A 56,353-nucleotide genomic window follows, 5' to 3' on the forward strand; every position below is an offset into this window, starting at 1 on the left:
TTTAGCTTTTTTCTCTTCTTTTTTACCACCGTTGTAAATTTCATTGAAATCTACTAACTCAATCATTGCCATATCTGCGTTATCACCTAAACGGTTACCAACTTTGATGATACGAGTGTATCCACCTGGACGGTCACCAACTTTAGCTGCTACTTCTCTGAAAAGTTCAGTAACACCATATTTGTTACGTAAGTAAGCGAAAACGATACGACGATTGTGAGTAGTATCTTCTTTTGATTTTGTTATAAGCGGCTCAACGAATTGTTTAAGTGCTTTTGCTTTAGCAACAGTTGTGTTAATACGTTTGTGTTCAATTAATGAACAAGCCATATTAGCTAACATAGATTTTCTATGTCCAGTCTGTCTGCTTAAGTGATTGTTCTTTTTTCCGTGTCTCATTTTAAATGCTATTTAATTTGAATAAAGAAACTAGTCTTTATCTAATTTATATTTTGACAAATCCATTCCGAAAGTTAAATTTTTAACTGCAACTAGTTCATCTAATTCTGTTAAAGATTTTTTACCGAAGTTACGGAACTTCATTAAGTCGTGTTTGTTAAAAGAGACAAGGTCTCCTAATGTATCAACTTCAGCTGCTTTTAAGCAATTTAATGCTCTTACAGATAAATCCATATCAACAAGCTTAGTTTTAAGCAATTGTCTCATGTGTAATGATTCCTCATCGTATGAATCTGTTTGAGCGATTTCGTCTGCCTCAAGAGTGATTCTTTCATCTGAGAATAACATGAAGTGGTGAATTAATACTTTTGCAGCTTCAGTAAGAGCATCTTTTGGATTGATTGAACCATCAGTTTTGATTTCAAAAACTAATTTTTCATAATCTGTTTTTTGCTCAACACGGAAATTTTCAATAGCATATTTCACGTTTTTCACTGGTGTAAAGATAGAATCTGTAAAGATTGTACCGATTGCAGCATTTTGCTTTTTGTTTTCTTCTGCAGGAACGTATCCTCTACCTTTTTCAATTGTTAATTCCATATTGAAATTAACTTTTGGATCAAGGTTACAGATAACTAATTCTGGGTTTAAAACTTGAAATCCAGAAATAAATTTTTGAAAATCACCAGCTGTAATTTGCTCTTTACCAGTTATAGATATAGTTACTGATTCGTTATCGATATCTTCAATTTGACGTTTGAAACGTACTTGTTTAAGACTAAGGATAATTTCTGTAACATCTTCAACAACTCCTGAAATTGTAGAAAACTCATGCTCTACACCTTCAATTCTTGTAGATGTAATAGCATAACCTTCTAAAGCAGAAAGTAAAACTCTTCTAAGTGCATTACCAACAGTCAATCCGTAACCAGGTTCTAAAGGTCTGAACTCAAACTTACCTTCAAAATCGGTTGAATCGATCATGATAACTTTATCGGGCTTTTGAAAATTAAATATTGCCATAATTTAGACTAGTGTCAATTATTATTTGTTGTACAACTCTACGATTAACTGTTCTTTAATGTTTTCTGGAATTTGAAGTCTAGCAGGAACAGTAACGAACGTACCAGATTTAGTATCATTATTCCATGTAATCCATTCGTAAACATGATTAGAGTTTGATAAAGAACGTTCAATTGACTCTAAAGATTTAGATTTTTCGCGAACAGCTACTACGTCACCTGGTTTCAAGTGATAAGAAGGTATGTTTACTAATTCACCATTTACTGTAATGTGACGGTGAGAAACAATTTGTCTTGCAGCTCTTCTAGAAGAAGCAATTCCCATTCTGAAAACAACATTGTCTAAACGAGCTTCACATAATTGTAAAAGGATTTCACCTGTTACACCTTTAGAAGCTGCTGCTTTTTCGAATAAGTTTCTAAATTGTTTTTCTAAGATTCCGTAAGAATATTTAGCTTTTTGCTTTTCCATTAATTGGACAGCATATTCAGATTTCTTACCTCTTTTTTTAGCCATCCCGTGTTGTCCAGGAGGATAATTTCTTTTTTCGAATGCTTTATCAGCTCCGAAGATTGCTTCGCCAAATTTACGAGCAATTTTTGTACTTGGACCAGTATATCTTGCCATTTTAAAATTGTTTTGAGATAGAGATTATGAATTCAGGTCAATAAATCCTTCGATAATCTTTGTTCTTTCTCTTGTTATACTTAATTATATATTAGATACTGAAATTTCAGTATAAAATTATACTCTACGTCTTTTTGGAGGACGACATCCATTGTGAGGCATTGGAGTAACATCAATGATTTCTGTTACTTCTACTCCACTATTATGTATTGATCTGATAGCAGACTCTCTTCCGTTACCTGGACCTTTAACATAAACTTTTACTTTTTTAAGTCCTGCTTCTAATGCTACTTTACTGCAATCTTCAGCTGCCATTTGAGCAGCATAAGGAGTGTTCTTTTTAGAACCTCTAAAGCCCATTTTACCAGCAGAAGACCAAGAAATAACTTCACCTTTTTTGTTAGTTAACGAAATAATGATGTTGTTAAAAGTTGCATTAATATGAGCTTCTCCTGAAGATTCAATAATAACTTTACGTTTTTTTGTACTTGCTTTAGCCATATTACTTACTATTTAGTTGCTTTTTTCTTGTTAGCAACAGTTTTTCTCTTACCTTTTCTTGTTCTAGAATTGTTTTTAGTTCTTTGTCCTCTTAATGGAAGACCAGATCTGTGACGAATTCCTCTATAACATCCGATATCCATTAAACGTTTAATGTTTAATGAAGTCTCTGAACGAAGTTCACCTTCAATTTTGTAGTATGATACAGCATCACGAATTGCTCCGATTTGATCATCATTCCAATCTTGAACTTTAGTATCTTGGCTAACTTGAGCTTTTTCTAAAATCTCAATAGCTCTACTTTTTCCTACTCCGAAGATATAGGTAAGTGCTATAACACCTCTTTTATTTTTAGGTATATCTACCCCTGCTATTCTTGCCATAATTATCCTTGTCTTTGTTTAAATCTAGGATTCTTTTTGTTAATAACGTATAATCTTCCTTTTCTACGCACAATTTTACATTCTGCGCTTCTCTTTTTTACTGATGTTCTTACTTTCATTTTTAATAACTTTAGTATCTGTAAGTGATTCTTGCTTTAGACAAATCGTAAGGACTCATTTCAAGTTTCACTTTGTCACCAGGTAACAACTTGATGTAATGCATACGCATTTTTCCTGAAATGTGTGCGATAACGATATGTCCGTTTTCTAATTCTACACGGAACATAGCATTTGATAATGCTTCAATTATTGATCCGTCTTGTTCTATTGCTGATTGTTTTGCCATAAAAATTAAGCTACTGCTTTTCTATTTTTACCACTTTTCATCAAACCATCATAATGCTTATTCAATAAATAAGTGTTTATTTGTTGAATAGTATCGATTGCAACTCCAACCATAATGATTAAAGAAGTTCCACCATAGAACATAGCCCATGATTGTTGTACATCTAAACTAACTACAATTGCTGGGAACACAGCTATTAAAGCTAAGAATAACGAACCTGGAAAAGTTACTAATGACATAATTTTATCAAGAAAATCTGCTGTTTCAACACCTGGTTTAATACCTGGTATAAAACCACCACTTCTCTTTAAATCGTCAGCCATTTTATTTGTTGGAACCGTAATCGCCGTGTAAAAGAATGTAAAGATAATGATTAATAGAGCAAATACTATATTATACCATAATCCAAACATGTTACTAAAAGCACCAGCAATAGATTGAGATGTTTCAGACTGTGAAAGACCAGCTAAAGCAGCAGGGATAAACATAATTGCTTGAGCAAAAATGATTGGCATAACACCAGCTGAATTTAATTTTAATGGAATCCATTGTCTATTACCACCCATCATATCTTGTTCAAAATCACCAGAAGTTGTTCTTCTTGCATATTGAACAGGTATCTTTCTAATTGCCATAACTAAAAGTACACAAGCAATAATTACCAACATCCAAACAATAATTTCAATAACAAGAATCATTAAACCACCATTATTGTTGGTTACTCTTGATTGAAATTCTTGAATAAGTGCTTGAGGTAATCTTGCTAAAATACCGACCATAATTAATAGAGATATACCATTTCCTATACCTTTATCAGTAATTTTTTCTCCTAACCACATAGCAAAAATTGTACCTGTAGTTAAAATCAAAACTGAAGAAAATAAGAAAGAAAATGAATCAAATCCTAACAAAAATGCGCTACTAGGAATGGTTCTGTACAAGTTATAAATATAACCTGGACCTTGAAGTAATGTGATACCAATAGTTAACCAACGTGTAATTTGGTTTAATTTCTTTCTACCACTTTCACCATCCTTTTGTAATTTTTGCAAATAAGGAATTGCTATACCCATTAACTGAACAACAATTGAAGCAGAAATGTAGGGCATAATACCTAATGCAAAAACAGATGCTTTTGAAAATGCTCCACCGGTAAACATATCAAGAATTGATCCAATTCCTTTATCTGTTTGCCCAGCAAGTCCAGAAAGCTGTGTAGCATCGATACCAGGAAGAGTTACATGAGCACCGAATCTATATACTAAAAGTAAACCCAAAGTAAACAAGATTCTGTTTCTCAACTCTTCTATTTTCCAAACATTCTTAAACGATTCAATAAAATTCTTCATAAGGTCAGAATATTATAATGTTACTGCTTCACCACCAGCAGCTTCGATAGCAGCCTTTGCAGTAGCAGTAAATTTGTGAGCAGTTACTTTTAATTTTGCTTTTAATTCACCTCTACCTAAAATTTTAACTAATTCGGTTTTGGTAGCTAAACGGTTTTCGACTAAAACTGTAAAATCTACAGTATCAGTAACGATTCCGTTATCAACTAAAGCTTGAAGAGTGTCAAGATTTACACCTTGATGCTCAATTCTGTTAATGTTCTTGAAACCAAACTTAGGCACACGTCTTTGAAGTGGCATTTGACCTCCTTCAAAACCAATCTTTTTAGAATATCCAGAACGGGATTTTGCTCCTTTGTGACCTCTTGCAGAAGTACCACCTTTACCAGAACCTTCTCCTCTACCAACTCTTTTATTTTGATTGTGTGTAGAACCTTCAGCAGGTTGTAAGTTACTTAAATTCATAACTATAATTGTTATTTAACTTCCTCAACGGAAACTAAGTGTTTAACTTTATTTATCATTCCAAGGATTGTTGGATTTGAATCATGCTCAACAACCTGTCCCATTTTACGAAGACCTAAAGCTTCTAAACCTCTTTTTTGAGTAAGTGGACAGTTGATTTTGCTTCTAACTTGTTTTACTAATAATTTAGCCATAATTTCCTTGAATTAACCTTTAAAAACTTTCTCTAAAGAAACTCCTCTTTGTTTTGCAACAGTATAGGCGCTTCTCATTTGTAGTAATGCATCAAAAGTTGCTTTCACCACGTTATGTGGATTTGAAGAACCTTGAGATTTTGATAATACGTCGTGAATTCCAACTGATTCAAGTACTGAACGAACAGCACCACCAGCAATAACTCCTGTACCATGAGATGCAGGCATTAAGAACACACGAGCTCCACCAAATTTACCTTTTTGTTCGTGAGGTACAGATTGACCACTTAAAGGAATTCTAACTAAATTTTTCTTTGCATCTTCTACTGCTTTCGCAATTGCTTCAGAAACGTCTTTAGATTTTCCTAATCCATGACCAACAACACCATTTTCATCACCTACAACAACAATTGCTGAGAACCCAAAAGCTCTACCACCTTTTGTTACTTTGGTAACACGATTTACACTTACCAAACGATCTTTTAATTCAAGACCACTAGGTTTTACTAATTCTACATTTTTGTATTTAGACATAATATATTAGAATTTAAGTCCAGCGGCTCTAGCGCCTTCTGCTAATGATTTAATACGACCGTGATATAAATAACCTCCTCTATCGAATGTTACTGAATCTATACCGGCTTTTAACGCTTTTTCAGCAACAAGTTTTCCAACCGCTGTTGCAACTTCTACGTTAGTACCATTAATATCCGCTCCTTTATCTCTAGATGAAGCAGCTAATAAAGTAACACCATTTACATCGTCAATTAGCTGTGCGTAGATTTCTTTATTACTTCTGAATACAGAAAGTCTTGGTCTAGCAGCAGTACCGCTAACAATCTTTCTTATTCTATACTGGATTCTCTGTCTTCTTTCAGATTTTGTTAATGACATAACCTTTATTTTTAAGCTGATTTACCTGCTTTTCTTCTTAATACTTCACCTACAAACTTGATACCTTTTCCTTTGTATGGTTCTGGTCTACGGAAATTTCTAATTTTCGCAGTAATAGCACCTAAAAGTTGTTTATCATAAGATGTAAGTTTTACGATAGGGTTTTTACCTTTTTCAGAAATAGTTTCTAAAGTAACTTCTTTAGCAACTTCTAAAATGATATTGTGAGAAAAACCTAAAGCTAAATCAAGTTTTTGTCCTTGATTTGAAGCTCTGTATCCCACACCCACAAGCTCTAATTCTTTAGTAAAACCAGTTGATACTCCAACAATCATATTATTGATTAATGATCTGTACAAACCATGTTTAGCTCTATGATCTTTGTGGTCAGATGATCTTTCCACAATTACTTGACCTTCTTCTAACTTTACAGTAACGTCCGAAAACTCCTGAGTTAGTTGTCCTAATTTTCCTTTTACTGTAACCAATCCTTCTGTAACTTCTACAGTTACACCAGCTGGAACTACAATTGGATTTTTTCCTATTCTTGACATTGTCGCTTAGCTTTAAATTAGTATACGTAACAAATTACTTCTCCACCAACATTCAATTGCTTAGCTTGTTTTCCAGTCATCAAACCTTTTGATGTAGAAACAATAGCAATACCCAAACCATTTAAGATTCTTGGTAATTTTGAAGCACCTGCGTACTTACGTAAACCTGGTTTACTAATTCTTTGGATGTCTTTAATTACAGGCTCTTTAGTATCTTTATCATACTTCAAAGCAATTTTGATAGAACCTTGAACGGTTGAATCCTCAAATTTGTAACTTAAGATATATCCTTGATCGAATAAAATCTTTGTGATTTCTTTTTTAAGATTAGAAGCTGGAATCTCAACCACTTTGTGGTTAGCTCTAACAGCATTTCTGACTCTCGTAAGATAATCTGCAATCGGATCTGTATACATATTTATTAAAATTCGGCTACGGTTTTCAAAAGAACTATTCTATTGAACCTGAAGCCATTAAACTCAATTTTTAAAGCAGATAATTGCACGTTACCGGCAAAAATCCGGCAAATGTACAATTATCTGCTGAAATAAACTAATTTACCAACTAGCTTTTTTAACACCTGGAATTAATCCTTGGTTTGCCATTTCACGGAATGTTACACGTGAAAGACCGAATTGACGCATATAACCTCTTGGTCTACCTGTCAATTTACAACGATTGTGTAAACGAACTGGTGAAGCATTTTTAGGTAATTTTTGTAAACCTTCATAGTCTCCAGCTTCTAATAAAGCTTTTCTCTTTTCAGCATACTTAGCTACCGTTTTTTCTCTTTTAACCTCGCGGGCTTTCATTGATTCTTTAGCCATGTCTTAATTCTTTTTAAAAGGTAAACCTAATTCTGCTAATAATGATTTTGCTTCTTTATCAGTTGCTGCTGAAGTTACAAAAGTAATATCCATACCTGAAATTTTGTTTACTTTATCAATATCAATTTCTGGGAAAATGATTTGTTCCAAAACACCAAGATTATAATTACCTCTTCCGTCAAATCCAGTAGCTTTGATTCCACTAAAATCTCTTACACGTGGTAAAGCTGAAGTAATAAGTCTATCTAAAAACTCATACATTTTTTCTCCACGTAAAGTAACTTTAGCACCAATAGGCATTCCTTTTCTTAATTTGAATGACGCTACGTCTTTTTTGGAAATTGTAGCTAACGCTTTTTGACCAGTAATTTTAGTTAATTCATCTACTGCGTAGTCAACTAACTTTTTATCTGATACAGCTGCACCAACTCCACGGCTAATAACGATTTTTTCAAGTTTAGGAACTTGCATTACGTTTTTATAACCGAACTCTTCTTTAAGAGCTGCAATTACTCTGCTCTTATACTCTTCTTTTAGTCTAGGGATATATGCCATAACTATAATACTTGATTTGATTTTTTAGAAAATCTCACTTTCTTATCTCCTTCTACTCTTGTTCCTGTTTTTGTAGCTTCTTTAGATTTAGGATCTATCAAAGACAAATTAGAAATATGAATAGGAGCTTCTTTCTTAACGATTCCTCCTTGAGGGTTTTTCGCACTTGGTTTAGTATGTTTTGAAACCATGTTCGCGCCTTCAACAATCGCTTTATTTTTCTCACGGTAAACTCTAAGAACTTTACCTTCTGTACCTTTATGGTCTCCAGCAATAACTCTTACTACGTCACCTGATTTTATTTTTAACTTTGTCATCATTAATCGAATTAAAGCACTTCAGGTGCTAATGATACAATTTTCATGAATTGTTTTTCACGAAGTTCTCTGGCAACCGGACCAAAAACACGAGTTCCTCTCATTTCACCTGCAGCATTTAACAATACACATGCGTTATCGTCAAATCTGATATAAGATCCATCAGCTCTTCTCACTTCTTTTTTGGTACGTACAACAACTGCAGTAGAAACAGCACCTTTTTTAACGTTTCCGTTTGGTGTTGCATCTTTAATAGACACTACAATTTTATCTCCAACAGAGGCATAACGACGTTTCGTTCCTCCTAAAACACGGATAGTCAAAACTTCTTTTGCTCCTGTGTTATCTGCTACTTTTAATCTAGATTCCTGTTGTACCATAACTATTTCGCTCTTTCAATGATTTCAACTAATCTCCAACATTTCAACTTAGATAAAGGTCTTGTTTCCATGATCTTTACTGTATCACCAATATTACAGTCATTTGTTTCGTCGTGTGCAACATATTTTTTTGTTTTTAACACGAACTTACCATACATTGGATGCTTTACTCTTCTTGTTTCAGAAACAACTATAGATTTCTCCATTTTGTTGCTAGTAACCACACCAATTCTTTCTTTTCTTAAATTTCTTTTATCTTCCATCGTTCAGCAGATTACAATTCTCTTTTGCTTAATTCAGTTGCCAATCTTGCTACCGCTCTTCTCATTGTTCTAATTTGAAGTGGGTTTTGAATTGGTGAAATAGCGTGAGCGGTTTTTAATTCAGCGTATGTTTTTTTTACTTCACTAAGTTTAACTTGTAACTCAGCTGTAGACAGACTAATAATTTCTGATTGTTTCATAATTTTATATATATTATGCTTCGAAATCTCTAGCAACAACAAACTTAGTTTTAACTGGAAGCTTTTGAGCCGCAAGACGTAATGCCTCTTTTGCAACTGCTAAAGGTACTCCTCCAACTTCAAACATAATTTTTCCGGGTTTAACAACGGCAGCCCAATATTCTACGGCACCTTTACCTTTACCCATACGTACCTCAAGAGGTTTCTTTGTTATAGGTTTGTCTGGGAATACATTAATCCAAAGTTGTCCTTCTCTTTTCATAAAACGAGTTGCAGCAATACGCGCAGCTTCTATTTGACGTGAAGTTAAAAATACACCTTTTTCATGTACAGATTTAATTCCAAACATTCCACTTGAAAGCATGTGTCCTCTTTGAGAAACACCTTTCATTCTACCTTTTTGTACCTTACGGTACTTTGTTCTTTTAGGCTGTAACATTTTTCTTTAATTTAAAAAATTACTTTCTTTTACGTGCATCTGGTTTACCACCTTTGTTGAATGGTTTTCTATCTCCTCTTGGAGAGTCTCCACCTTTTCCACCAGAAGCTTGCTTTTTATCCATTCCAACTAGTGGAGATAAATCACGTTTTCCGTAAACCTCACCTTTCATGATCCATACTTTGATTCCCATTCTACCATAAGTAGTATGAGCTTCACCAAGTGCGTAATCAATATCAGCTCTGAAAGTTGACAAAGGAATTCTTCCTTCTTTAAAACCTTCTGAACGTGCCATTTCAGCACCATTCAAACGACCTGAAATCAAAACTTTAATACCTTCTGCATTCATACGCATTGCTGCTGCGATAGCCATTTTAATAGCTCTTCTGTATGAAATACGGCTTTCGATTTGACGAGCAATACTTGTTGCAACTAAATAAGCATCTAACTCAGGTCTTTTAATTTCAAAGATGTTGATTTGAACCTCTTTGTCAGTAATTTTCTTAAGTTCTTCTTTCAACTTGTCTACCTCTTGTCCACCTTTTCCGATAATGATACCAGGTCTAGCAGTAGTGATAGTAACGGTTACAAGTTTCAAAGTTCTCTCGATGATTACTTTTGATACACTAGCTTTTGATAAACGAGCATGAATATACTTTCTGATTTTATAATCTTCAGCGATTTTATCACCGTAATCATTTCCACCATACCAGTTTGAATCCCATCCTCTGATGATACCAAGTCTGTTTCCTATTGGATTTGTCTTTTGTCCCATCTTAATTAATTGCTTTGTGTGTTATCTAATTGCCCTAATACGATTGTAACGTGATTAGAACGTTTTCTAATTCTGTGTGCTCTTCCTTGTGGTGCTGGACGAAGTCTTTTCAACATCATTCCACCGTCAACACGGATTTCTTTTACAAATAAGCCTGCTTCAGCTACATTACCTTCACTATTTTTTTGCTCCCAGTTATTGATTGCAGATAATAATAGTTTTTCTAATTTGCGTGAAGCTTCTTTTGAGCTAAATCTTAATACATTTAAAGCTCTTTCCACTTTCTGACCTCTTACCAAGTCTGCTACTAAGCGCATTTTTCTAGGTGAAGTAGGGCAGTTATTTAATTTAGCAAAAGCTATAGACTTATTAGCCTCTTTTCTTGCGTCTGCTGATTCTCTTTTACGAACTCCCATTGCTTCTTATTTTTTACCTTTATTTTTTGCTCCAGCATGACCTCTAAATGATCTTGTTGGTGAAAACTCTCCTAATTTGTGACCTACCATGTTCTCAGTTACATAAACTGGAACAAATTGACGACCATTGTGTACTGCGATAGTTTGTCCTACGAAATCTGGTGTAATCATTGAAGCTCTAGACCATGTCTTAACAACTCCTTTGTTTCCTCCAGCAATATTTTCTTGAACTTTTTTATCTAATTTGTAGTGTACAAAAGGTCCTTTTTTTAATGAACGTGCCATGTCTATCTAATTATTTCTTTCTGCGTTCAACAATATACTTATTACTCGGGTTAACTTTAGAACGAGTTCTATAACCTTTAGCAGGAAGACCTTTTCTAGAACGTGGGTGACCTCCAGATGAACGTCCTTCACCACCACCCATTGGGTGATCAACAGGGTTCATAGCTACCGGTCTTGTTCTTGGTCTTCTTCCTAACCATCTTGTTCTACCTGCTTTACCAGATACAATTAATTGATGATCAGAATTAGATACTGCTCCAATTGTAGCTGAACAAGTTAACAAGATTAATCTTGTTTCACCTGATGGCATTTTAATTGTAGCATATTTTCCATCTCTTGCCATTAATTGAGCAAAAGTACCTGCGCTTCTAGCGATTGTAGCACCTTGACCAGGACGTAATTCAATACATGAAATTACTGTTCCTAGAGGAATTTTACTTAATGGTAAAGTATTCCCAATTTCAGGAGCTGCACCTTCACCAGATACAACAGTTTGTCCTACTTGTAAACCGTTTTGAGCAACGATATACGTTTTCTCTCCATCAGCATACCATAATAATGCGATAAAAGCAGTTCTGTTTGGATCATACTCAATTGATTTCACTGTAGCCGGAATTCCAACTTTAGTTCTTTTGAAATCAATGATACGATATCTTTGTTTGTGACCACCTCCTGTATAACGCATGGTCATTTTTCCTTGACTATTTCTACCTCCTGAGTTTTTTATCGGTGCGATCAAAGATCTCTCCGGCTTATCAGTTGTAATGGCGTCAAAACCATTAACAACTCTAAATCGCTGACCCGGGGTAATAGGTTTTAATTTTCTTACTGACATCTTAATTTATTAGATATTGTTGTAAAAATCTATTGTTTCTCCTTCTTGTACTTGAACAATTGCTTTTTTATAAGCATTTGACTTTCCACTTATCAAACCACTTTTAGTGTATTTAGTAGTTCTATCTGGTCTAACATTCATTGTATTAACACTAACAACTGATACTCCATAAGTAGCTTCAACAGCTTTCTTAATTTGTACTTTATTAGCTTTTTTATCTACAACGAAACCAAAACGATTGAAAACCTCACCATCTTTGGTGATTTTTTCTGTAATAATAGGTTTAACTATGATACTCATGGCTTGTTATTTACTTAAATTTTCTTCAATTCCTTCTAAAGAACCCTCTAAAAGAACTAAATTATTAGCATTTAAAATAGCATAAGTACTTAACTCAGAGTTAGTTACAACGCTAGATGCTTTTAAATTGCGTGACGACAAATATACATTTTTATTTGACTCACCCAACACTATTAGAGATTTTTTATTTTCTAACCCTAAGGCTTTCAAAACACTAATGAATTTTTTAGTATTTGGAGTTTCAAAATTAAAATCTTCTACTACGATTAAATTTGACTCTTTAGCTTTCAAAGAGAAGGCAGATTTTCTTGCCAATCTTTTCAAACTTTTATTCAATTTAAAAGAATAACTTCTTGGTCTAGGTCCGAAGATAGTTCCTCCTCCTTTGAAAACTGGAGATTTTTTACTACCTGCACGAGCTGTACCAGTACCTTTTTGTTTTTTAATCTTACGAGTAGAACCTGCAACTTCAGCTCTTTCTTTAGCTTTGTGCGTTCCTTGTCTTTGATTAGCAAGATATTGCTTTACATCAAGATATACTGCGTGATTATTTGGCTCAATTGCGAAAACTGAATCAGAAAGTTGAACTTTTCTTCCAGTTTCTTTTCCGTTGATGTCTAATACTTTTACTTCCATTACTTCTGAATGATTACATAAGAGTTTTTGCATCCAGGAATAGCTCCTTTAACAACAAGTAGGTTCTTTTCAGCAACTACTTTCAAAACTCTAAGATTTTGTACTTTTACATTTTCACCACCCATTCTTCCAGCCATACGCATTCCTTTGAATACACGTGATGGATAAGAAGATGCTCCTACAGAACCTGGCGCTCTTAAACGGTTATGTTGACCATGTGTAGCTTGTCCAACACCACCAAAACCGTGACGCTTTACAACACCTTGAAAACCTTTACCTTTAGAAACACCCTGTACATCAACAAATTCTCCTTCGCTGAATACCTCAACAGTGACATTGTCACCTAATTTAAACTCACCTTCAAACCCTTGGAATTCAACGACTTTCTTTTTAGCAGAAGTACCAGCTTTTTTAAAGTGACCTAAGTCAGCTTTAGTAGCATGTTTTTCTGTTTTGTCATCGAAACCAAGTTGAAGAGCTTCATACCCGTCAACCTCATTGGTTCTGACTTGGGTAACGACACAAGGTCCAGCTTCGATTACTGTACAAGGAATGTTCTTCCCGTTTTCGTCGAAAATGCTAGTCATGCCGATTTTTCTTCCAATTAACCCAGACATATTAAACAATTTATTAATTAATTAATTTTGAGAACGATACATACCGCCTCTTTTGAGGGTGCAAATATACAACTAATATTGCAACCACCAAATATTATTTTAAAGTTTAAAAAAACCGCTAAGTAAGTGCTACTTTAGCGGTTTTATTTTTCAAATCTTACTCAGATTAAACTTTAATTTCTACTTCAACACCACTTGGTAACTCTAATTTCATTAGAGCATCAATAGTTTTTGAAGATGAAGAGTAAATATCTAATAATCTTTTGTATGACATTACTTCAAACTGCTCTCTCGATTTTTTATTAACGTGAGGAGAACGTAATACAGTAAATATTTTTTTGTGAGTTGGTAACGGAATTGGACCTGTTACAACAGCACCTGTGCTTTTCACAGTTTTTACGATTTTCTCAGCTGATTTATCAACCAACATGTGATCGTAAGATTTTAATTTTATTCTAATTTTTTGACTCATCTTGTTAAAAATTAAGCGTTACCTTTTGCTTTTTTGATAACTTCTTCTGAAATATTAGAAGGAGTTTGTTCATAATGTGAAAATTCCATTGTAGAAGTTGCTCTACCTGAAGATAATGTTCTTAATGTTGTAACATATCCAAACATTTCTGATAAAGGCACATTAGCTTTGATAGTTTTAGCTCCATTTCTGTCACCCATATCATTTACTTGACCTCTACGACGGTTAATATCACCAACGATATCTCCCATGTTTTCTTCTGGAGTAATTACTTCCATTTTCATAATTGGCTCAAGGATAACAGCACCTGCAGCTTTCGCTACTTCTTTGTATCCCATTTTAGCTGCTAATTCAAAAGAAAGTGCATCAGAATCTACTGGGTGGAAAGATCCATCCAATAAGGTTACTTTTAAACTATCTACTTGATATCCAGCTAATGGACCAGTTTTCATTGCTTCTCTAAAACCTTTCTCTACAGAAGGAATATATTCTTTAGGAACGTTTCCACCTTTAACTTCGTTAACGAATTGTAACCCTACAGGTACTTTTCCATCAACTTCATCTGCAGGCTCAAGTCTAAATACGATATCTCCGAATTTACCACGACCTCCAGATTGTTTTTTGTAAGTCTCTCTGTGTTGAGCAGATTTTGTGAAAGCTTCTTTGTATTCTACTTGAGGTTCACCTTGGTTAACTTCAACTTTGAATTCACGTTTCATACGATCTACAAGAATGTCTAAGTGCAACTCACCCATACCTGAGATAATAGTTTGACCTGAAGCCTCATCTGTTCTTACAGTAAACGTTGGATCCTCTTCAGCTAATTTAGCTAAAGCCATACCCATTTTATCAACGTCTGCTTTAGTTTTTGGTTCAATAGCAATACCAATTACAGGCGCAGGGAATTTCATTGACTCAAGAATAATTGGGTGTTTTTCATCACACATTGTATCTCCAGTCTTGATATCTTTAAATCCAACTGCCGCACCAATATCTCCAGCCTCGATAAAATCGATTGGGTTTTGTTTGTTAGCATGCATTTGGTAAATACGAGAAATTCTTTCTTTGTTTCCAGAACGAGTATTTAAGATATAAGAACCTGCATCTAAACGACCTGAATATGCACGGAAGAAAGCTAAACGACCAACATAAGGGTCAGTAGCAATTTTAAATGCAAGAGCAGCGAACGGCTCTTTTACATCAGGACGACGTAAGATTTTAGTTTGATCTTCTTCTAATAAATCAGCATCATCAGGGTGAATACCTTGAATACCTTCTTTATCTAAAGGAGATGGTAAATATTTACAAACAGCATCTAACATGAATTGAACTCCTTTGTTTTTGAAAGAAGAACCCGCAATCATAGGAATGATAGCCATGTCCATAGTAGCTGCACGTAAAGCATTATTTATTTCTTCTTCTGTGATAGAATCTGGATCTTCCATATATTTATCAAGCAGATTTTCATCATAATCAGCAACTGCTTCAATAAGTATATCTCTATATTGCTTAACTTCAGCAACCATATCAGCTGGTATATCAATTATATCAAAAGTTGCACCTTGAGTTGCATCATGCCATACAATTGCTTGATTTTTTACTAAATCAACTACACCTCTAAAATCATTCTCTTCACCAATTGGTAAAGTGATTGCAACTGCATTTGATTTTAGCATATCTCTTACTTGTTGACAAACTGCCAAAAAGTTAGATCCTTGACGGTCCATTTTATTAACAAATCCCATACGTGGAACTCTATATTGATCAGCAAGTCTCCAGTTAGTTTCTGATTGTGGCTCAACACCATCAACAGCAGAAAACAAGAAAACTAAACCATCAAGTACACGTAAAGAACGGTTTACCTCTACAGTAAAGTCAACGTGTCCAGGAGTATCAATAATATTGAAGTGATAAGGTTGTGATTCTGGCAATAATTTCCCTTGTTCTGTTGGAAAATTCCACTCACAAGTTGTAGCAGCAGAAGTAATTGTAATACCTCTTTCTTGCTCTTGTGCCATCCAGTCCATTGTTGCAGCACCATCGTGCACCTCACCAATTTTATGTGATTTACCAGTGTAAAATAATATACGCTCAGTTGTTGTTGTTTTACCAGCATCAATGTGAGCTGCAATACCAATATTTCTCGTGAATTTTAAATCTCTAGCCATTTCTGTATGTATTAAAATCTAAAGTGTGAGAATGCTTTGTTTGCTTCAGCCATTTTGTGAGTATCCATTCTCTTTTTAACAGCAGCACCTTCTTCTTTAGCAGCAGCTAAAATTTCAGAAGCTAGTTTTTGAGCCATAGATTTCTCATTTCTTCTACGAGCATAAAGAAGCATCCACTTCATTGCCATAGAAATTTTTCTATCTGGTCTGATTTGCATTGGAATTTGAAATGTAGCTCCACCAACTCTACGACTACGTACTTCTACGTGAGGCATAACGTTAGTTAAAGCATCTTTCCATACTTCTAATGCTGATTTTTCGTCATTGTTTTTCTTTGCTTCTACGATGTCAATTGCATCATAAAATACTTTAAAAGCTGTAGATTTTTTACCATCCCACATTAAGTTGTTTACAAAACGTGTTACCAATTGGTCATTAAACCTTGGATCTGGTAAAAGAGGTCTTTTCTTTGCTGCTCTTTTTCTCATGTCTTTTCTTTTTGAGTTTTAAAAATTACTTTTTCGCCTCTTTTGGACGTTTTGCACCATACTTAGATCTACGTTGCGTTCTTCCTGCTACACCTGAGGTATCAAGCGCACCACGAACGATGTGGTATCTAACTCCTGGTAAATCTTTTACTCTTCCGCCTCTCACTAATACTATCGAGTGCTCTTGTAAATTGTGTCCTTCACCTGGGATGTAAGCATTCACTTCATTTCCATTAGTCAAACGTACACGCGCAACTTTACGCATTGCAGAGTTTGGTTTTTTTGGAGTAGTAGTGTAAACACGCGTACAAACACCTCTTCTTTGAGGACAAGAATCTAAAGCAACCGATTTACTCTTCTTAGTGATTTGAGTTCTTCCTGTTCTTACTAATTGTTGAATTGTTGGCATAATTAAATACTAATTTTTCTTTTATTTATTAATTCCCCACTTTTTAGGGGTTGCAAATGTAGTAATTATTTTTAATAAAAAAAATCATAATTCATTAATTTTCAATAACATTTCTTTACTAATGAAAATTTATATTAAACTCTGAAATTTTACGTTATTTTTACAACGGCAACAAATATTAGAACGGCTAGCTCTATAGCCCTGATGCAAGGGAAAATCCTTTTTTGTAAAAAAAGATTTGGAAAGGCAGCAGGAATAAGGATTACAAATAAAACCCAAGTCATTCGCTTCTTAAAATGAAACAACTAATTTTAATTTTCATATTTCTATTTTCCCTAAATAGTTTTGGGCAAAATAGGTATTTGAAGATTATTGGTAAAAATGACAAGCAAACTAAAATTATCGATTCTGTAGGTTATTCTAAATCTTTTAGTAATGCAAAAGGTGTTGTTGATGAAACAAAATTATTTTCGGAAAAGTTGTTGAAAGTAGGTTTTTTAGAACAAGAAATTATTGAAAGTAAAAAGGAAAATGACAGCACTTTTTTATACCTATATAATATAGGTGAAAAAACTAATTTTATACATATATACATAGGTAAAGATTATGCCGTTAAAAATTGGGGTATTTATGAAGTTAAAAATGACACTTTGAAATTGCCTTTTGTTGAAAGCGAAGCCTTTTTGAATTCGACTTTGAAACAATTAGAAACAAAAGGTTTTTCGATGGCTAAAGTGAAATTTCTGAATATTAAAAATAAAAACGGTCTTGTTACCGCCGACTTGAATGTAAAAACGGAACAAAAGCGTCAATTGAATGATATTGTAATTAATGGAAATGACAAATTTCCGGAAGGTCATAAGAAAAATCTAAAACGACTATATAAAAAAAGAGTTTTCAATCAGCAGAATTTAGAAAAACTTTATAAAGACATTGAGCAATATCGATTTGTAAAGCAAACTAAATATCCTGAGATTTTGTTTACCAAAGATTCCACAAAAGTTTATGTTTATTTGGAAAAAGCAAAAGCGAATAACTTTGATGGTTTTATTGGTTTTTCTAACGATGAAAATTCTAAAGTTATTTTTAATGGTTATTTGGATTTGACTTTGAATAACATTTTAAATTCAGGTGAAAAAATAGCTTTGTATTGGAAAAGCAATGGTGAAGATCAAAAAACGTTTAATCTAGGTTTGGAACTTCCTTATATTTTCAAAAGTCCGATTGGATTGAAAGCACAACTGAATATTTTCAAACAAGACAGTACCTTTCAAAATACACAAACTTCAATCGATTTGGGTTATTATTTTAATTACAATACTAGATTGTATTTAGGTTATCAATCGGCTGAATCAAGTGATATTAAAAATGTAAACACCTCTACTATTAGTGACTTTGAAAACCAATTTATCACATCTACTTTTGAGTTTGTCGATTTTAAACAAGATGATTTTCTGTTTCCTGAAAAAAGTAATTATAGTTTGAAAATTGGAACAGGAAAACGCGAGTCTAAATTTAAAAGTAATTCACAGTTTTTTGGAAGTTTGAATTTGAAACACAATTTGTATCTCAACAATAAAAATGTCGTCAATTTAAAAACTCAGAATTTCTATTTGCAAAGTGATGACTATATTATTAATGAATTGCATCGTTTTGGCGGTATCAATTCGATTCGAGGTTTTAATGAGAATAGTTTGCAAGGCAACATCTTCTCCTCTATTTTGACTGAATATCGCTATATACTTTCGCCAAATATTTATGTGCATTCAATAATTGATTATGGTTATTTTCAAGACAAGACTACTGATTCAACAGGCAATCTTCTTGGACTTGGTTTCGGATTTGGATTGTTTACAAAAAACGGACTTTTCAATTTGATTTACGCCAACGGAAGTACCAACGAACAAGCCATAAAACTTTCTAATTCTATTGTTCATATTAGTTTGAAAGCTACCTTTTAAACTCTTACTCATTTAAACTTTTAAACCTTCTTAAAAAAGTTTACCTTTGCGCCATGGAAAAAGAAAACCAAATCTTCGGAATTAGAGCAATTATAGAAGCTATAAATGCAGGAAAAGAAATCGATAAAGTATTCGTTCAAAGCGATGCTCAAAGCGAATTGATGCAGGAATTGATGAAAGCTATGAAAAAAAATAGCATCAATTTCTCTTATGTTCCTGTAGAAAAATTAAACCGATTAACTCCAAATAATCACCAAGGTGCGGTGGCAACCATTGCTCCTATTTCGTTTGTAAAACTAGAAACTCTTGTTGACAGCGTTGTAGAAAGCGGAAAAATGCCTTTGTTTTTAATCCTTGACCAATTGAGCGATGCTAGAAATTTTGGTGCAATAATTAGAACTGCCGAGTGTACTGGTGTTGACGGAATTATTGTTCAAAAAACTGGTTCAGCACCTGTGAATGGTGATACTGTAAAAACTTCAGCTGGAGCGGTTTTTAATGTGCCAATTTGTAAAGTAGATCACATTAAAGACGCGATTTTCTATCTTCAAGGAAGCGGAATCAAAACAGTTGCCGCAACCGAAAAAACCGAAGATAGTATTTACGATATTTCATTAAACGAACCAGTTGCTATCATCATGGGAAGCGAAGACAGAGGAATTAATCCATCGGTTTTGAAAATTGTTGATGCTAAAGGAAAACTACCTATGTTCGGAACTATTGGTTCGCTAAATGTTTCTGTGGCTTGTGGAGCATTTTTGTATGAGACAGTTCGCCAAAGACAATAACAATTTTATTAGAAGCGAATGGCTTGGGCTTTATTTACAAACCATTTTCCCGCTATACATTACAATCTCGTCTCGTTCCAAAAAACGAGACGAGATTTTCATTCCTATCGGGGCTAAAAAGCAAACTATTCGTCTACTTGATCTTCATCCTTACTCTCCTTAAAAACATAAACATATTGAATTGGTTCTGAAAGAATTTCTTCATACTCAACCATTAGTTCTTCAGGTTTTGGTGGATTTACAAAGTTGCCGTTTTCATCAAATCGTTTCATGAAGGCATCTTCTTGCGGATTGAAATCAGGTTTTTCCCATTCGTATTGAATGTCTTTTACGTAATCGGGTGTTTTGAATCTTACAGCAAAAACAAATCCTGTTAGTAATCCAGCTAAATGTCCTTCCCACGAAATTTTGTGGTCTACATCTGGAAAAACATACCATATCATTCCGCCATATAAAACAACAACAGCAAGTGATAACGCCATCAATCGATAATATTTGGTCATCATTCCTTTAAAGAAAATGAAGGAAACCAAAACATAAATTAATCCGCTGGCGCCAATGTGATAGGATTCGCGACCAATAATCCAAGTGATTATACCTGAAAATAGTATTCCGTACACCAAAACTTTTAGTGAAACTTCTCTGTAAAAATAAATTAGCGCGGTTGTCAAAATAAAAAGCGGCAACGAATTATTGGCAATATGACTCAAATCACCATGCAAAAACGGACTAAAAATTACACCTTGCAATCCTGAGAAAGTTCTTGGTAGAATTCCGTGTTTACCTAAATCAATATTAAAAGAATTTTCTACATAAAATACAAACCAAATCACTACCAACAAAAACGTTGGAACAATCCAAGTTGATGGTGAAAATTTAAAATGATTTATTTCGTTGTTGTGTCTCATAGTGACAATTGATTTATCAAAAATACAACCAATAATTATTTAATGCTATTTTGTCAGCATTTGATTTTTTCTTCCTTAAATGTTAGCCACAGATTCACAAATTTTTTAAAATTATTTATAATCTGTGAATCTGTGGCAAAAAAATCCAAGCAATATTTATGAAAATCTGAAAAAAATTCAGATTGAAATATGTAATTTTACCACATGGAAGCACCTTTAGCCGAACGCATTCGTCCGCAGAAATTAGAAGATTATATTAGTCAGTTGCATTTGGTTGGACCGAATGGTTCGTTGACGCAACAGATTGCTCGTGGCGTTATTCCGTCAATGATTTTTTGGGGTTCGCCAGGAACTGGAAAAACAACTTTGGCGCAGATAATTGCTAAACAAAGTAATCGTCCGTTTTATGAATTGAGTGCGATAAATAGTGGTGTAAAAGACATTCGCGATGTTATTGAAAAAGCGAAACAAAGTGGCGGATTATTCACGGCGAAAAATCCAATTTTGTTTATTGATGAGATTCATCGTTTTAGTAAATCGCAACAAGATTCACTTTTGGCAGCTGTAGAAAAAGGTTGGGTAACATTGATTGGAGCGACAACTGAAAATCCGAGTTTTGAAGTGATTCCTGCATTATTGTCACGTTGTCAGGTTTATGTTTTAAATCCGTTTTCGAAGGAAGATTTATTAGCGCTTTTGGAACGAGCAATGAAATTAGACACTATAATTTCTTCCAAAAAAATAAAAATCAAAGAATCGGAAGCGTTGTTGCGACTTTCTGGTGGTGATGGACGCAAACTATTAAATATTTTTGAATTGGTTGTAAACGCAAGCCCTGAAGGTCAAATTACAATTACCAATGAAAAAGTTTTGGAATTAGTACAACAAAACACAGTTCTTTATGACAAAACTGGCGAACAACATTATGATATTGTTTCGGCTTTTATAAAATCTATTCGTGGAAGCGACCCAAATGGTGCTGTTTATTGGTTGGCTCGAATGATTGAAGGTGGCGAAGATGTAAAATTTATAGCCAGAAGAATGTTGATTTTATCAAGTGAAGATATTGGAAATGCTAATCCAACTGCTTTTATCATGGCAAACAATACGTTTCAAGCCGTTTCTTCAATTGGTTATCCTGAAAGCAGAATTATCTTGAGTCAGTGTGCGGTTTATTTGGCAACTTCTCCAAAAAGTAATGCAAGTTATATGGCAATTGGCGAAGCGCAAGCTGTTGTAAAACAAACTGGAGATTTACCAGTTCCAATTCATTTGCGAAATGCTCCAACCAAATTAATGAAGGAATTAGGTTATGGTGATGAATACCAATATTCTCACAATTACGCAAATAATTTTAGCGAACAAGAATATTTACCTGATGCTATTAAGGAAACAAAATTCTACAATCCTGGAAATAATTCCAGAGAAAATGGAACGAGAGAATTTTTAAAAAATCGTTGGAAAGATAAATACAATTATTAGTGACTACTAAATAGTGATTAGTAATTAGTGATTAGCATATAGTTTGGAATTTTAATTTTTTTTTTAATTACAAGTAATTTTTTAATTCTAATAAGTGATTCACTTGTCTGATATGAGAAGGAATTTCAATTTTACTTTCGTTAAAAAATATGGCATCAATTCCAAAATCTAATGCTCCTTTAACATCAGCATCTATACAGTCACCAATCATAATACTATTTTGTTTATTAGCATTTGCCTTTGATAAAGCATACTCAAATATCTTAGGATTTGGTTTTTTTACACCAGCCATTTCCGAATTGGTTACAGAAATAAAATAATCTGAAATTCCTGAATTATTTAATTTTTTATATTGAACTTCTGCAAAACCATTGGTTATTATATGCAACTTATATTTAAGATTGAGATAGTCTAAAACTTCTTTTGCGCCATCAAATAACATGTTATTTTCTGGTAAATAGGTTATATAATCAACCGACATTTGATTAATATCTTCATCAGAAATTGAATAGTTTAGCGCATCAAACGAATCTTTCAATCTTTTGTAACGTAGCTCCTCGTGAGAAATTTTATCAACTTGATACAATTTCCAACACGCTTGATTGATTGGCGCGTAGATTTCTACAAACGATTTTGTATCCACTTTTGGGTGATTTTCTTTAAATATTTTATCAAATGCCAATTCAGAATTTTTATCAAAATCCCAAAGTGTATGATCTAAATCAAAGAAAATATCGGTAATTTTATTTTGAAACATCTAATTTCCTTTAACAATTACAGCGTTATCTAAATTATAAATCCAATCGTCAGCATCATCTTCATTGTATCTAAAAGTTCCTTCAATGGTAACATATTGATCAGTTTTCAACTTTGGAGTTGCTCCTTTGAAATTTAACCCAACAATAGATTCTGGCCCTGATTTTCCACAAAAAAAACAAGAAGCAAAAACATTTTTGCTTAAAGCATAACTTTTATTATCAATTGGCACAATAAATCCTGAAATGAAGATTTTCTTTTTACCTCTTAATTTAACTTTTTCATTTACAACTGGAAATTGAACCTCACCATACTTAGGATGATTTTTCTTTACATATTTGATTTCTCCCAAAACTTTCCACGTTAAGGTATCACCTTTAATTAAAAAATTGGTTTTCTCGATTTGAATTTTATCTGAAGTTGTAAAACTCAAACAAAAAACTGCTACTACTAAACCTAGAATTATTTTTAATGAATTACGCATTTGCTAATGTTTTTGAAATATTTAATTGATATGCTTTTATTGCCGGAATTAAAGCCGCAATTATTCCTACTATTAATGTTGCAACTAACAACATTGTTTCTTTTTGCCAAACAATTTCAATTGGATTAAAAGTCATTTTGAAATCATCCTCGGCTGAATTTGATATAAATCCTAATGCGAATCTACCAAAAATTGTTCCAAATAAAAATCCGACGAAACATAAAATCAAACTTTCTATCATAATTAAAGATAATAATTGCAATCTACTTGCACCATTGATTCTCATCAAAGCAAATTCATATTTTCGCTCTTTCAATCGATTATAAAGTGCAATAAATATAGATATTCCGGAAATTAACATTATTGCATAAGCTAAATATTCTAAAGCTTTTAAACCAATTCCAAACAAACTAAACAACCTATTAATTTCAATTGCTGGTGAAGCGGCTTGCATTTTGGTATTTTGAGCAATAATTCTTGGCCACATTACAATACCCATTTTATTTCTAAATTTCAACAAAACTGCTGTGATTTCCATATTTGGCTCGTTCAAAGTCATGTCTAAATGCACGTGTTCATGTTCATTGTGAATATGTCCCTCTTCTCCATGTGCAGGATTTTCAGTTTCTTCCTCATGTGTTCCATGCATTTGCCAAACACTTGGAATATTGCACAAAATCAAATTATCGATTACAGTTCCGGTTGGAGAGGCAATACCTGAAATTTTATAAGCGTAATAGTCATGCACTTCACCTTCTTCAGCATCTCCATGGGAACCGAAAAAAGTATCTCCTACTTTTAAAGTCAATTTTTGAGCGACTTCACTTCCTACAACAACTTCAAAGTTTTTATCAAATAGTTTACCTTTTGCAATTTTGGCCTTGTATTTATCTAGATAATCTGAATTGGTTCCAACGATTTTAAAACCGCGGTAATTATCACCAAAAGCTAGTGGAATTGCTTTTTCAATAAACGGATGATTCATCCAAACTTTGGCAGAATCATTACTAATATTTCCTGTTGGATTATCTATATGATACACTGATGAAAGTATTAATTGCATCGGACTTCCTTGCGCACCAAGAACTAAATCGACTCCATCAATATTACTTGAGAATTTTTCTTCAAATTGTTTTTGCAATAAAATCAAAACCGTAATTATTGCCACACTTGAAGCTAATAATATGATACTTAAAAGTGTGTTTAATGGTTTGAACCAAATGTTTCTCCAAGCTAATTTTGCTATCATATTAATTGAGATTTATTTGGTTAGAAAACTTGTTTTTTAATCGAGAATCGTGAGTTACAATTACCAATGCTGCTCTATATTCTTTGGATAATTTTTCTAATAATTCGGCAACTTTAAAAGCATTTTCATCATCTAAACTCGATGTTGGTTCGTCTGCCAAAAGTAATTTTGGTTCATTTATTAAAGCTCTTGCAATAGAAACTCTTTGTTGTTGACCAATACTCAATTGAGAAGGTAATTTGTTTTTTTGATTTTCTAAATCTAATTCAGATAATAATTTTTCAGCTTTTGCAATGGCTTTTTTTCCTGTTGCCAACCACGAAGCTAAAACTACATTTTCTAGAACTGTCATTGATGCTATAAAATGAGATTGTTGCAAAATCAAACCAATATTCTTTCCTCTAAACTGATCCAACTGTTTTTCAGAAAGCGAAATAATATCAATATTTTCGATAATAATCTCACCATCTTTTGGACGTAATAATCCTGCCAAAAGATGCAGTAAAGTAGTTTTTCCTTTCCCTGAATTTCCTGTAATCAAAAGTACCTTTGAAGCGTCACAACTCAATTCTGGAAAAGTAAATTGCGTATCTTTATTGTAGAAAAAAGTTAGATTTTTTGTTTGTAGCATTATGAAAAAAATATGTTGCAAGTTACTCAAACAAAATCATTTATTTTCTTACTATTTTCTTAAAATATGCCTTCGTCTTGAAAGCTATAATAACCTGTTTCAGTAACAATGATATGATCTAAAACATATATATCTAATTGCTTACCTGCCATTTTTAACTTTTGAGTAATTTCTTTGTCGGCATCACTTGCAACTAATTTTCCTGATGGATGATTATGAGTTAAAATAATGGAGGTTGCATTTTGTTCAAAAGCCGTTTTAAAAACAATTCTACTATCGACTACCGTTCCTGTAATTCCACCTTTTGAAAGTTGAGCTTTGTGAATGACTTTATTAGAATTATTCAAATATAAAATCCAAAATTCTTCATGAGGTAATTCGCCAATTATGGGTTGCATAATTTCGAAAACGGCTTTGCTTGAGGTTATTTTTTTAAGCTCCTCTGCATCTTCGGTTCGTCTTCTTCTTCCTAATTCTAATGCTGCGGCGATAGTGATTGCTTTTGCTTCACCAATTCCTTTGAATTCGGTAAGTTTTTGGATTGATAATTTTCCGAGTTGATTTAAATTATTATCGACAGAAAATAAAATGCGTTGACAAAGTTGCACTGCGCTTTCATTTCTAGAGCCGGAACCAATTAAAATAGCAAGTAATTCGGAATCTGATAAGGAAGATTTTCCTTTTAGTAGAAATTTTTCTCTTGGGCGATCGTCTTCAGCCCATTGATTGATAGGTGTGTACATAATTATTTTGGCGTTTATAAATCACAAAGAACTATATTTTTTTAAAGAGTTCAAAATAAAATGATTAGAATTTTCGTTTGAATAAAAAACAATTCATGAAATCGCCCTAAACTCGTGTTTGCGAATGCAAACACCTATGAAAATAGCGATACATATGCACCAATAATAAAATAATATTTACATATGAAACTACCTTTAATTCTTCTTGTGATTTTATTTTCTTTTGGATGCAAAAAAGCTGAAAAAAATAATTTGAAAACTGAAAAAATTTCAGTTGCAACGATTGAAAATCCTTCTACTTTTGAAGAAAAATTATCGAATGCTGCAATTTCAATTATTGATGAAAATGTAGTTTACACTCCAAATTATGTTTCTTTAAAATATCCAAATGGAGATGTTCCTGCCAAAACTGGAGTTTGTTCAGACGTTGTAATTCGTGCCTACCGAAAACTTGGAATTGATTTGCAAAAAGAAGTTCACGAAGATATGAAAGCCAACTTTTCGAAATATCCAACCAAATGGGGTTTAAAAAAAACAGATACTAATATTGATCATAGAAGAGTTCCGAATCTTGAAGTGTTTTTTGAACGAAAAGGCAAAAAATTAGAAGTTTCAAATAATCCAAACGATTATAAAACAGGCGAAATTGTAACTTGGATGATTAATGGAAAACTACCTCATATTGGAATTGTAACTAACAAAAAATCATCTGACGGAAAACGACCTTTATTAGTTCACAATATTGGAGGCGGACAGGTTTTGGAAGATTGTTTGTTTAGTTATGATATTGTTGGACATTATAAATATGTCAATGTGAAAATATAATAATATTCAATTACTACATTTTCACATTGACATATTAATTCATTTCTACATTATTTTACTTCATCAACTCCTTCACTTCATCAAAATTCAATCCTCCATAATTACCTGAACTCATTAACAATAAAGCGGAGTTATCAAAGTTTTGACTGAATAAGAAATTCTTAAAATCGGCTGGATTTGTATAAATTATTAAATCTTCTCTTTGAAATGATTGTGCAATTTGATCGTAAGTTACTTCTTCTAGTTGCTTGATTTTTACAGCATCTGGAGAATAGAAAACTACGGCAACATCCGCTGCGTCTAGTGCGCCTTGATATTCCTTTAGAAATTCTGCGTTTAAACTACTATAAGTATGTAATTCTAAACATGCAATCAAAGTTCTATCTGGATATTGATTCTTAACTGCTTTTGTAGTTGCTGAAACCTTACTTGGTGAATGAGCAAAATCTTTGTAAGCTACTTTTCCTTTCCCTTCAGCAATTTTTTCTAGACGTTTACTTGCTCCTTTAAAACTGGCAATGGCTTCGTAGAAATCGACTTCATCAACACCCATATTTTGGCAAATCCATTTTGCTCCTGCTAGATTGTTTAAATTGTGTGCTCCAAAAACTTCAATTGGCATTGGTCCTTCTGGTGTATCAAGCAAAGTCGTTCCGTCTTCAACCGTGTAACTTGGTGTTTGATATGCAATTTTTCTTATTGGATTTTCAGAATTTTCGGCTACTTTTTTAACGGTTTCGTCTTCTTCATTGTAAACAAGAATTCCACCTTTTGTAATTTGATTTACAAATATTTCAAATTGCTCTACATAATTTTCAAAGGTTGGAAACACATTAATATGATCCCAAGCAATTCCGGAAAGCAAAGCAATATTAGGCTGATACAAATGAAATTTTGGTCGTCTGTCTATTGGTGAAGATAAATATTCATCACCTTCTAGGACAATAAAATCGTTAGTCTCTGTAAGATGAACCATCGTATCAAATCCTTCTAACTGAGCTCCAACCATATAATCAACTTCGATATTATGATAATGCATTACGTGCAAAATCATTGAAGTTATGGTCGTTTTTCCATGTGAACCACCAATTACAACTCTTGTCTTATTTTTAGATTGCTCGTATAAAAATTCAGGATAAGAATAGATTTTCAATCCTAATTCTTTAGCTTTTAGCAACTCTGGATTGTCTGCTTTTGCGTGCATTCCTAAAATGATAGCTTCAATATCTTGAGTGATTTTTTCTGGAAACCAACCCATTTCAATAGGCAATAAACCTTTTTTTTCTAAACGTGATTTTGATGGCTCAAAAATAGCGTCGTCGCTTCCTGTAACTTGATATCCTTTATTGTGTAATGCTAGTGCTAAATTGTGCATGGCTGCACCGCCAATGGCTATGAAATGTGTACGCATTTGAAATTCCAATTATTAAAATTCCAAATCCCAAACCTATAATTATTCGAATTTGGAATTTGAGTTTTGTTATTTTTTATCGAATTGTTCTTTTAACTTTGTTGCTTTCGCTTTATCTTTAATTTTATTCAAATATAAATTATATAATTTTTGAAAAGTGGTTTTTGAATTGCCAATTTCGTGTGCTTTTATATAATTTGCTTCTGCTTTTTTATAACGATTGAAATATTCGTCGATGTAACCTTTGGAAAGGTAGCCATCTACTTTAGAAAGTTCCATTAATTCGTTAGAATATTTTACAGCTTTAGATTCGCTTCCGCCAACAATTCCTGGTAATTCTATGTAAAGCATCACTAATGCCCAACGTGAATCTATGTGTTTTACATCTAATTTTGCAGCAGTAAGAAAGGCATTTTCTACATCATCTATCATTCCTAATGCCTTGAATTTATTGACTGATTTAGCTTTCATTCCGAGAGCTCCACCATATTTGTACCAATAATTGGCTGTTTTAGGAAACTGAGTTTTTAAAACTTTATATTGTTTGATGGCTTCGTCCCATTTTTTTTGATGTCCAGCAATATCGCCAAGATATTCAACTGTTTTGTAGTGATTTGGATTGGATTTTAAATAACTTTCAAAAAGAGTTTTGGCTTGATCGTACTTTTCTTGTTTGTAGAGTTTTTCTGCTTTTTCAAAATCAGTTTCTGCCATCATATTGAAGGAAATTAGAAGAAATAAAAAAGGTAGAAATTTCATGGGTTGTTATTATTTTTCAAAAATAAGAAAAGTTATGTATTAAAGATGAATGTGTTTTAAAGAACTTAACATTTGTTCGATACAATTGCTACCTAGCCCTTGATTGCAGTTACTGCCATGCAGTGCAAAAAGCAGGAATATGGACACCAAAAATTCCCGAGCCATTCGCTCCCAAATTAACTGAATGAGAATCTGAAACAAGTTCAGATAAAAAAAACTCCGAACTAATTGCTTAATTCGGAGTTACTATTTTACGATTATTTCGTAATTCGTATTTTGTACTTCGTACTTTGATTTATCTTACCAAAGTCATTTCGTCAACGATGTGTTTAGCACCTGAGAAATTTTCAATTACCCAAAGAACATAACGAATATCTACGTTGATGGTTCTTTGTAGTTTGTTATCAAAGATTACGTCACCAGCCATAGCCTCGATGTTTCCGTCGAAAGCTAGTCCGATTAATTCTCCTTTTCCGTTAAGAACTGGCGAACCTGAGTTTCCTCCTGTGATATCATTATCTGTTAAGAAATTCACGTGAAGCGAACCGTCTTTATCTGCATAACGACCGAAATCTTTGTTTTTGTTCATTTCTAAAACACGAGCTGGTAAATCAAATTCTTGATCTCCTTTTTTGTATTTTTTAACTTGACCTGCAAGTGTTGTATAATTATTTATTGTTGCATCATTTCTTTTGTCTGCAGGAAGCGAACGAACTTTTCCGTAAGTTAAACGTAAAGTAGAGTTAGCGTCTGGATATTTGATAGCCCCAATTTTAGATTCTCTCAAACCTTCAACCAATAAACGGAAAGAAGCAGCATAATCATTTTGAGCTTTAGCTAATTCATCTGATCTTTTTCCAAAATGAGCAACCATATCATTTGATAATGCATATAAAGGATCACTTGCTAACATAGCTTCACTTGGTAAATCTAAGAAAGCTTTAATTCTATCAACTGAGGTAAAAATACTTAAATCGAAAGCAGCATTTACATATTTAGTAAAATCATTATTATTAGCATCACCAATTTGTTTTACCATCGGCGCAATGTCATAACCTATTGATTTAGTTGCGTATGTTTTCAATTGAGCTGCAAGAATATCTTTTTCTGCAGGAATGTGTAATTCTTTAAACATTTCTGTAGCCATCTCAGTGATTTGAGGTGCCATTGTAGCACGTTTAGCAGCATCTGCTTTAACGTAATTATCTAATTGTCTTCCTAAACTTCTTCCGATAGTTCCAAAAGATGATGTTCTGAATAATTGTTGCAAGTAGTTATCATGACGAGATTTCTCATTCGTCATAGCATAATATTTATTAATAGTTGAAACTACGTTTCCGTATTTAGCTTTGTTAGCTGCTTTGTTAGCCCATTTATCAAACTTAGCTTCTTGAGCTGCTTTAGATTTTGCTGTTCCAAATTTTGACAAAGCATCAATCATTCCTTGACGGTTTTTCCAGTAATTAGCAGTTGAAGCATATTTTGAAGCGTATACAAGATTCAAAGCATCACTTTGGTTCATGTATTTTTTCATTCCATCCATACCAGTTTTTGCTCCTTCAACCCATGCAGGATATGCAAATTTTACATTTTGCTCAATTCCAGCTGCTGGCATCCAACGGTTGGTTCTTCCTGGATATCCAAGAATCATTGCAAAGTCATTTTCTTTAACACCACCTAAATTAACAGGTAAGTAATGTTTTGGTTTTAATGGAACGTTATTTTCAGAATATTCTGCTGGAGAACCATCTGCATTAGCATAAACTCTAAACATAGAGAAATCTGCCGTATGACGTGGCCATTCCCAGTTGTCCGTATCACCACCAAATTTTCCTAAACTTTCTGGTGGAGTTCCAACTAAACGAACGTCTTTATAATCTTGGTAAACAAAATAGTAGTATTCATTTCCTTGAAAAAATGGACGAACAGAAACCGTATATTTTCCGCCTTCGTTATTTTCTTTTTCAATTTTAGCAATTTCAGCGTTAATCGCTTTTTCTCTATCAGCTTCACTCATAGAAGGATTTACAACTGCTAAAATTCTTTTAGTACAGTCATCCATTCTAACGAAAAAACGAACGTATAAGCTAGATGGTTTAATCTCTGCTTTTCTGTTGGCAGCCCAGTAACCATCTTTCAAATAATTTTTCTCAGCACTTGATAATTCTGCAATTGCGTCATAACCACAGTGGTGATTTGTTAAAACTAAACCATCTTTAGAGATGATTTCTGCAGTACAACCTCCGTTGAATTGTACAATAGCATCTTTCAAACTATGATTGTTGATGCTGTAGATTTCTTCGGCTGTCAATTGCAAGCCCATTTTTTGCATATCGCGGTGATTTAAACGTTCGATGAACATTAAAAACCACATTCCTTCGTCAGCCTTAACACTTGTTGGAACAAGCATAATGGCAGCAATTAAGGATAATAAAATTTTCTTCATAATTGAAAATATAAAAGGTTAATTGTTTTTTAGCTAATAGTCTATTTAAAATGCAATTTGTTACACTTTGAATTGAATATTGCAGAATTTTAGTGTTGCGAAATTACGGTTTTTTAAGGATTATTTAAATTTTAAGGTCGAAAACCTGAATTAATAAGTTAATTTTAACTTTACTTTAGGAAATCAAAACACAAAAAAAGCCTCGAAAATTTCGAAGCTTTACTTTATTTAGAAATATCTTACAAACCGTGGCTGTTCTCTGGCTTTTCATCTTCAACATTTAGCATTTCCCAAAGTTTGTCTTTTAATTCAGTCAAACCTTGTTGTGCAACAGATGAAATGAACATATAAGGAATTCCGAGTTTGGATTTATCTAAAAGTTGTTTCATTTCGGCTTTTAATTCATCATCAAGCATATCGCATTTTGAGATTACTAAAAGTCTGTCTTTATCTAACATTTCTGGATTGTAACGACGTAATTCGTCTAATAGAATTTCGTATTCTTTTTTGATATCATCAGCATCAGCTGGAACCAAGAATAACAGCGTTGAATTTCTTTCGATATGACGCAAGAAATAATGTCCTAATCCTTTTCCTTCAGCTGCACCTTCAATGATTCCTGGAATATCTGCAATTACAAACGATTGAAACTCTCTGTAAGCAACAATTCCTAAATTAGGTTTTAAAGTTGTAAAAGGATAATCTGCAATTTTTGGTTTAGCTGAAGTTAAAACAGAAAGCAAAGTTGATTTTCCTGCATTAGGAAAACCTACTAAACCAACATCGGCAAGAACTTTTAATTCTAGAATAACATCCAATTCTGTTGAAGGCATTCCGGGTTGAGAATATCTTGGTGTTTGATTAGTTGAACTTCTAAAATGCCAATTTCCTAAACCTCCTTTTCCTCCTTGAGCCAAAATTCTTTCTTCTCCGTGTTCTGTAATTTCAAAAAGAATTTCTCCTGTTTCGATATCTTTTACAACGGTTCCAAGTGGTACTTCAACGTATTTATCTTCTCCATCGTGACCAGTACTTCTCGAACTTCCTCCATCGCCACCATGACCAGCACGCATGTGTTTTACAAATTTCAAATGGAATAAGGTCCAAAGGTTTTTGTTTCCTTTTATATAAACGTGTCCACCACGACCACCATCACCACCATCTGGACCGCCTTTTTCAATAAATTTTTCTCTATGTAAATGCGTAGAACCTTTTCCTCCTTTTCCGGAAGTAACATATATTTTTACGTAGTCTACAAAATTTCCTTCTGTCATTTTATTAGTGTTCAGTGTTCAGTGTTCAGTATTCAGTGATTTAGATTATCTAAAACAATACTTTCACCTTTCACTATTTATTTTTTCAATGAACAAATTCAATTCATCAGAAAACTGAGAACTGAGAACTGAACACTGAATACTTATTTAATTAATTTTAATATTGGTAACTAGAACTTTGTCAATTTTAACGCCATCCATATCTATTACTTCAAATTCTAGCTTGTTCCAAATAAGTTTTTGTCCTTGTTTTGGAATGATTCCTAACTCTGTTACGATTAATCCGCTTACGGTTGTTACTTCATAATCACCTATTAAATCGTCCATATCGAAATACGTTAGAAAATCGTGTAACGAATAATGTCCGTCAACCAACCAACTTCCGTCTTCGCGAGCAACAATTTTAAATTCATCTTCGTAGAAATCGGCAGCATCACCAACTAAGGCTTCTAGAATATCATTTAATGTAATAATTCCTTGAAAAACTCCGTGTTCATCGGTTACTAAAGCATAATGCACTTTAGAAATTTTAAAATTTTCAAGTGCTTTATAAGCTGAAGTATGTTCGATGAAATAAACTGGTTCTTTAGTTATTTTCTTCAAATCAAACTCACCACCTTTTTCAAAACTTACAAATAAATCTTTTAGAAGAACAATTCCTTCAACATCATCAAGATTGTCTTCACAAACTGGATAAAACGAGTGTAATTCGTCAAGAACTTTGTCTTTTATTTCTTGAACAGAATCTTCGTAAGACAAGTAAACAATAGAATTTCTGTGCGTCATTAACGAATTTACTTTTCTATCGCCAATGTGAAAAACGCGTTCCACAATATCATGTTCAATTTCTTGAATTTCTCCGCCTTCTGTACCTTCTTTAATAATTGCTTTGATTTCTTCTTCGGTTACTTTTCCGTCTGCAGTTGGTTTTATTTGCAATATTTTAAGTAAAAAATCTGTAGAAGTTGTTAGTAACCAAATAAACGGCATAGTAACTTTAGAAACAATTTTCATTGGAACAGCAACGGCTTTTGCAATTGATTCTGGATAATTTAATCCGATTCTTTTTGGTAATAATTCACCTAAAACTAAAGAGAAAAAAGTTAAAGTTACTACTACAATTCCAACTGCAATTGAATTGGCGTAAGGTTTTAATGATTCAAATGATGCTACAAAATTTTGAACATCGGTTGTTATTTTATCACCTGAATAAATACCGGTTAGAATTCCGATTAATGTGATTCCAATTTGAACTGTTGATAAAAATTCGTTTGGTGAATTTGCCAAGTCTAAAGCCGCTTTGGCATTGGCATTTCCTTTTTTAGCAGCCGTTTCTAATCGGTTTTTTCTTGCTGAAATCAATGCGATTTCTGACATTGAAAAAACACCATTTAAAATGATTAGAAAAAGTATTATTAAAATTTCCATAGTTTAAAATTACAAAAAAAGAGCATAAATCCCTATTATCGGAAATAGCTCCTTTTGTGAGTGCAAATATCTGAAAAAAAATTGAATGCTCGAAATTTATCTCCAAGTCAATTCTTTAGACTATAATTTATCGAAAATTTGATTCAATCGTTCGTTAACTTCCAAGATAGTTCCGATACCATTTACAGCGTGAAATTTACCTTGAGATTTGTAATAATCCATCAAAGGTGCTGTTTTTTGGTTGTATTCATCATAACGATTTCTGATTTTTTCTTCGTCTTGATCGTCTGGTCGTCCTGATGTTTTTCCTCTTTCTAATAAACGAGCTACAAGAATATTATCATCTGCTTCAAGTGCAACAGTAGCCGTAATATTTTGATTTTTAGATTCTAAAAATTTATCTAAAGCTTCTGCTTGTGCTAACGTTCTTGGGAAACCATCAAATAAAAATCCTGCCGAATATGGATTTTTATCAACTTCGCTTTGCAACATTTGAATGGTTACTTCATCTGGAACTAAATCGCCTTTGTCCATAAATGTTTTGGCTAATTTTCCTAAATCAGTATCATTTTTGATGTTAAATCTAAAAATATCTCCTGTTGAAAGATGTGTTAAATTGTATTTTTCTTTTAAAAATTCAGCTTGTGTGCCTTTTCCTGCACCTGGTTTTCCGAAAAGAACGATGTTGATCATTTTATAATTATTTTAAATTCCAAAATTTTAAATTCCAAATTCCAAAATTTGGAAAATCTTAATACTTAATACTCCAATCTTAATACTTGCTTATTGTGCTAATTGATAAACGTCTGCTAGGTTTCTTCCTAAACCATCGTAGTCTAAACCATATCCGACTATAAATTTGTTAGGAATTCTAATACCTACGTAATCAATTTTAATATCTTTTTTGTATGCTTCAGGTTTGAAGAATAAAGTTGCGATTTTTAAATGCTTTACTCCTTTTTCTTTAAAAATTGCTTTCAATTCTTCAATTGTATTTCCTGTATCTACAATATCTTCAACAATTACAACGGTTCTTCCTTCAAGGTTTTCGTTGATTCCGATTAGTTGTTTTACGTCATTTGTAGATTGTGTTCCTTCGTAAGAAGCCATTTTCATAAAACTCACTTCACACATTCCTCTGTAATGTTTCATCAAATCGGACATTACCATAAAGGAACCATTTAAAATCCCAACAAAAACTGGAACTTCATCAAAAAAATCGTCATCCATTTGTTTGGCCATATTTGCAATTGCAAAATCAATTTCTTCTGAAGAAATAAATGGCTCGAAAGTTTTATCGTGAAGATGTATCATTGTGTTGTTGTTTTAAAAAATAAAGGAGCAAATTTAGTGAAGTATTAAGTATTAAGTATCAAGTATTAAGATTTTTTTGTTAATTTAATATATTTACAAAATGAATGCAACTTATTACAATCAAATCGCTAAAAGCACAGCACATAGGAAAAGTAGAGATGACAATAAAGATTTCGTCTTTGCCAATCCTGATTATTTAAAGTATTTATTAGAAATTGCATTTAATAGTAAGGACAAAAATCACCATAAAGCGTGTTGGATTTTGGAATTGATATGTGAAGAAAAAATGGATTTATTTTTACCTTTTTTAGAAGATTTTTGCGAGACTTTACCTTATTATAAAAATGATTCTGCCATACGTTCGATTTCTAAAATTTGCTTATTTCTATCCAATTCTAAAAAATACACTTTGACCGAAAATCAAGAAGAAAAGATAATTGAGACTTGTTTAGATTGGTTGATTGAATCCAACAAAGCCGCAAATGCTGCATACACAATGCGAACTTTGTACAACCTCGGCAAAAAACATACTTGGGTTAATGATGAATTAAAAGTTTTACTTCAAAGAGATTGTAGTCACCAAACTCCTGCTTATAAATCGGCGGTGAAAGATATTTTGAAGCGATTAAAATAATTTTCAAATGTTTATCTTTGCGCAAACAACTACAACAACAAATGAATTATTTCTCATCCGATTTTAAGTTAGGAATTCTCGGTGGCGGACAATTAGGCAAAATGCTATTGACCGAAACTAGAAAATTCGATATACAAACTTTGGTTTTAGAACCAAGCGAAGAAGCTCCGGCAAGATACAGTTGCAATGCTTTTTATAAAGGAAGTTTGATGGATTATGACACCGTTTACCAATTTGGAAAAATGGTAAATTTGTTAACCATCGAAATCGAAAACGTAAATCTAGATGCTTTAGACGTTTTGGAATCAGAAGGATTACCAATATTTCCTTCACCAAAAACATTGCGTTTGATTCAGAATAAAGGTCGCCAAAAAGATTTTTATGTTGAAAATAACATTCCAACTTCACCTCATCAACGATTTGTCGATTTAAATGATTTGAGAAAATCTTTAGAAAAAGACGAATTAGAATTTCCTTTTGTATGGAAATGTGCTCAATTTGGTTACGATGGAAACGGCGTAAAAATAGTTCGCTCAACAATAGATTTAATTAATTTACCCGAAGTGGAATGCATTGCAGAACAAATGGTTCCGTTTAAAAATGAATTGGCTGTAATTGTTGCTCGATCAGTTTCTGGGGAAGTGAAAACCTATCCTGTGGTTGAAATGGAATTTCATCCCGAAGCCAATCAAGTAGAATATGTGATTTGTCCTGCACGAATTGACGAGAAAGTGGCTCAAAAAGCTACTGAAATTGCCTTAAAAGTTTCAGAAGCTTTCAATCACGTTGGATTATTAGCAGTAGAAATGTTTCAAACAGAAGACGATGAAATTTTGGTAAACGAAGTTGCTCCAAGACCACACAATTCGGGACATTATTCGATAGAAGCGAGTTATACTTCGCAATTTGAAAATCATTTGCGCGCTATTTTAGATTTACCTTTAGGAACCACAGCTAGCAAAGTTGCCGGAATTATGGTAAATTTGGTCGGCGAAGAAGGTTTTTCGGGTCAAGTGATTTACGAAAACATTGAAAAAATAATGGCAATTGATGGTGTAACACCACATATTTACGGTAAAAGAGAAACAAGACCTTTCAGAAAAATGGGACACGTTACAATAGTGAATGAGAATATGGTTGAAGCTAGGAAAGTTGCAGAGGAAGTTAAGAATAGTATTAGAGTGATTAGTGGTCAGTCGCAGTAATCAGTCACAGTTGGCAGATTTAAAAACCAAATAAACTTGAAACCTTAAACTTGAAACAAAAAAATAAATGAGTAAAGTAGCCATCATAATGGGAAGCATTTCGGATATGCCTGTAATGCAAGAAGCCATCGACATTTTAAAAGGATTTGACATCGAAACTGAGGTTGATATTGTTTCGGCACACAGAACACCAGAAAAATTATTTGATTTTAGTAAAAACGCCCACACTCGCGGTATTTCAGTAATTATTGCTGGTGCTGGTGGCGCGGCTCATTTACCTGGAATGGTTGCTTCAATGTCTCCACTTCCTGTAATTGGAGTTCCTGTAAAATCTAGTAATTCTATTGATGGTTGGGATTCGGTTTTATCGATTCTTCAAATGCCTGGTGGCGTTCCTGTTGCAACAGTTGCGTTAAACGGATCAAAAAATGCCGGAATTCTAGCAGCACAAATCATTGGAAGTCATGATAATTGTGTACTTGACAAAATAATTTTCTATAAAGAAAGTCTGAAAGAAGCTGTAAACAAAGCTGCATCTGAATTGAAAAAATAAAATTAAATCATTAAGAGATTAAGAAAAATTAAGATTTTGGTTAGCCTTTTTTCTTAATGATACTTAATCTCTTAATGGTTAAAAAATATAAAAACAAATTGTTATAATGAAAATCTTAACCTCAATATTCAACACCAAACATAACACCGCACCTTTTTCGCAAATAAAACTAGAAGATTACAAACCTGCTTTTATCGAAAATATCGCAAAAGCAAAAGCCGAAATTGATGCAATAATTACAAATTCTGAAGCTCCAACATTTGAAAATACTATTGTTGCTTTAGATTTTTCTGGCGAACAATTGGATAGATTGTCATCGATTTTCTTCAATTTGAATTCGGCAGAAACTTGTGACGAAATGCAAAAAATCGCTCAAGAAGTTTCTCCGTTGTTGACTGAATTTAGTAATGATATCGCTTTAAATGAAGATTTATTCAAACGAGTAAAAGCAGTTTACGATCAAAAAGATTCGTTAACTTTAACTACTGAACAAGCAACATTATTAGATAAAAAATTTAAAGGATTTTCTAGAAATGGAGCTTTATTGAATGAAGAAGACAAATTAAAATTACGTGAAATTGATACCGAATTAGCCAAAATAAAATTGACTTATGGCGAAAATGTTTTGGCAGAAACCAATAATTATCAACTGCATATAACTAACGAAGAAGATTTAAAAGGTTTGCCTGATGGTGCTAAAGAAATGGCAGCAAGTTTGGCAAAATCAAAAGAATTGGAAGGTTGGGTTTTTACTTTAGATTTCCCAAGTTATTTGCCTTTTGTGACTTATGTTGAAAATCGTGAATTACGCAAAGAAATCGCAATTGCAGCCGGAAAAAAATCATTTCAAGATAACGAATTTGACAACAAAGAAAACGTGAAACGTATTGTTGAATTACGTCATAAACGAGCTAATTTATTAGGATACAAATCGCATTCTGATTTTGTTTTGGAAGAACGAATGGCTCAAAATCCTGAAAAAGTACTTTCTTTTTTGAATGATTTATTAGAAAAAGCAAAACCTGCTTCCCAAAAAGAATTTGCACAACTAACAGCTTTCGCAAAAGAATTAGACGGAATTGAAAAATTGGAAAAATGGGATGGTGCTTATTATTCAGAAAAATTGAAACAAAAACTATTCAACTTTGATGATGAGATTTTAAAACCGTATTTCAAGTTAGAAAATGTTTTAAATGGAGCTTTTACTATCGCTGAAAAACTATTCGGAATCACATTCAAAGAAGTTTTTGATATAGACAAATACCATGAAGATGTGCAAACTTTTGAAGTTTTAGACTTTGAAGGAAATTTAGTTGCCATTTTCTATTCCGATTTTTTTCCAAGAAAAGGAAAACGAAATGGCGCTTGGATGACTTCTTATAAATCGCAAGCAGTGAAAAATGGAATTAATGAAAGACCACACGTTTCTATCGTTTGTAATTTTACTCCACCAACAGAAACGAAACCTTCACTCCTAACCTTCAATGAAGTAACAACATTATTCCACGAATTTGGTCATGCGTTACATGGAATGTTAGCCAACACAACCTATCCAAGTTTATCTGGAACTTCTGTTTATTGGGATTTTGTGGAATTACCAAGTCAAGTGATGGAAAATTGGTGTTACGAACCAGAAGCATTGGCTTTATTTGCTAAACACTACGAAACAGGTGAAATTATTCCGCAAGAATATGTAGAAAAAATCAAAGAAAGTGCGAGTTTCTTAGAAGGAATGGCAACGTTACGTCAATTGAGTTTCGGTATTTTAGATATGACGTATCACGGAAAATCTCAAACAATTGCTGATGTAAAAGCTTTTGAAAAACAAGCTATGGAAGGCACAAGTTTATATCCTGATGTAGCTGAAAATTGCATGAGTACTTCGTTTTCACACATATTCCAAGGTGGCTATTCTTCTGGATATTACAGTTACAAATGGGCAGAAGTTTTAGATGCTGATGCTTTTGCTTATTTCCAAGAAAAAGGAATTTTCAATAAAGAAGTGGCCACTAAATTCAAAGACAACGTACTTTCAAAAGGAGGCACCGAATTACCAATGGAATTATATAAAAAATTTCGTGGTCAAGAACCAAAGGCTGATGCGTTGTTGAAACGAGCTGGGTTGTTATAAAATACGAGGTTCGAAATACAAAGTACGAAATATAGAAAATGACCGAAGTTAAAGCTTCGGTTACTTTTTAAAATAAACTTTCATTTTTTTTTGAAACTTTAAAAACTTTTATATATCTTTGTACTATCAAAATGAAATAACCATCAAAATGGAATTCAAAGAAGCTAAAAATAAATTTGTTCAAACTTGGGGTGCATTAGGTAGTCAATGGGGAATTAACAAAACCATGGCTCAAATTCATGCGCTTTTGATGGTTTCACACGAAGCAGTTTCGATGGAAGACATTATGGAAGAATTGCAAATTTCTCGAGGAAATGCTTCAATGAATTTAAGAGCATTAATGGATTGGGGAATAGTTTATAAAGAATACAAAGCTGGTGAAAGACGCGAATATTTTACAGCAGAAAAAGATTTGGATGAATTAGCTGTAAAAATTTCAAGAGAACGTAGCAAACGAGAAATCAAACCTGCATTGAAAGTATTAAAAGAAGTTTCATCAATAACATCAGATAATACTGCCGAAGAAAAACATTTTGTAGATCAAACTACTAAATTGTATGATTTTGTTCTAAAAGCAGATAATATGTTGGACAAAATGACCGAATACAAAGACAATTGGTTGGCAAAATTAGTCGTTAAAATTATGAAATAAGAGTAAAAAAATTTAATCAAAACTTTCATTTTTTTCTGAAAGTTTAAAACAATTAAGAAATCATGGAAATTCCTCTAAAAATAATAAGAATAATCAATGGCATTGCCTTACTGTTTCTGATTTTTGGCGCTTATGGATTAGCAATCACAGGTGCTATTCAAGTCTTTGCAGCACTACTCTTTTTCCTTATTTTCCCTAAGAACAAATTGATTTATATCTATTTTGCTTTAGTAATCACATTCTTTTTAATTTGGGACAGAAGTTCAATGGATTGGCTATTCTCAATACCTATCTTTCTACTTTTTTTCTTGACTTATATTATTCACTTTCAAAAAATTAAATTATGAGCTTCCTAACCGCAGAATGGAATGATTTAGCGATGTTTAATTACGAAATCGATCCAAAAATTTTAGAAAATTATGTTCCAAAAGGCACTGAACTCGATTTATGGAATGGCAAATGTTACATCAGTTTAATCGGATTTATGTTTGAAAACGTAAAAGTTTTAGGAATCAAAGTTCCATTTCATGTGAATTTTGAAGAAGTCAATTTGCGATTTTATGTAAAACGATTCGAGGATGGAATTTGGAAACGAGGCGTTGTATTCGTTAAAGAAATTGTTCCAAAACATGCCGTCACAATTATTGCTAATACTTTATACAACGAACATTATCAAACGTTGAAAATGCGTCACTCAAGAACTGAAAATGAAATATCAAAAAGGTTTCAATACGAATGGTTTAAAGATTCTAAATGGAATACGATTACAATGACTACCGAGAAAAATTCGATTCCAATTGAAGAAAACTCCGAAGCTGAGTTTATAACCGAACATTATTTTGGCTACACAAAATTCAATAAAAATAAAACAATCGAATACGAAGTTACGCATCCAAGTTGGAAACAACTAAAAGTAATCGATTCAAAAATTGATGTAGATTTCGAAAGTATTTATGGTAAAGATTTCAAATTTTTAGAGGATATAAAACCATCATCTGAATTTCTCGCTTTAGGTTCAAAAATCACCATTGAAGGTAAAAAAACTATAAGATGAAAACACTTGCAAACCAAACCTTGTTATTTGACGAAGATTGTCCACTTTGTCGTGTGTATACTTCTGGTTTTATAAAAGCTGGAATGTTGGACGAAAACGGCAAGAAACCCTATTGTCAATTATCTGCTGAAGAGCAAAATTTTATTGATGTCAAACGTGCTTCTAACGAAATTGCATTAGTAGATAACGAGAACAAAACAGTAATTTATGGAATAGACAGCTTACTAAAAGTTATCGGATTTTCATTTCCTTGGATGGAGAAAATCGGAAATTTAAAACCAATAAAATACTTTCTGAAAAAATTGTATTCCTTCATTTCTTACAATCGAAAAGTAATCATACCAAGTAAAATTAAACAAGAAATCAAGTTGCAATGTGTTCCTGATTTTAATTATAAATATCGAATATTGTACATTTTGTTTGCAATAGCAACATCAAGTTTACTAATAAATAAATTCAACGATAATTTTGTATTTTCAAAAACACTATTATTGACAACTGTTCTACTATTGATTCAAAACATTCTAATATTAAAATTCACAAAAGAAATTGTACTTAATTATCTGGGTAATTTTACAACCAGCATTCTGTTTGGATCACTTCTTTTACTACCAATTATTATTTTAAAATCATTTGTGAATCTTCCAGAAATTACTTTTCAAATCTATTTTTACTTTATAATTTCAATCACAATAATTGAAATCGTAAGAAGAATACAAATCATGAAATCTAACCTAAAATGAACATAACAATCCCAAACTGGCTGATTATACTTAGTGGAATTGGTCAAATTTTTACAGCGCTAATTTATCCTTACATCCGTCATCAAGTTTTTGATTGGTATAATGATGTAAAACAACTCAAACCACTTAATCAAGAAATTGCAAAAACCTACGGAAGATATATTCAAGGACTGAACTTTTCTTTCGGCATAATAGCAATTTTATTCACAAACGAATTAAAAGAACAATCGGCTTTAGCTGTTACTTTAACAGGATTAATTGCAGCTTATTGGGTTGGAAAAGTTGCTACACAAATTGCCTATTATCCAATGTATGAAATCCCAAAAAGAACATTATTTAAAGTTGGAAGTTATTTTATGAATACACTTTTTGTTCTTTTTGCAATAGTAAACACATTACTTTTTATTCATAATTTAATTGGACATTATAAATTGTAAAATTATGAATTGGAGTTACTTATTTAAGCATTGAATTGGAACAATTTTTATTTCACCATTTGTTCTAGAGTTATTTTGCATTTTCAATCAAAATTTAAAAAGCGTTGTTGGATTAGTCGAAGTATATCCAATCACAATTATTTTTAGTCTAATTTTCTCTACCCCAACACACGTCTTGTATGGCTTTCTATATTACTTTCTTGGAAAAAAGAACATAGATTTAAAATTATCAAAATTTATATTGATACTATTTTATGCAATTGGAATAATTATTTCCTTTGCTTTAATATTTGGAATTGATGAAGTAGAATTAATTTCAGCCTATTTATTAACTTCAATTTTCATTGGCTTATTATTTAAATTAAAAAGATAAAATGACCACAATAAACCTTTCAACCAAAATTAAAGCATCCAAACAAGTTATTTTCGACTTATCAAGAAACATCGATATTCATAAATTATCCACAGCAAAATCTAACGAAACGGTTATTGACGGAGTAACTTCTGGTTTGATAAATGTAAACGAAACCGTTACTTGGCGTGGCAAACATTTCGGATTTTATTTAACGCACAAAAGCATTATTTCTGCGATGAACCTTTATGATTATTTTGTGGATGAAATGGTCGAAGGTAAGTTTAAATCCTTCAAACACGAACATTCATTTATCGATGGAAACGGCTTTGTAATGATGATTGATAAAATACAATATCAAACGCCGTATGGTATTTTTGGAAAATTATTTGATTTACTTATACTGAAAAAACATTTAACCAATTTTATTACTGAACGAAACAGCGTTTTAAAAGAATTAGCCGAAAACCACTAAAAACAACCACCAAAATATAGGAATACTTTCAACCCAAAATGAAGCATAATATCTAGGCCGATTTTCATTTGAAAACAACAAAAACACAATCGTTGTGATTGCCAAAGCCAATTTCAAAGCTAAAAATTCGATTCTAAAATCAGACGATAGAAATTCTAACAACACGAATAAAATCATCAATACAACTCCAACTCGCTTCGTTTTTAAAACTCCAATCTGTTGCGGAACGGTTTTCAAATACGGATCATCCAACTTCAAATCGATGATTTCAAAGATTAATATCAATACAAAAATCAATATAAATCGTTGTGCTGCGACCAAGAAAACATAATTTGTAAAGGGCAAATAGTTATTAATTATAGGAAGAAAAAGCGTCACACCAACCCAACAAAAAGCCACAATATAAATTTTAAATCCAGCCCAATTTCGAGCATTTTTTTTGTTGGGAAAGAACGGTAAAGTATATAACAATGTTATGGCGAGAAATACAAAACCAATGATTTGTGTGGTTTTTTGTAGTTGAAAAAAATAATATCCAGTAACTATCAAAGATAGAAAACTCAAAAAGGCAATTCCTTTTAATTGAAGCGACATTTGTACTTTTTTTGTTCTCGCTAAAGCATCATATTTTACAAAATTATAACCCACAATTGTTCCAAAAAAAGCAAAGTAAGAAGTCGCAAAATCATTAGAAATGGTAAACAAAATTTGCGTCAACTGCACCAAAGCATAAACAGACAAAGCCACATGAATGCTTGAATTGATGTAAAAACCGAAAAGTTTTCTAAAAAATCGCATGCTACAAAACTAATCATTATGTTAATAAACCTTGTTTTTAGTTAACAATTTCTCAAAATATTACCCTTTGTTTAACTTAAAAATAAAAGTTTAATAATTACTTTTGTTGCTTAAATCTGAACTCGATTCAGATTCTAAACAACACACAAACTTTATATATATAATTATTTAAATGAAAACAGACTCATTTGCATTACGCCACATAGGTCCACGTGAGAACGACCTACAACATATGTTTAAAACCATAGGAGTAGAAAGTCTTGACCAGTTAATTTATGAAACTGTGCCAGACAATATCCGTCTAAAAAAAGACTTGGATTTAGATGCTCCAATGACTGAATATGAATACCTAACGCACATTCAAGAATTAGGAAAGAAAAATAAAGTTTTCAAATCGTATATTGGTTTGGGATATCATCCAGCAATTGTACCTGCGGTTATTCAGAGAAATATTTTTGAAAATCCAGGATGGTACACAGCTTATACACCTTATCAAGCTGAAATTGCTCAAGGTCGTTTGGAAGCTATTTTGAATTATCAAACTACGATAATTGAATTAACTGGAATGGAAATTGCAAACGCATCACTTCTTGATGAAGGAACTGCAGCTGCTGAAGCAATGGCTTTATTATTTGATGTTCGTACACGTGATCAAAAGAAAAACAATGCTAGTAAATTCTTCGTTTCTGAAGAAATTTTACCTCAAACTTTATCGGTTTTACAAACACGTTCAACTCCAAAAGGAATCGAATTAGTAATTGGAAATCACGAAACATTTGATTTTTCTACTGACTTTTTCGGAGCGATTTTACAATATCCAGGAAAATTTGGTCAAGTAAATGACTATGCCAATTTTATAGCAAAAGCTCATGAAAAAGAAATAAAAGTGGCTGTAGCATCAGATATTTTATCATTAGTGAAATTAACACCTCCAGGAGAAATGGGTGCTGATGTAGTAGTTGGAACTTCACAACGTTTCGGAATTCCGATGGGTTATGGCGGACCACATGCTGCTTTTTTTGCAACTAAAGAAGAACACAAACGTTCGATGCCAGGAAGAATCATTGGCGTTACAATAGACGCTAACGGAAATCGTGCCTTGAGAATGGCTTTAGGAACTCGTGAGCAACACATCAAACGTGAAAAAGCAACTTCTAATATTTGTACAGCTCAAGTTTTATTAGCTGTTATGGCTGGAATGTACGCCGTTTTTCATGGACCAAAAGGTTTGAAATATATAGCTAATAAAGTTCATGCTTCTGCTGTAACTTTATCAGATGCTTTAAACAAATTGGGCGTTTATAATGTAAATACTTCTTTCTTTGATACAATTTCTGTAAAAGCTGATGCTTTAAAAGTAAAAGCAATTGCAGAAAAACATGAAGTTAATTTCTTTTATATAGATGGTGAAACCATTTCAATATCAGTAAACGAAACAACTTCAATTTCAGATTTGAATCAAATCATTGCCGTTTTTGCAGAAGCAACAGGCAAAGAAAGTTTCAAAGTTTCTGAATTATCTTCAACTAATAACATTCCATCATCATTAGAAAGAACTTCAACTTTCTTAACGCATGATGTTTTCAATAGTCATCATTCTGAAAGTCAGTTGATGCGTTATATCAAAAAATTAGAACGTAAGGATTTATCGTTAAATCATTCCATGATTTCATTAGGTTCATGTACGATGAAATTGAACGCTGCAGCCGAAATGCTACCATTATCAATGGCAAATTGGAACAGTATTCATCCATTTGCTCCAATTGAACAAGCGGAAGGCTACCAAATTATGCTTAAAAAATTAGAGCATCAATTGAATGTAGTTACAGGTTTTGCAGGAACAACTTTACAACCAAATTCAGGTGCGCAAGGAGAATACGCAGGTTTGATGGCAATTCGTGCTTATCATTTATCTCGTGGTGATGATCACAGAAATGTGTGTTTGATTCCATCATCTGCTCACGGTACTAATCCAGCTTCGGCAGCGATGGCAGGAATGCAAATTATCGTAACCAAAACAATGGAAAACGGTAATATTGATGTAGAAGATTTAAGAGCAAAAGCCATCGAACATAAAGATAATTTATCAGCGTTAATGGTAACTTATCCTTCAACACATGGTGTTTTTGAAAGCGCTATTTGCGAAATCACAGAACTTATTCATGAAAATGGTGGTTTAGTTTATATGGATGGTGCAAACATGAATGCACAAGTTGGATTAACAAATCCGGCAACAATTGGTGCTGATGTTTGTCACTTGAACTTACACAAAACATTCGCTATTCCTCATGGTGGCGGTGGACCAGGTGTTGGACCAATTTGTGTAAACGAAAAATTAGTTCCGTTTTTACCAACCAATCCAATTATTCCTACTGGTGGAGATCAAGCGATTACGGCTATTTCTGCCGCGCCTTATGGTTCGGCATTAGTTTGCTTAATTTCTTATGGATATATATCTATGTTAGGTTCAGAAGGAGTTACAAATGCAACAAAATATGCAATTTTGAATGCCAATTATATGAAAACGCGTTTAGAATCGCACTATCCAGTTTTATATTCAGGAGAAATGGGAAGAGCAGCTCACGAAATGATTTTAGATTGTAGAGCTTTCAAAGAAAAAGGAATTGAAGTTACCGATATTGCAAAACGTTTAATGGATTATGGTTTCCACGCACCAACAGTTTCTTTCCCAGTAGCAGGAACTTTGATGATTGAACCAACAGAATCAGAAGATTTAGCGGAATTGGATCGTTTTTGTGATGCCATGATTTCAATTAGAAAAGAAATTGAAGCTGCAACTAAAGAAGAAACTAACAATGTATTGCACAATGCACCACATACATTAAACATGTTAACTGCCGATACTTGGGTTTTCCCATACACTAGAGAACAAGCTGCCTATCCATTGGATTATATTGCTGAAAATAAATTTTGGCCAAGTGTTCGTCGTGTAGATGATGCTTATGGTGATAGAAATTTAGTTTGTAGCTGTGCTCCTATTGAAGCATATATGTAAATTGTAAGTACGAAGTACAAAATCAGAAATACGAAGTTTAAAGGTTTCAAATTAATTTTTGAAACCTTTTTCTTTTATAAATATGACATAAATCAGCCTATTGAAATTGGAATCGTGTAACTTTGCACTTTAATTTTTTCTGAAATGAATGACGTTCAAAATCAAGATGACTTATATATTATTGTAGAGGATTTTTACAAAAAACTTTTATTTGATGATAAAATCAGTTACATTTTTACTGATGTTGTCAAAATAAAGTTGGAGGAACACTTACCTATTTTAGTGACTTTTTGGTCTCAAGCCATTTTTGGAACCGGCGGTTATTTTAATAATTTAACTCAGATTCATTTGGATGTAAATATGAAATCTTATTTATCAAAAGAATTGTTTGAAATTTGGTTGACACATTTTGAAGCAGCCATAAACGAAAATTTTGAAGGTTTTAATTGTGAAAGAATGAAAAATATGGCACACAATCTTTCAACGATTATGCAAATAAAAATCGCTCAGCAGAAAGCGGAATAATTACGACATCAATAATTTTACCTATCATTCTTTGTTTAATTCATAATTTATTCCACATTAACAATTGTTTCGATACAAGCAAAGGTTTTTATTAATAATTTAGTTCTATAATTTGTAAAAAATGAACATAAAAATAACAGGTTCTGGAAGTTATATTCCAACAGAAATAGTAACCAATAAAGACTTTTCAAATCATGTTTTCTTGAACGAAGATGGAACGCCGTTTCCACTTCCAAATGAAGTTATTACAGAAAAATTTTACGGAATTACTGGAATTGAGGAACGTCGTTATGCTTCTGATGATCTATTGACATCTGATATTGCTTTTATTGCTGCAAAAAAAGCAATTGAAGACTCAAAAATTGATCCTGAAACTCTAGACTACATCATATTTGCTCACAATTTTGGAAACCAGAAAAAAGGAGCTATTCAAGCAGACTTACTTCCAAGTTTGGCAACTCGAGTAAAGCACGACTTACGTATAAAAAATCCAAAATGTGTTGCTTACGATATGTTGTTTGGCTGTCCAGGTTGGGTTGAAGGTGTTATTCAAGCAACTGCATTTATCAAAGCCGGAATGGCAAAAAAATGTTTGGTTATCGGTGCTGAAACATTATCAAGAGTTACCGATCCACATGATAGAGATTCAATGATTTATTCTGATGGTGCTGGCGCAACAATCATTGAAGCAGTTGATGGTGAAGCAGAAGGAATTCTAGCTCATGAATCGGCTACTTATGCTTATGATGAAGCCAATTATTTATTCTTTGGAAATTCCTTTAACAAAGACCATGACCCTGATGTTCGTTACATAAAAATGCATGGTAGAAAGATTTATGAATTTGCCTTGAGCAATGTTCCAAAAGCCATGAAAGAATGTTTAGATAAAACTGGAATTGACATCAATCAAGTGAAAAAAATATTGATTCATCAAGCTAATGAAAAAATGGATGAAGCGATTATTCAACGTTTTTACAAATTATACGAACAAACGCCACCTGAAGGAATTATGCCAATGAGCATTCATAAATTAGGAAATTCAAGTGTTGCAACTGTTCCAACTTTATACGATTCTTTGATTAAAGGAAAAATTGAAAATCAAGAGATTCATAAAGGTGATGTAATTCTATTTGCATCGGTTGGCGCCGGAATGAATATCAATGCGATTGTTTACAAGATGTAATTTTTTAAGTTTGTTGTTTATTGTTAATGGTTAATAGTTAATTTTGCAGAACCAAAAACAATAAACACTAAACTACAAACAGTAAGAATGTACGAAAAAACATTTCCAAATAAACGCTTTAAGCATACTTTAGAATTTTTACAAAAGCACGTTGCTACTTCAGAAACCATATTTGATTTAGGTGTTCCCAATCCTTTTTCTAAAATTATGGAAGAGAATGGTTATACTGTAAAAAACACTAAAGGTGAAGATTTAGACAACGACCAAACGGCTTTACAGAACGAAACTTATACTGTTTTTACTGCTTTTGAAATTTTCGAACATTTACTAAATCCTTATACTGTTTTACAAAATGTAAAATGTGATAAATTGCTGATTTCGATTCCGCTACGTTTATGGTTTTCTCCTGCTTACCGAAGCAAAACCGATATGTGGGACAGACATTACCATGAATTTGAAGATTGGCAACTAGATTGGCTTTTAGAAAAAACAGGTTGGATAATTACTGCAAGAGAAAAATTCACACACCCAGTTAAGAAACTTGGTTTCAGACCATTGCTAAGGTATTTTACTCCAAGATATTATATTGTTTTTGCGGAAAGAAATCCCAAAAAATAAATCCCAAATTCCAACTTTTCAATTTTTTATTGGAATTTGGAATTTTTAATATTGGAATTTTTTAATATGAACTACTACATCGTCATTCCATCACACAACGAAGAAGCCTTAATTTCTTTGACACTTCAATCCTTGGTTGAACAAACTGTTTTGCCTACTAAAATTGTAGTTGTGAATGATAATTCTACGGATAAAACAGAAGATGTAGTCAATTCATTTGTTTCAAAATATCCTTTTATTTCTTTGGTGAATAAAACTTCTGATGCCATTCATTTACCGGGAAGTAAAGTAATTCAAGCATTTCAAAAAGGATTAGAAACTTTGGATGAAAACTATGATTTTATTGTAAAAGCAGATGCCGATTTGATTTTTCCTAATAATTATTTTGAAACCATTATAAAACATTTCCTATCAGATGAACGAATTGGAATGGCAGGCGGTTTTTGCTACATAGAAAAAAATGGCGAATGGATTTTAGAAAATCTTACTGATAAAGACCATATTCGCGGAGCATTAAAAGCCTACAGAAAAGAAACTTTCAAACAAATTGGTGGATTAAAACCTGAAATGGGATGGGATACCGTTGATGAATTATTATGTAAATTCTACAATTGGAAAGTGGTTACCGATGAAAATTTACATGTAAAACACTTAAAACCAACTGGAGCAAACTACAACAAAACAGCTCGTTACAAACAAGGTGAAGCCTTTTATTCCTTAGGTTACGGATTTTGGATTACTACTATAGCTTCTCTAAAATTGGCGATGATGAAGAAAAAACCACTCCTTTTTATAGACTACATAAAAGGTTTTTGGAAGGCAAAATCATCAAAAAAACCGCTTTTAGTTACTGACGAACAAGCTAAATTTATCCGTAATTACCGACTTCAGAAGATGAAAGAGAAATTGTTTTAAAATTTTAATCCATCTTTCACATAAAATTATAGTATTTTTACTGCCAACTATAAACTGAACACTGAACACTAATAAAATGATGTTAATTCGTTATTTAACGCAAATAGGTAGGTATTTTTTAATGCTGAAAGAAGTCTTCAATAAACCCACAAAATGGTCGGTTATGAGAGGATTAATTTTCAAAGAAATTGACGATTTAGTAATTGATTCCCTTGGGATTGTTGCTTTTATTTCCTTTTTCGTTGGAGGTGTTGTTTCTATTCAAACGGCATTAAACTTAACTAATCCTTTGATTCCAAAATATCTTATTGGTTTTGCCACAAGACAATCTGTGATTTTAGAGTTTGCTCCTACTTTTATTTCCATCATTATGGCAGGAAAAATGGGTTCGTTTATCACATCAAGTATAGGAACAATGCGTGTTACTGAACAGATTGATGCTTTAGAAGTAATGGGTGTAAATTCATTAAATTATCTAGTTTTCCCAAAAATAATCGCGCTTTTATTATATCCATTTGTGATTGGAATAGCAATGTTTCTTGGCGTTCTTGGCGGTTGGATGGCTGGAGTTTACGGTGGTTTTACAGCAAGTAATGAGTTTATACAAGGAATTCAAACCGAATTTATTCCATTTCATATCACTTATGCCTTTATAAAAACAGTTGTTTTTGCTATGATTCTAGCTACAATTCCTTCTTTTCATGGTTATTACATGAAAGGTGGAGCGTTAGAAGTTGGTAAAGCAAGTACCGTTTCATTTGTTTGGACATCTGTAGTAATCATCTTGGTGAATTATATTTTAACTCAATTACTTTTAACCAATTAACCGATGATAGAAGTAAAGAACGTAGAAAAATCTTTTGGAGAATCTAAAGTTTTAAAAGGAATTTCGGCAACTTTTGATGCTGGTAAAACCAACTTGATTATTGGTCAAAGTGGTTCTGGTAAAACTGTATTATTAAAATCATTATTAGGAATTTTTACTCCTGATGTTGGTACGATATCTTTTGATGGAAGAATTTATTCTGAACTATCTGCGGATGAAAAACGTGCCTTAAGAACAGAAATTGGAATGGTTTTTCAAGGAAGTGCTTTGTTTGACAGCATGACCGTTGAAGAGAACATTGGTTTTCCATTAAAAATGTTTACTACTAAATCTCCTGAAGAAATTAGAGAACGAGTAAACACTGTAATAGATAGAGTTAATTTAGTTAATGCCAATCATAAAAAACCTTCAGAAATTTCAGGTGGAATGCAAAAACGAGTAGCTATTGCAAGAGCTATTGTAAACAATCCAAGATATCTTTTTTGTGACGAACCCAATTCAGGATTAGATCCAAAAACAGCTATTGTAATTGATAATTTGATTCATGAAATTACTGTTGAATACAATATAACAACAGTTGTAAATACTCACGACATGAACTCCGTTATGGAGATTGGAGACAAAATCATTTTTCTTAAAAATGGAATTCTTGCCTGGGAAGGTTCCAAAAAAGACATCTTCAAAACTGATAATGAAGCTATAGTTGATTTTGTTTATTCTTCTAACTTGTTTAAAAAAATTAGAAAAGCACAAAATAAAGAAGAATAGTTTAGTACTCTCTTACCAAATAAACCCAACCTGTTTTTGGTTCGCTATTTTCAAAATTAATCAAATAATAATAAGTTCCGTCTGGCAATAATTTGTCACTATTCTTTTGTTGTCCATGCCATTGGTCAATATAATTTTCTTGTTCATATACAACCATTCCATAGCGACTAAAAATCTTTATCTCACGAATTCCTGTAAATCCTGATAAATCAAAAGAGTCATTAAGACCATCACCATTTGGAGATATCCCATTTGGAATAGTACATAATGTGCTTAAAACTTCCACTGATTGAAACGTGCTACATCCATCGATATTTGTAATAACAACAGAATAAGTTCCTTTTGGTTTATTTGAAATTTGAATTGGATTTACAACACTAGTAAAACCATCTGGACCTGACCACAAGAAAGTATCTGAGCTTGAAAATGTTCCATTAGAAGGTATTGCAGAAATTGTGAAATTATTATTAATACAATTAGCTTCAATAGTAAATTGAGGAATAGGTTTTACCAAAATTGTTTTAGTTGTTGAAGAGGTACAACCATTTAAATTAGCTGTAACCGTATAATTCCCAGATAAAATTGTGGTGCTATCGTTAAAAACTAAATTCTGTGTTGTAGCCGTAAAACCATTAGGTCCAGTCCATTGATAAGTTGCATTTGGAATAGTTTCTGTAAAAAACTGAATGTCATCACCACTACAATAATTAGAATCAACATCAACAATTGGATCCATCGGAATAGGATTAAAAGTAATTGATACAAAAGATTCATCTATAGCATTACAAAATCCTGAAACCGTATATTTAAAATTGTAGACTCCATAAGGAATTCCAAGTGGTAACCAGTTATTTCCTGATAACATACCGCTATTTGTAATTTCTTGCCAAACGCCTCCTGTGTCGTAAGTTCCATTCAATAATGTAAATAAATTAACTGAATTTGATGTTCCGCAAAGCACCAAATTTCCATCTAAACCAGCGTTGGGAATTGTGCTCAAAGGAATTGTATAGGATAAAATTCTATCAACACAAGAACCTGGAATTGTTGAATAAATTCTAACATAATAAGTTCCTGCATCTGTAACTCCATTAAATGGATTGAATGTTAAAACATTTGTAGTACTTAAAATAGTAGTCGTATTTGTTCCTTTCCACCATTGATAATTTAAAAAAGAAAATGCCTGAACTGACAACTCACCTGATTGACCTTGACATAAATTACTAGCTGTTATTGAAGGTTCTGGCAAAGTTGTTATATCAAAAAGTCGATTAACAATATTTCCACAAGTATCTTGCACTTGAAAATTATAAATTCCAGGTTGTAATCCAGAAAAAATATTTGAAGTACCATTATTTACTACAAAAGGCAAACCATCTTTTGTAGTTATTCTATAGGTTAGTGGAGGAATTCCATTGGCAACAATTATAATTTGTGTCCCTTGATTGACGCAAGGTAGCGAGTAAGCTGCTGTTATTTGCAACCCACCATTATATTCAAAACTTCTTATGTTTTCTATACATTTTAACAAACTTGGACTTCCATTAGAAAAATATTCATAAGTTTTCAAAATTCTAAATTGCCCAGTAGCAGCTATATTTAAATTTGTGGTATTATTTATTAAGTTAATTGAATTACTTGAAGTTGGCATTGAGTTAGTTGGATATACTACTCCAGTTGTTGGATGCACCCATTGTCCTGTTATAGAATTGTATTTTTGTAACCAAAACTCAGATAAATAAGCACTGTTATCATTATAATTTAATATTAAATCAAACGAGCCACAATTTGAAACAACCTGAATATCCTCGGTAGTTGTAAGGTATCCAGTTAATAACCTAGTTTCTGTTCTTTCTACATTACAAATATCTTTAGAATAGAAAGTATAGGTTCCTTCTGGTAAAGAATTCATATAAAATATGCCATTAGGAGCAATATTAAAACTAACATTATAAGGTAACGAAAAAGAAAAAGTCGAAGGTGCTGCAATAATAGTTACTACTTGAAGTGGTCCGTTTGGACTTATTAATCCAATAGAATCAAAGCCTACTCCACAACCTTTTCTATCCAATAACACTAATGGATCATTAGAAACTACATTAGAAATAGTAGCAGTTAAAGTATATACCTGATTACAATTATCTGTTATCGCTAAAGTATAATTTCCAGCTGGTAAATTAGTTATCTGAACATACATACTATTTGGATTAGCTAGTGGAACCAAATAAGGTAATGTTTGGTTCAAAGCCGTTGGCGCACTAGTAATTCTAATCGAAGATATTGTCCCTCCAGCACTTGTAACCGTAATTATCCCATCGTTAGAAGTGCAGCCGGGAAAAATGTTTCCAGCTGCCGTCATTGATACAACTCTTGGCAAAATTATTATTTCATATTGAAAACTATTTCCACACACATCAGTACCTGTAAAGTTATAGGTTCCAGAAGGCAACTGCATTGTAAAAACACCTGAATTTATATTAAAAGAAACATTGTAAGGAAAAGTTTGATTTATTGTTGAAGGTCCGCTCGTCATTATAACAGACGTAACTAACGGACCACCATTTGGTATTTTAACAATAGCGTCACCTGCACATGAATTAGGGACTGGCAAAACTTCAAATCCGGGCAAAACAGCTACTATTGAAACCTGAGTTTGTACTGATCTTCCGCAAGCATCAACAATCTGAATAGTGTAGTTACCAACAGGTAAATCATTTATACTGTTTGAACTATAAACTAAAACACTTGAATTAAATGGCCCAGGATGGTTACTATTAAAAAGTGTAGGATTAAAACCAGCAGGAGCTGAAATAAAACTTGATGTATAAGGCGGTAAAAAATCACAAAGTGAAACTTCTATTCCAGTAATACAATTGGCATATAATTGCTGCGAATTTGCTGTAAGTTGACCAAAAATTGGAATAGCATTGTTAGCATAAATGTTACCACAAGCATCTGTTACTTGTATATTAAAATTATAATTTTGAGCATGAAAAAAAGGAACAATTAAAGACACTAATTGACTACTAGAACTTCCAGAACTCAAAGTTTGACTTTGAATAATTGGAGCACCACCAGAAGGAGGAAATGTTGTAGTTTGAATAGTAAGTGGATATCTTATTGAAGTATTTAAATCAGCCGTTACTAAAAAGGTACCTGATATTGTATTGCAAGTATTTAATGCACAGGTTTTGATAAAGTCACCTAAAGTGAGATTAGGCGGATTAGTAAAACTTAAGGTATAGGTCTGAACAACACCTTCACCACAAGCGTCGTTAACTCTAATGTTATAGGTTCCAGGTCCTAATCCAGGAAACAAATTCGAAGCTTGAGGTGGTCTTATAACAGGTCCAGAAGTTATTTCATATGTTACTGGATTTCCAGTCAAAACAGTCGCTACTATTGTTCCAATTGCACAACTTGTTTGCAAACTTGTAACTTGATAAGTAAGTAAAACTCTTGTATCATTTATTTGAATGCTTTGTTGGGCAGTGTTAGATAAATTACCCAACGTTTGAGTTGCAATAACTGCATAATTACCTGATTGCAATCCTGTAAAGGTTGTATTGGAAGTTGTCGCAATTGGAGTAGTTACATTTGGCAACAAATAAATTGAATAAACAATTGTTGCTCCAGGTGTGGTGTTTTGAACATTAAAACTCAAGGAACCATTTCCTGTGCATGTCTCATCGGTCTTTGCAACAACCAAACTAAAACTTGACAATTGTGCAAATGAAAATTGGAAAAAAAATACAAGAAAGAAAATTAGATGTAATTGATTTATAGTTCTTGTGCCTTTCATAAATTGTATTTTTACATTAGATGTATAAATTTACAAAAGGTTGCGCTATTTTTTATAAAATTACTTACAAATTATTTGCTAAACCTGTTA

69 protein-coding genes (2 of these 69 cut by a window edge) are annotated in these 56,353 nt (G+C 32.7%); 21 read left to right on the forward strand and 48 right to left on the reverse strand.

Going from position 1 to position 56,353, the window contains the following annotated elements; translation table 11 throughout:
• The 32 genes from rplQ to rpsL form a co-directional block, all read right to left on the reverse strand.
• Nucleotides 1-399, reverse strand: the 5' portion of a protein-coding gene (gene rplQ, locus ABD766_RS11690) for a 50S ribosomal protein L17 (RefSeq protein ID WP_344816870.1). 108 nt of this gene lie to the left of the window's left edge; 399 of the gene's 507 nt are visible here — the first part of the coding sequence; it begins with the start codon at nt 397-399; its stop codon lies off the left edge, out of view.
• Nucleotides 400-429: 30 nt separating this feature from the next.
• The gene (locus ABD766_RS11695; protein ID WP_344816871.1) at nt 430-1,422 is read right to left on the reverse strand and encodes a DNA-directed RNA polymerase subunit alpha; all 993 of its coding nucleotides are present in this window, start codon (nt 1,420-1,422) and stop codon (nt 430-432) included.
• 21 nt (nt 1,423-1,443) lie between these two features.
• Nucleotides 1,444-2,049 carry a 30S ribosomal protein S4 gene (gene rpsD, locus ABD766_RS11700; protein ID WP_298395763.1) on the reverse strand — a complete coding sequence of 202 codons (606 nt, stop codon included), beginning with the start codon at nt 2,047-2,049 and terminating at the stop codon, nt 1,444-1,446.
• Between the two features lie 117 nt (nt 2,050-2,166).
• A complete protein-coding gene (gene rpsK / locus ABD766_RS11705) occupies nt 2,167-2,550 on the reverse strand; it encodes a 30S ribosomal protein S11 (RefSeq protein ID WP_274782172.1) in 384 nt (127 codons plus the stop codon).
• Nucleotides 2,551-2,558: 8 nt separating this feature from the next.
• Entirely contained in the window at nt 2,559-2,933 is a 375-nt protein-coding gene (gene rpsM / locus ABD766_RS11710; RefSeq protein ID WP_344816872.1) for a 30S ribosomal protein S13, read from the reverse strand.
• Nucleotides 2,934-2,935: 2 nt separating this feature from the next.
• On the reverse strand, nt 2,936-3,052 hold the full coding sequence (gene ykgO / locus ABD766_RS11715) for a type B 50S ribosomal protein L36 (protein ID WP_081932050.1): 117 nt from the start codon (nt 3,050-3,052) through the stop codon (nt 2,936-2,938).
• Nucleotides 3,053-3,063: 11 nt separating this feature from the next.
• Nucleotides 3,064-3,279, reverse strand: a complete 216-nt coding sequence (gene infA / locus ABD766_RS11720) for a translation initiation factor IF-1 (protein ID WP_007136545.1) — start codon at nt 3,277-3,279, stop codon at nt 3,064-3,066.
• 5 nt (nt 3,280-3,284) lie between these two features.
• Entirely contained in the window at nt 3,285-4,628 is a 1,344-nt protein-coding gene (secY, locus tag ABD766_RS11725) for a preprotein translocase subunit SecY (RefSeq protein ID WP_344816873.1), read from the reverse strand.
• Nucleotides 4,629-4,640: 12 nt separating this feature from the next.
• The gene (gene rplO / locus ABD766_RS11730; RefSeq protein ID WP_344816874.1) at nt 4,641-5,093 is read right to left on the reverse strand and encodes a 50S ribosomal protein L15; all 453 of its coding nucleotides are present in this window, start codon (nt 5,091-5,093) and stop codon (nt 4,641-4,643) included.
• Nucleotides 5,094-5,104: 11 nt separating this feature from the next.
• Nucleotides 5,105-5,287, reverse strand: a complete 183-nt coding sequence (gene rpmD / locus ABD766_RS11735) for a 50S ribosomal protein L30 (RefSeq protein WP_298119790.1) — start codon at nt 5,285-5,287, stop codon at nt 5,105-5,107.
• 12 nt (nt 5,288-5,299) lie between these two features.
• On the reverse strand, nt 5,300-5,824 hold the full coding sequence (gene rpsE, locus ABD766_RS11740) for a 30S ribosomal protein S5 (protein ID WP_089046918.1): 525 nt from the start codon (nt 5,822-5,824) through the stop codon (nt 5,300-5,302).
• A 3-nt stretch (nt 5,825-5,827) separates the two neighbouring features.
• Nucleotides 5,828-6,181 (reverse strand): 50S ribosomal protein L18, encoded by a 354-nt coding sequence (rplR, locus tag ABD766_RS11745; RefSeq protein WP_344816876.1) that lies wholly within the window; start codon nt 6,179-6,181, stop codon nt 5,828-5,830.
• Between the two features lie 11 nt (nt 6,182-6,192).
• Nucleotides 6,193-6,735: a 50S ribosomal protein L6 gene (rplF, locus tag ABD766_RS11750; protein ID WP_298304728.1), complete on the reverse strand. Its 543-nt coding sequence runs from the start codon at nt 6,733-6,735 to the stop codon at nt 6,193-6,195.
• A 17-nt stretch (nt 6,736-6,752) separates the two neighbouring features.
• On the reverse strand, nt 6,753-7,151 hold the full coding sequence (gene rpsH / locus ABD766_RS11755; protein ID WP_298304731.1) for a 30S ribosomal protein S8: 399 nt from the start codon (nt 7,149-7,151) through the stop codon (nt 6,753-6,755).
• Nucleotides 7,152-7,292: 141 nt separating this feature from the next.
• On the reverse strand, nt 7,293-7,562 hold the full coding sequence (gene rpsN / locus ABD766_RS11760; protein ID WP_035125659.1) for a 30S ribosomal protein S14: 270 nt from the start codon (nt 7,560-7,562) through the stop codon (nt 7,293-7,295).
• A gap of 3 nt (nt 7,563-7,565) precedes the next feature.
• Nucleotides 7,566-8,117, reverse strand: a complete 552-nt coding sequence (rplE, locus tag ABD766_RS11765; RefSeq protein WP_298304734.1) for a 50S ribosomal protein L5 — start codon at nt 8,115-8,117, stop codon at nt 7,566-7,568.
• 2 nt (nt 8,118-8,119) lie between these two features.
• Complete coding sequence (rplX, locus tag ABD766_RS11770) at nt 8,120-8,434, reverse strand: 50S ribosomal protein L24 (protein ID WP_344816931.1); 315 nt, start codon at nt 8,432-8,434, stop codon at nt 8,120-8,122.
• An 11-nt stretch (nt 8,435-8,445) separates the two neighbouring features.
• Nucleotides 8,446-8,814 (reverse strand): 50S ribosomal protein L14, encoded by a 369-nt coding sequence (gene rplN / locus ABD766_RS11775; RefSeq protein ID WP_007803649.1) that lies wholly within the window; start codon nt 8,812-8,814, stop codon nt 8,446-8,448.
• Between the two features lie 2 nt (nt 8,815-8,816).
• Nucleotides 8,817-9,077, reverse strand: coding sequence for a 30S ribosomal protein S17 (rpsQ, locus tag ABD766_RS11780; protein ID WP_035125656.1), 261 nt, complete (start codon nt 9,075-9,077; stop codon nt 8,817-8,819).
• Between the two features lie 11 nt (nt 9,078-9,088).
• A complete protein-coding gene (gene rpmC, locus ABD766_RS11785; RefSeq protein ID WP_298119774.1) occupies nt 9,089-9,277 on the reverse strand; it encodes a 50S ribosomal protein L29 in 189 nt (62 codons plus the stop codon).
• A gap of 13 nt (nt 9,278-9,290) precedes the next feature.
• Entirely contained in the window at nt 9,291-9,716 is a 426-nt protein-coding gene (gene rplP, locus ABD766_RS11790) for a 50S ribosomal protein L16 (protein ID WP_344816877.1), read from the reverse strand.
• A gap of 19 nt (nt 9,717-9,735) precedes the next feature.
• The gene (rpsC, locus tag ABD766_RS11795) at nt 9,736-10,491 is read right to left on the reverse strand and encodes a 30S ribosomal protein S3 (RefSeq protein ID WP_298119771.1); all 756 of its coding nucleotides are present in this window, start codon (nt 10,489-10,491) and stop codon (nt 9,736-9,738) included.
• Nucleotides 10,492-10,496: 5 nt separating this feature from the next.
• Nucleotides 10,497-10,907 carry a 50S ribosomal protein L22 gene (gene rplV / locus ABD766_RS11800; RefSeq protein ID WP_298119769.1) on the reverse strand — a complete coding sequence of 137 codons (411 nt, stop codon included), beginning with the start codon at nt 10,905-10,907 and terminating at the stop codon, nt 10,497-10,499.
• A gap of 6 nt (nt 10,908-10,913) precedes the next feature.
• Entirely contained in the window at nt 10,914-11,192 is a 279-nt protein-coding gene (rpsS, locus tag ABD766_RS11805) for a 30S ribosomal protein S19 (RefSeq protein WP_007136562.1), read from the reverse strand.
• A 10-nt stretch (nt 11,193-11,202) separates the two neighbouring features.
• Nucleotides 11,203-12,027 carry a 50S ribosomal protein L2 gene (gene rplB, locus ABD766_RS11810; RefSeq protein WP_344816878.1) on the reverse strand — a complete coding sequence of 275 codons (825 nt, stop codon included), beginning with the start codon at nt 12,025-12,027 and terminating at the stop codon, nt 11,203-11,205.
• A gap of 9 nt (nt 12,028-12,036) precedes the next feature.
• On the reverse strand, nt 12,037-12,327 hold the full coding sequence (gene rplW / locus ABD766_RS11815) for a 50S ribosomal protein L23 (protein ID WP_290835169.1): 291 nt from the start codon (nt 12,325-12,327) through the stop codon (nt 12,037-12,039).
• Between the two features lie 6 nt (nt 12,328-12,333).
• Nucleotides 12,334-12,963, reverse strand: a complete 630-nt coding sequence (rplD, locus tag ABD766_RS11820; protein WP_344816932.1) for a 50S ribosomal protein L4 — start codon at nt 12,961-12,963, stop codon at nt 12,334-12,336.
• On the reverse strand, nt 12,963-13,580 hold the full coding sequence (gene rplC, locus ABD766_RS11825) for a 50S ribosomal protein L3 (RefSeq protein ID WP_344816879.1): 618 nt from the start codon (nt 13,578-13,580) through the stop codon (nt 12,963-12,965). Before rplC ends, rplD begins: the two co-directional genes overlap by 1 nt.
• 166 nt (nt 13,581-13,746) lie before the next feature.
• Entirely contained in the window at nt 13,747-14,052 is a 306-nt protein-coding gene (gene rpsJ, locus ABD766_RS11830) for a 30S ribosomal protein S10 (protein WP_274782155.1), read from the reverse strand.
• Nucleotides 14,053-14,063: 11 nt separating this feature from the next.
• Entirely contained in the window at nt 14,064-16,220 is a 2,157-nt protein-coding gene (fusA, locus tag ABD766_RS11835; RefSeq protein ID WP_298306649.1) for an elongation factor G, read from the reverse strand.
• 11 nt (nt 16,221-16,231) lie between these two features.
• Complete coding sequence (rpsG, locus tag ABD766_RS11840) at nt 16,232-16,708, reverse strand: 30S ribosomal protein S7 (protein WP_344816880.1); 477 nt, start codon at nt 16,706-16,708, stop codon at nt 16,232-16,234.
• Between the two features lie 25 nt (nt 16,709-16,733).
• The gene (rpsL, locus tag ABD766_RS11845) at nt 16,734-17,117 is read right to left on the reverse strand and encodes a 30S ribosomal protein S12 (RefSeq protein WP_007136570.1); all 384 of its coding nucleotides are present in this window, start codon (nt 17,115-17,117) and stop codon (nt 16,734-16,736) included.
• Between the two features lie 296 nt (nt 17,118-17,413).
• Between rpsL and ABD766_RS11850 the strand changes: the two genes are divergently transcribed.
• Together ABD766_RS11850 and rlmB are read left to right on the forward strand one after the other, a co-directional pair.
• Nucleotides 17,414-19,078 (forward strand): BamA/TamA family outer membrane protein, encoded by a 1,665-nt coding sequence (locus ABD766_RS11850; RefSeq protein WP_344816881.1) that lies wholly within the window; start codon nt 17,414-17,416, stop codon nt 19,076-19,078.
• Between the two features lie 53 nt (nt 19,079-19,131).
• On the forward strand, nt 19,132-19,866 hold the full coding sequence (gene rlmB, locus ABD766_RS11855) for a 23S rRNA (guanosine(2251)-2'-O)-methyltransferase RlmB (protein ID WP_344816882.1): 735 nt from the start codon (nt 19,132-19,134) through the stop codon (nt 19,864-19,866).
• Between the two features lie 125 nt (nt 19,867-19,991).
• Here rlmB and ABD766_RS11860 read toward each other — a convergent pair whose 3' ends face one another.
• On the reverse strand, nt 19,992-20,774 hold the full coding sequence (locus tag ABD766_RS11860) for a rhomboid family intramembrane serine protease (RefSeq protein ID WP_344816883.1): 783 nt from the start codon (nt 20,772-20,774) through the stop codon (nt 19,992-19,994).
• 204 nt (nt 20,775-20,978) lie between these two features.
• On the opposite strand from ABD766_RS11860, the gene ABD766_RS11865 reads away from it, so the two are divergent.
• A complete protein-coding gene (locus tag ABD766_RS11865; protein ID WP_344816884.1) occupies nt 20,979-22,256 on the forward strand; it encodes a replication-associated recombination protein A in 1,278 nt (425 codons plus the stop codon).
• Between the two features lie 67 nt (nt 22,257-22,323).
• On the opposite strand, the gene ABD766_RS11870 is transcribed toward ABD766_RS11865, so the two are convergent.
• Genes ABD766_RS11870 through radC form a run of 5 tightly spaced genes read right to left on the reverse strand, consistent with a single transcriptional unit; the run spans nt 22,324 to nt 26,119 of the window.
• Nucleotides 22,324-23,013 (reverse strand): YjjG family noncanonical pyrimidine nucleotidase, encoded by a 690-nt coding sequence (locus ABD766_RS11870; RefSeq protein ID WP_344816885.1) that lies wholly within the window; start codon nt 23,011-23,013, stop codon nt 22,324-22,326.
• Entirely contained in the window at nt 23,014-23,496 is a 483-nt protein-coding gene (locus tag ABD766_RS11875; RefSeq protein ID WP_344816886.1) for a hypothetical protein, read from the reverse strand.
• Nucleotides 23,489-24,745, reverse strand: a complete 1,257-nt coding sequence (locus ABD766_RS11880; RefSeq protein ID WP_344816887.1) for an ABC transporter permease — start codon at nt 24,743-24,745, stop codon at nt 23,489-23,491. Before ABD766_RS11880 ends, ABD766_RS11875 begins: the two co-directional genes overlap by 8 nt.
• A 1-nt stretch (nt 24,746) precedes the next feature.
• On the reverse strand, nt 24,747-25,376 hold the full coding sequence (locus tag ABD766_RS11885) for an ABC transporter ATP-binding protein (RefSeq protein WP_344816888.1): 630 nt from the start codon (nt 25,374-25,376) through the stop codon (nt 24,747-24,749).
• Nucleotides 25,377-25,435: 59 nt separating this feature from the next.
• The gene (gene radC / locus ABD766_RS11890) at nt 25,436-26,119 is read right to left on the reverse strand and encodes a RadC family protein (RefSeq protein WP_344816889.1); all 684 of its coding nucleotides are present in this window, start codon (nt 26,117-26,119) and stop codon (nt 25,436-25,438) included.
• Between the two features lie 183 nt (nt 26,120-26,302).
• Here radC and ABD766_RS11895 point away from each other — a divergent pair, with 183 nt between their 5' ends.
• A complete protein-coding gene (locus ABD766_RS11895; RefSeq protein WP_344816890.1) occupies nt 26,303-26,944 on the forward strand; it encodes a DUF1287 domain-containing protein in 642 nt (213 codons plus the stop codon).
• A 55-nt stretch (nt 26,945-26,999) separates the two neighbouring features.
• Here ABD766_RS11895 and ABD766_RS11900 read toward each other — a convergent pair whose 3' ends face one another.
• From ABD766_RS11900 to hpt, 7 genes are all read right to left on the reverse strand, one after another.
• Nucleotides 27,000-28,355 carry a UDP-N-acetylmuramate--L-alanine ligase gene (locus tag ABD766_RS11900; protein WP_344816891.1) on the reverse strand — a complete coding sequence of 452 codons (1,356 nt, stop codon included), beginning with the start codon at nt 28,353-28,355 and terminating at the stop codon, nt 27,000-27,002.
• 69 nt (nt 28,356-28,424) lie between these two features.
• Nucleotides 28,425-29,114 carry a tetratricopeptide repeat protein gene (locus ABD766_RS11905; RefSeq protein WP_344816892.1) on the reverse strand — a complete coding sequence of 230 codons (690 nt, stop codon included), beginning with the start codon at nt 29,112-29,114 and terminating at the stop codon, nt 28,425-28,427.
• A 295-nt stretch (nt 29,115-29,409) separates the two neighbouring features.
• A complete protein-coding gene (locus tag ABD766_RS11910) occupies nt 29,410-31,560 on the reverse strand; it encodes a S46 family peptidase (protein WP_344816893.1) in 2,151 nt (716 codons plus the stop codon).
• A gap of 239 nt (nt 31,561-31,799) precedes the next feature.
• Nucleotides 31,800-32,834 (reverse strand): GTPase ObgE, encoded by a 1,035-nt coding sequence (gene obgE, locus ABD766_RS11915; RefSeq protein WP_344816894.1) that lies wholly within the window; start codon nt 32,832-32,834, stop codon nt 31,800-31,802.
• Between the two features lie 147 nt (nt 32,835-32,981).
• Entirely contained in the window at nt 32,982-34,211 is a 1,230-nt protein-coding gene (locus ABD766_RS11920; RefSeq protein WP_425556583.1) for a hemolysin family protein, read from the reverse strand.
• A 171-nt stretch (nt 34,212-34,382) separates the two neighbouring features.
• The gene (locus ABD766_RS11925) at nt 34,383-34,955 is read right to left on the reverse strand and encodes an adenylate kinase (protein WP_344816896.1); all 573 of its coding nucleotides are present in this window, start codon (nt 34,953-34,955) and stop codon (nt 34,383-34,385) included.
• 90 nt (nt 34,956-35,045) lie between these two features.
• The gene (gene hpt, locus ABD766_RS11930) at nt 35,046-35,576 is read right to left on the reverse strand and encodes a hypoxanthine phosphoribosyltransferase (protein WP_344816897.1); all 531 of its coding nucleotides are present in this window, start codon (nt 35,574-35,576) and stop codon (nt 35,046-35,048) included.
• Nucleotides 35,577-35,676: 100 nt separating this feature from the next.
• On the opposite strand from hpt, the gene ABD766_RS11935 reads away from it, so the two are divergent.
• The 10 genes from ABD766_RS11935 to ABD766_RS11980 all read left to right on the forward strand — a co-directional run bounded on the left by ABD766_RS11935 (nt 35,677) and on the right by ABD766_RS11980 (nt 43,812).
• Entirely contained in the window at nt 35,677-36,210 is a 534-nt protein-coding gene (locus ABD766_RS11935) for a hypothetical protein (protein ID WP_344816898.1), read from the forward strand.
• A 41-nt stretch (nt 36,211-36,251) separates the two neighbouring features.
• Nucleotides 36,252-37,415, forward strand: a complete 1,164-nt coding sequence (locus ABD766_RS11940) for a 5-(carboxyamino)imidazole ribonucleotide synthase (protein ID WP_344816933.1) — start codon at nt 36,252-36,254, stop codon at nt 37,413-37,415.
• 67 nt (nt 37,416-37,482) lie between these two features.
• Nucleotides 37,483-37,968, forward strand: a complete 486-nt coding sequence (gene purE / locus ABD766_RS11945) for a 5-(carboxyamino)imidazole ribonucleotide mutase (RefSeq protein ID WP_344816899.1) — start codon at nt 37,483-37,485, stop codon at nt 37,966-37,968.
• Between the two features lie 106 nt (nt 37,969-38,074).
• Nucleotides 38,075-40,099 carry a M3 family metallopeptidase gene (locus tag ABD766_RS11950; RefSeq protein WP_344816900.1) on the forward strand — a complete coding sequence of 675 codons (2,025 nt, stop codon included), beginning with the start codon at nt 38,075-38,077 and terminating at the stop codon, nt 40,097-40,099.
• 148 nt (nt 40,100-40,247) lie between these two features.
• Nucleotides 40,248-40,751: a GbsR/MarR family transcriptional regulator gene (locus tag ABD766_RS11955; RefSeq protein WP_035125619.1), complete on the forward strand. Its 504-nt coding sequence runs from the start codon at nt 40,248-40,250 to the stop codon at nt 40,749-40,751.
• 62 nt (nt 40,752-40,813) lie between these two features.
• Nucleotides 40,814-41,098, forward strand: a complete 285-nt coding sequence (locus ABD766_RS11960) for a hypothetical protein (RefSeq protein WP_344816901.1) — start codon at nt 40,814-40,816, stop codon at nt 41,096-41,098.
• Nucleotides 41,095-41,805, forward strand: coding sequence for a YqjF family protein (locus ABD766_RS11965; RefSeq protein WP_344816902.1), 711 nt, complete (start codon nt 41,095-41,097; stop codon nt 41,803-41,805). Before ABD766_RS11960 ends, ABD766_RS11965 begins: the two co-directional genes overlap by 4 nt.
• The gene (locus ABD766_RS11970) at nt 41,802-42,548 is read left to right on the forward strand and encodes a thiol-disulfide oxidoreductase DCC family protein (RefSeq protein ID WP_344816903.1); all 747 of its coding nucleotides are present in this window, start codon (nt 41,802-41,804) and stop codon (nt 42,546-42,548) included. Before ABD766_RS11965 ends, ABD766_RS11970 begins: the two co-directional genes overlap by 4 nt.
• Nucleotides 42,545-42,985 (forward strand): hypothetical protein, encoded by a 441-nt coding sequence (locus tag ABD766_RS11975; protein WP_344816904.1) that lies wholly within the window; start codon nt 42,545-42,547, stop codon nt 42,983-42,985. The genes ABD766_RS11970 and ABD766_RS11975 overlap by 4 nt, the downstream gene beginning before the upstream one ends.
• 374 nt (nt 42,986-43,359) lie before the next feature.
• Nucleotides 43,360-43,812, forward strand: coding sequence for an SRPBCC family protein (locus ABD766_RS11980; RefSeq protein WP_344816905.1), 453 nt, complete (start codon nt 43,360-43,362; stop codon nt 43,810-43,812).
• On the opposite strand, the gene ABD766_RS11985 is transcribed toward ABD766_RS11980, so the two are convergent.
• Nucleotides 43,795-44,610, reverse strand: a complete 816-nt coding sequence (locus ABD766_RS11985; protein WP_344816906.1) for a UbiA prenyltransferase family protein — start codon at nt 44,608-44,610, stop codon at nt 43,795-43,797. The genes ABD766_RS11980 and ABD766_RS11985 overlap by 18 nt on opposite strands.
• A 172-nt stretch (nt 44,611-44,782) precedes the next feature.
• Here ABD766_RS11985 and gcvP point away from each other — a divergent pair, with 172 nt between their 5' ends.
• The 7 genes from gcvP to ABD766_RS12020 all read left to right on the forward strand — a co-directional run bounded on the left by gcvP (nt 44,783) and on the right by ABD766_RS12020 (nt 52,461).
• Nucleotides 44,783-47,626, forward strand: a complete 2,844-nt coding sequence (gene gcvP / locus ABD766_RS11990; protein ID WP_344816907.1) for an aminomethyl-transferring glycine dehydrogenase — start codon at nt 44,783-44,785, stop codon at nt 47,624-47,626.
• A gap of 144 nt (nt 47,627-47,770) precedes the next feature.
• On the forward strand, nt 47,771-48,151 hold the full coding sequence (locus tag ABD766_RS11995) for a group III truncated hemoglobin (RefSeq protein WP_344816908.1): 381 nt from the start codon (nt 47,771-47,773) through the stop codon (nt 48,149-48,151).
• A gap of 121 nt (nt 48,152-48,272) precedes the next feature.
• Nucleotides 48,273-49,334 carry a 3-oxoacyl-ACP synthase III family protein gene (locus ABD766_RS12000; protein ID WP_344816909.1) on the forward strand — a complete coding sequence of 354 codons (1,062 nt, stop codon included), beginning with the start codon at nt 48,273-48,275 and terminating at the stop codon, nt 49,332-49,334.
• A gap of 87 nt (nt 49,335-49,421) precedes the next feature.
• Nucleotides 49,422-49,952, forward strand: coding sequence for a methyltransferase (locus tag ABD766_RS12005; RefSeq protein WP_344816910.1), 531 nt, complete (start codon nt 49,422-49,424; stop codon nt 49,950-49,952).
• Between the two features lie 66 nt (nt 49,953-50,018).
• Nucleotides 50,019-50,867, forward strand: a complete 849-nt coding sequence (locus ABD766_RS12010; RefSeq protein ID WP_344816911.1) for a glycosyltransferase family 2 protein — start codon at nt 50,019-50,021, stop codon at nt 50,865-50,867.
• A gap of 76 nt (nt 50,868-50,943) precedes the next feature.
• Nucleotides 50,944-51,693: an MlaE family ABC transporter permease gene (locus tag ABD766_RS12015; protein ID WP_344816912.1), complete on the forward strand. Its 750-nt coding sequence runs from the start codon at nt 50,944-50,946 to the stop codon at nt 51,691-51,693.
• Between the two features lie 3 nt (nt 51,694-51,696).
• Nucleotides 51,697-52,461, forward strand: coding sequence for an ABC transporter ATP-binding protein (locus ABD766_RS12020; RefSeq protein WP_298308861.1), 765 nt, complete (start codon nt 51,697-51,699; stop codon nt 52,459-52,461).
• Nucleotide 52,462: 1 nt separating this feature from the next.
• Here ABD766_RS12020 and ABD766_RS12025 read toward each other — a convergent pair whose 3' ends face one another.
• On the reverse strand, nt 52,463-56,263 hold the full coding sequence (locus ABD766_RS12025; protein ID WP_344816913.1) for a T9SS type B sorting domain-containing protein: 3,801 nt from the start codon (nt 56,261-56,263) through the stop codon (nt 52,463-52,465).
• A gap of 64 nt (nt 56,264-56,327) precedes the next feature.
• Nucleotides 56,328-56,353 carry the 3' end of a mannose-1-phosphate guanylyltransferase gene (locus tag ABD766_RS12030; protein ID WP_344816914.1) on the reverse strand. 1,036 nt of this gene lie beyond the right edge of the window, so the window shows 26 of its 1,062 coding nt (coding positions 1,037-1,062); the start codon falls outside the window, past its right edge; it ends in the stop codon at nt 56,328-56,330.

Origin of the sequence: Flavobacterium cheonanense, assembly GCF_039539185.1 — a bacterium.
Taxonomy (GTDB): domain Bacteria; phylum Bacteroidota; class Bacteroidia; order Flavobacteriales; family Flavobacteriaceae; genus Flavobacterium; species Flavobacterium cheonanense.

Bases quoted from the DNA above. Each gene is read 5' to 3' on its own strand.
- rpsK (WP_274782172.1), bottom strand. From the start codon at position 2,550: ATGGCTAAAGCAAGTACAAAAAAACGTAAAGTTATTATTGAATCTTCA.
- gcvP (WP_344816907.1), top strand. From the start codon at position 44,783: ATGAAAACAGACTCATTTGCATTACGCCACATAGGTCCACGTGAGAAC.
- purE (WP_344816899.1), top strand. From the start codon at position 37,483: ATGAGTAAAGTAGCCATCATAATGGGAAGCATTTCGGATATGCCTGTA.
- fusA (WP_298306649.1), bottom strand. From the start codon at position 16,220: ATGGCTAGAGATTTAAAATTCACGAGAAATATTGGTATTGCAGCTCAC.
- rplC (WP_344816879.1), bottom strand. From the start codon at position 13,580: ATGTCTGGGTTAATTGGAAGAAAAATCGGCATGACTAGCATTTTCGAC.
- ABD766_RS11850 (WP_344816881.1), top strand. From the start codon at position 17,414: ATGAAACAACTAATTTTAATTTTCATATTTCTATTTTCCCTAAATAGT.
- rpsL (WP_007136570.1), bottom strand. From the start codon at position 17,117: ATGCCAACAATTCAACAATTAGTAAGAACAGGAAGAACTCAAATCACT.
- rpsS (WP_007136562.1), bottom strand. From the start codon at position 11,192: ATGGCACGTTCATTAAAAAAAGGACCTTTTGTACACTACAAATTAGAT.
- ABD766_RS11985 (WP_344816906.1), bottom strand. From the start codon at position 44,610: ATGCGATTTTTTAGAAAACTTTTCGGTTTTTACATCAATTCAAGCATT.
- rplV (WP_298119769.1), bottom strand. From the start codon at position 10,907: ATGGGAGTTCGTAAAAGAGAATCAGCAGACGCAAGAAAAGAGGCTAAT.
- rpsD (WP_298395763.1), bottom strand. From the start codon at position 2,049: ATGGCAAGATATACTGGTCCAAGTACAAAAATTGCTCGTAAATTTGGC.
- rplO (WP_344816874.1), bottom strand. From the start codon at position 5,093: ATGAATTTAAGTAACTTACAACCTGCTGAAGGTTCTACACACAATCAA.
- rpsQ (WP_035125656.1), bottom strand. From the start codon at position 9,077: ATGGAAGATAAAAGAAATTTAAGAAAAGAAAGAATTGGTGTGGTTACT.
- ABD766_RS11960 (WP_344816901.1), top strand. From the start codon at position 40,814: ATGGAAATTCCTCTAAAAATAATAAGAATAATCAATGGCATTGCCTTA.
- rlmB (WP_344816882.1), top strand. From the start codon at position 19,132: ATGGAAAAAGAAAACCAAATCTTCGGAATTAGAGCAATTATAGAAGCT.
- rplN (WP_007803649.1), bottom strand. From the start codon at position 8,814: ATGGTACAACAGGAATCTAGATTAAAAGTAGCAGATAACACAGGAGCA.
- ABD766_RS11970 (WP_344816903.1), top strand. From the start codon at position 41,802: ATGAAAACACTTGCAAACCAAACCTTGTTATTTGACGAAGATTGTCCA.
- rplD (WP_344816932.1), bottom strand. From the start codon at position 12,963: ATGGAAGTAAAAGTATTAGACATCAACGGAAAAGAAACTGGAAGAAAA.
- ABD766_RS12020 (WP_298308861.1), top strand. From the start codon at position 51,697: ATGATAGAAGTAAAGAACGTAGAAAAATCTTTTGGAGAATCTAAAGTT.
- ABD766_RS11695 (WP_344816871.1), bottom strand. From the start codon at position 1,422: ATGGCAATATTTAATTTTCAAAAGCCCGATAAAGTTATCATGATCGAT.
- rpsG (WP_344816880.1), bottom strand. From the start codon at position 16,708: ATGAGAAAAAGAGCAGCAAAGAAAAGACCTCTTTTACCAGATCCAAGG.
- ABD766_RS12010 (WP_344816911.1), top strand. From the start codon at position 50,019: ATGAACTACTACATCGTCATTCCATCACACAACGAAGAAGCCTTAATT.
- rplE (WP_298304734.1), bottom strand. From the start codon at position 8,117: ATGGCATATATCCCTAGACTAAAAGAAGAGTATAAGAGCAGAGTAATT.
- ABD766_RS11995 (WP_344816908.1), top strand. From the start codon at position 47,771: ATGAATGACGTTCAAAATCAAGATGACTTATATATTATTGTAGAGGAT.
- rpsM (WP_344816872.1), bottom strand. From the start codon at position 2,933: ATGGCAAGAATAGCAGGGGTAGATATACCTAAAAATAAAAGAGGTGTT.
- ABD766_RS11935 (WP_344816898.1), top strand. From the start codon at position 35,677: ATGAATGCAACTTATTACAATCAAATCGCTAAAAGCACAGCACATAGG.
- ABD766_RS11920 (WP_425556583.1), bottom strand. From the start codon at position 34,211: ATGTCAGAAATCGCATTGATTTCAGCAAGAAAAAACCGATTAGAAACG.
- rpsJ (WP_274782155.1), bottom strand. From the start codon at position 14,052: ATGAGTCAAAAAATTAGAATAAAATTAAAATCTTACGATCACATGTTG.
- ABD766_RS12025 (WP_344816913.1), bottom strand. From the start codon at position 56,263: ATGAAAGGCACAAGAACTATAAATCAATTACATCTAATTTTCTTTCTT.
- ABD766_RS11895 (WP_344816890.1), top strand. From the start codon at position 26,303: ATGAAACTACCTTTAATTCTTCTTGTGATTTTATTTTCTTTTGGATGC.
- rpmC (WP_298119774.1), bottom strand. From the start codon at position 9,277: ATGAAACAATCAGAAATTATTAGTCTGTCTACAGCTGAGTTACAAGTT.
- rplX (WP_344816931.1), bottom strand. From the start codon at position 8,434: ATGACAAAGTTAAAAATAAAATCAGGTGACGTAGTAAGAGTTATTGCT.
- ABD766_RS11880 (WP_344816887.1), bottom strand. From the start codon at position 24,745: ATGATAGCAAAATTAGCTTGGAGAAACATTTGGTTCAAACCATTAAAC.
- rpsN (WP_035125659.1), bottom strand. From the start codon at position 7,562: ATGGCTAAAGAATCAATGAAAGCCCGCGAGGTTAAAAGAGAAAAAACG.
- hpt (WP_344816897.1), bottom strand. From the start codon at position 35,576: ATGATACATCTTCACGATAAAACTTTCGAGCCATTTATTTCTTCAGAA.
- rplR (WP_344816876.1), bottom strand. From the start codon at position 6,181: ATGTCATTAACAAAATCTGAAAGAAGACAGAGAATCCAGTATAGAATA.
- ABD766_RS11940 (WP_344816933.1), top strand. From the start codon at position 36,252: ATGAATTATTTCTCATCCGATTTTAAGTTAGGAATTCTCGGTGGCGGA.
- rplW (WP_290835169.1), bottom strand. From the start codon at position 12,327: ATGAGTATCATAGTTAAACCTATTATTACAGAAAAAATCACCAAAGAT.
- ABD766_RS11975 (WP_344816904.1), top strand. From the start codon at position 42,545: ATGAACATAACAATCCCAAACTGGCTGATTATACTTAGTGGAATTGGT.
- rpsC (WP_298119771.1), bottom strand. From the start codon at position 10,491: ATGGGACAAAAGACAAATCCAATAGGAAACAGACTTGGTATCATCAGA.
- obgE (WP_344816894.1), bottom strand. From the start codon at position 32,834: ATGACAGAAGGAAATTTTGTAGACTACGTAAAAATATATGTTACTTCC.
- infA (WP_007136545.1), bottom strand. From the start codon at position 3,279: ATGGCAAAACAATCAGCAATAGAACAAGACGGATCAATAATTGAAGCA.
- secY (WP_344816873.1), bottom strand. From the start codon at position 4,628: ATGAAGAATTTTATTGAATCGTTTAAGAATGTTTGGAAAATAGAAGAG.
- radC (WP_344816889.1), bottom strand. From the start codon at position 26,119: ATGTACACACCTATCAATCAATGGGCTGAAGACGATCGCCCAAGAGAA.
- rplF (WP_298304728.1), bottom strand. From the start codon at position 6,735: ATGTCAAGAATAGGAAAAAATCCAATTGTAGTTCCAGCTGGTGTAACT.
- rplP (WP_344816877.1), bottom strand. From the start codon at position 9,716: ATGTTACAGCCTAAAAGAACAAAGTACCGTAAGGTACAAAAAGGTAGA.
- ABD766_RS11950 (WP_344816900.1), top strand. From the start codon at position 38,075: ATGAAAATCTTAACCTCAATATTCAACACCAAACATAACACCGCACCT.
- ABD766_RS11900 (WP_344816891.1), bottom strand. From the start codon at position 28,355: ATGCGTACACATTTCATAGCCATTGGCGGTGCAGCCATGCACAATTTA.
- rpmD (WP_298119790.1), bottom strand. From the start codon at position 5,287: ATGGCTAAATTATTAGTAAAACAAGTTAGAAGCAAAATCAACTGTCCA.
- ABD766_RS11885 (WP_344816888.1), bottom strand. From the start codon at position 25,376: ATGCTACAAACAAAAAATCTAACTTTTTTCTACAATAAAGATACGCAA.
- ABD766_RS11980 (WP_344816905.1), top strand. From the start codon at position 43,360: ATGACCACAATAAACCTTTCAACCAAAATTAAAGCATCCAAACAAGTT.
- rpsH (WP_298304731.1), bottom strand. From the start codon at position 7,151: ATGTATACAGATCCGATTGCAGATTATCTTACGAGAGTCAGAAATGCT.
- ABD766_RS11875 (WP_344816886.1), bottom strand. From the start codon at position 23,496: ATGCGTAATTCATTAAAAATAATTCTAGGTTTAGTAGTAGCAGTTTTT.
- ABD766_RS11955 (WP_035125619.1), top strand. From the start codon at position 40,248: ATGGAATTCAAAGAAGCTAAAAATAAATTTGTTCAAACTTGGGGTGCA.
- ABD766_RS12005 (WP_344816910.1), top strand. From the start codon at position 49,422: ATGTACGAAAAAACATTTCCAAATAAACGCTTTAAGCATACTTTAGAA.
- ABD766_RS11925 (WP_344816896.1), bottom strand. From the start codon at position 34,955: ATGATCAACATCGTTCTTTTCGGAAAACCAGGTGCAGGAAAAGGCACA.
- ABD766_RS11905 (WP_344816892.1), bottom strand. From the start codon at position 29,114: ATGAAATTTCTACCTTTTTTATTTCTTCTAATTTCCTTCAATATGATG.
- ABD766_RS12015 (WP_344816912.1), top strand. From the start codon at position 50,944: ATGATGTTAATTCGTTATTTAACGCAAATAGGTAGGTATTTTTTAATG.
- ABD766_RS11965 (WP_344816902.1), top strand. From the start codon at position 41,095: ATGAGCTTCCTAACCGCAGAATGGAATGATTTAGCGATGTTTAATTAC.
- rplB (WP_344816878.1), bottom strand. From the start codon at position 12,027: ATGTCAGTAAGAAAATTAAAACCTATTACCCCGGGTCAGCGATTTAGA.
- ABD766_RS12000 (WP_344816909.1), top strand. From the start codon at position 48,273: ATGAACATAAAAATAACAGGTTCTGGAAGTTATATTCCAACAGAAATA.
- ABD766_RS11910 (WP_344816893.1), bottom strand. From the start codon at position 31,560: ATGAAGAAAATTTTATTATCCTTAATTGCTGCCATTATGCTTGTTCCA.
- ykgO (WP_081932050.1), bottom strand. From the start codon at position 3,052: ATGAAAGTAAGAACATCAGTAAAAAAGAGAAGCGCAGAATGTAAAATT.
- ABD766_RS11865 (WP_344816884.1), top strand. From the start codon at position 20,979: ATGGAAGCACCTTTAGCCGAACGCATTCGTCCGCAGAAATTAGAAGAT.
- ABD766_RS11870 (WP_344816885.1), bottom strand. From the start codon at position 23,013: ATGTTTCAAAATAAAATTACCGATATTTTCTTTGATTTAGATCATACA.
- ABD766_RS11860 (WP_344816883.1), bottom strand. From the start codon at position 20,774: ATGAGACACAACAACGAAATAAATCATTTTAAATTTTCACCATCAACT.